The 57,671-nt window shown below is 58.4% G+C and carries 44 protein-coding genes (1 of these 44 only partly in view); 23 read left to right on the top strand and 21 right to left on the bottom strand.

The genetic code is table 11. The features are described 5' to 3' along the window. The 11 genes from QCD60_RS10245 to QCD60_RS10195 form a co-directional block, all read right to left on the bottom strand. On the bottom strand, positions 1-868 hold the 5' portion of the coding sequence (locus QCD60_RS10245; RefSeq protein ID WP_279784888.1) for a hypothetical protein. It extends 278 nt beyond the left edge of the window; only the first 868 of its 1,146 coding nucleotides appear in the window; its start codon is at positions 866-868; its stop codon lies off the left edge, out of view. Further along, positions 868-2,583, bottom strand: coding sequence for a type VI secretion system tip protein TssI/VgrG (gene tssI / locus QCD60_RS10240; protein ID WP_279784886.1), 1,716 nt, complete (start codon positions 2,581-2,583; stop codon positions 868-870). Before tssI (QCD60_RS10240) ends, QCD60_RS10245 begins: the two co-directional genes overlap by 1 nt. Further along, a complete protein-coding gene (locus QCD60_RS10235; protein ID WP_279784884.1) occupies positions 2,543-2,869 on the bottom strand; it encodes a hypothetical protein in 327 nt (108 codons plus the stop codon). Before QCD60_RS10235 ends, tssI (QCD60_RS10240) begins: the two co-directional genes overlap by 41 nt. Before the next feature lie 90 nt (positions 2,870-2,959). Then, entirely contained in the window at positions 2,960-4,111 is a 1,152-nt protein-coding gene (locus tag QCD60_RS10230) for a hypothetical protein (protein ID WP_279784882.1), read from the bottom strand. Further along, complete coding sequence (locus QCD60_RS10225) at positions 4,101-8,147, bottom strand: LysM peptidoglycan-binding domain-containing protein (RefSeq protein ID WP_279784880.1); 4,047 nt, start codon at positions 8,145-8,147, stop codon at positions 4,101-4,103. The genes QCD60_RS10230 and QCD60_RS10225 overlap by 11 nt, the downstream gene beginning before the upstream one ends. Before the next feature lie 2 nt (positions 8,148-8,149). After that, a complete protein-coding gene (locus QCD60_RS10220; RefSeq protein ID WP_279784878.1) occupies positions 8,150-8,764 on the bottom strand; it encodes a DUF4123 domain-containing protein in 615 nt (204 codons plus the stop codon). 14 nt (positions 8,765-8,778) lie between these two features. Beyond that, positions 8,779-9,222: a PAAR domain-containing protein gene (locus QCD60_RS10215; RefSeq protein ID WP_279784875.1), complete on the bottom strand. Its 444-nt coding sequence runs from the start codon at positions 9,220-9,222 to the stop codon at positions 8,779-8,781. Continuing rightward, complete coding sequence (locus tag QCD60_RS10210; protein ID WP_279784873.1) at positions 9,215-10,183, bottom strand: hypothetical protein; 969 nt, start codon at positions 10,181-10,183, stop codon at positions 9,215-9,217. The genes QCD60_RS10215 and QCD60_RS10210 overlap by 8 nt, the downstream gene beginning before the upstream one ends. Continuing rightward, positions 10,180-11,313, bottom strand: a complete 1,134-nt coding sequence (locus QCD60_RS10205; protein WP_279784871.1) for a hypothetical protein — start codon at positions 11,311-11,313, stop codon at positions 10,180-10,182. The genes QCD60_RS10210 and QCD60_RS10205 overlap by 4 nt, the downstream gene beginning before the upstream one ends. Next, positions 11,313-13,154 carry a type VI secretion system tip protein TssI/VgrG gene (tssI, locus tag QCD60_RS10200; protein WP_279784869.1) on the bottom strand — a complete coding sequence of 614 codons (1,842 nt, stop codon included), beginning with the start codon at positions 13,152-13,154 and terminating at the stop codon, positions 11,313-11,315. Before tssI (QCD60_RS10200) ends, QCD60_RS10205 begins: the two co-directional genes overlap by 1 nt. 128 nt (positions 13,155-13,282) lie before the next feature. After that, positions 13,283-15,487, bottom strand: coding sequence for a serine/threonine-protein kinase (locus tag QCD60_RS10195; protein ID WP_279784867.1), 2,205 nt, complete (start codon positions 15,485-15,487; stop codon positions 13,283-13,285). A 179-nt stretch (positions 15,488-15,666) separates the two neighbouring features. On the opposite strand from QCD60_RS10195, the gene tagH reads away from it, so the two are divergent. The 18 genes from tagH (at position 15,667) to rlmF (ending at position 39,493) form a co-directional block, all read left to right on the top strand. Next, complete coding sequence (gene tagH, locus QCD60_RS10190) at positions 15,667-17,355, top strand: type VI secretion system-associated FHA domain protein TagH (protein WP_279784865.1); 1,689 nt, start codon at positions 15,667-15,669, stop codon at positions 17,353-17,355. 33 nt (positions 17,356-17,388) lie between these two features. Next, the gene (gene tssJ, locus QCD60_RS10185) at positions 17,389-17,856 is read left to right on the top strand and encodes a type VI secretion system lipoprotein TssJ (RefSeq protein ID WP_279784863.1); all 468 of its coding nucleotides are present in this window, start codon (positions 17,389-17,391) and stop codon (positions 17,854-17,856) included. Between the two features lie 52 nt (positions 17,857-17,908). After that, positions 17,909-19,240 (top strand): type VI secretion system baseplate subunit TssK, encoded by a 1,332-nt coding sequence (tssK, locus tag QCD60_RS10180; protein WP_279784861.1) that lies wholly within the window; start codon positions 17,909-17,911, stop codon positions 19,238-19,240. A gap of 36 nt (positions 19,241-19,276) precedes the next feature. Continuing rightward, positions 19,277-20,590 (top strand): type IVB secretion system protein IcmH/DotU, encoded by a 1,314-nt coding sequence (gene icmH / locus QCD60_RS10175; RefSeq protein ID WP_279784859.1) that lies wholly within the window; start codon positions 19,277-19,279, stop codon positions 20,588-20,590. A gap of 32 nt (positions 20,591-20,622) precedes the next feature. Then, positions 20,623-24,210 (top strand): type VI secretion system membrane subunit TssM, encoded by a 3,588-nt coding sequence (gene tssM, locus QCD60_RS10170; RefSeq protein WP_279784858.1) that lies wholly within the window; start codon positions 20,623-20,625, stop codon positions 24,208-24,210. Next, positions 24,192-24,878 carry a type VI secretion system-associated protein TagF gene (gene tagF, locus QCD60_RS10165; protein ID WP_279784855.1) on the top strand — a complete coding sequence of 229 codons (687 nt, stop codon included), beginning with the start codon at positions 24,192-24,194 and terminating at the stop codon, positions 24,876-24,878. Before tssM ends, tagF begins: the two co-directional genes overlap by 19 nt. Next, entirely contained in the window at positions 24,872-25,699 is an 828-nt protein-coding gene (locus QCD60_RS10160; RefSeq protein WP_279784853.1) for a protein phosphatase 2C domain-containing protein, read from the top strand. Before tagF ends, QCD60_RS10160 begins: the two co-directional genes overlap by 7 nt. Before the next feature lie 17 nt (positions 25,700-25,716). After that, positions 25,717-26,826, top strand: coding sequence for a type VI secretion system protein TssA (gene tssA, locus QCD60_RS10155; protein WP_279784851.1), 1,110 nt, complete (start codon positions 25,717-25,719; stop codon positions 26,824-26,826). Positions 26,827-26,898: 72 nt separating this feature from the next. Next, a complete protein-coding gene (gene tssB / locus QCD60_RS10150; RefSeq protein ID WP_279784849.1) occupies positions 26,899-27,408 on the top strand; it encodes a type VI secretion system contractile sheath small subunit in 510 nt (169 codons plus the stop codon). Next, the gene (tssC, locus tag QCD60_RS10145) at positions 27,405-28,901 is read left to right on the top strand and encodes a type VI secretion system contractile sheath large subunit (protein WP_279784847.1); all 1,497 of its coding nucleotides are present in this window, start codon (positions 27,405-27,407) and stop codon (positions 28,899-28,901) included. The genes tssB and tssC (QCD60_RS10145) overlap by 4 nt, the downstream gene beginning before the upstream one ends. Positions 28,902-28,988: 87 nt before the next feature. Then, entirely contained in the window at positions 28,989-30,554 is a 1,566-nt protein-coding gene (gene tssC / locus QCD60_RS10140; RefSeq protein ID WP_279784844.1) for a type VI secretion system contractile sheath large subunit, read from the top strand. A gap of 70 nt (positions 30,555-30,624) precedes the next feature. After that, positions 30,625-31,431, top strand: coding sequence for a type VI secretion system accessory protein TagJ (locus tag QCD60_RS10135; protein ID WP_279784842.1), 807 nt, complete (start codon positions 30,625-30,627; stop codon positions 31,429-31,431). 20 nt (positions 31,432-31,451) lie between these two features. Further along, positions 31,452-31,937 carry a type VI secretion system baseplate subunit TssE gene (gene tssE / locus QCD60_RS10130; protein ID WP_279784840.1) on the top strand — a complete coding sequence of 162 codons (486 nt, stop codon included), beginning with the start codon at positions 31,452-31,454 and terminating at the stop codon, positions 31,935-31,937. Then, positions 31,938-33,767, top strand: a complete 1,830-nt coding sequence (gene tssF / locus QCD60_RS10125) for a type VI secretion system baseplate subunit TssF (RefSeq protein ID WP_279784838.1) — start codon at positions 31,938-31,940, stop codon at positions 33,765-33,767. After that, entirely contained in the window at positions 33,764-34,801 is a 1,038-nt protein-coding gene (gene tssG / locus QCD60_RS10120) for a type VI secretion system baseplate subunit TssG (RefSeq protein ID WP_279784836.1), read from the top strand. The genes tssF and tssG overlap by 4 nt, the downstream gene beginning before the upstream one ends. A 41-nt stretch (positions 34,802-34,842) precedes the next feature. After that, complete coding sequence (gene tssH, locus QCD60_RS10115) at positions 34,843-37,497, top strand: type VI secretion system ATPase TssH (protein ID WP_279784834.1); 2,655 nt, start codon at positions 34,843-34,845, stop codon at positions 37,495-37,497. A 346-nt stretch (positions 37,498-37,843) separates the two neighbouring features. Then, a complete protein-coding gene (locus QCD60_RS10110) occupies positions 37,844-38,323 on the top strand; it encodes a type VI secretion system tube protein Hcp (RefSeq protein ID WP_104155086.1) in 480 nt (159 codons plus the stop codon). A gap of 168 nt (positions 38,324-38,491) precedes the next feature. Continuing rightward, complete coding sequence (gene rlmF, locus QCD60_RS10105) at positions 38,492-39,493, top strand: 23S rRNA (adenine(1618)-N(6))-methyltransferase RlmF (RefSeq protein WP_279784832.1); 1,002 nt, start codon at positions 38,492-38,494, stop codon at positions 39,491-39,493. A gap of 83 nt (positions 39,494-39,576) precedes the next feature. Here the strand turns inward: rlmF and efp are convergent, their stop codons facing one another. Continuing rightward, the gene (efp, locus tag QCD60_RS10100; RefSeq protein WP_279784830.1) at positions 39,577-40,143 is read right to left on the bottom strand and encodes an elongation factor P; all 567 of its coding nucleotides are present in this window, start codon (positions 40,141-40,143) and stop codon (positions 39,577-39,579) included. 121 nt (positions 40,144-40,264) lie between these two features. Continuing rightward, on the bottom strand, positions 40,265-41,458 hold the full coding sequence (gene earP, locus QCD60_RS10095; protein ID WP_279784828.1) for an elongation factor P maturation arginine rhamnosyltransferase EarP: 1,194 nt from the start codon (positions 41,456-41,458) through the stop codon (positions 40,265-40,267). A gap of 205 nt (positions 41,459-41,663) precedes the next feature. Between earP and QCD60_RS10090 the strand changes: the two genes are divergently transcribed. Beyond that, on the top strand, positions 41,664-42,170 hold the full coding sequence (locus QCD60_RS10090) for a molybdopterin-dependent oxidoreductase (RefSeq protein WP_279784826.1): 507 nt from the start codon (positions 41,664-41,666) through the stop codon (positions 42,168-42,170). A 2-nt stretch (positions 42,171-42,172) separates the two neighbouring features. Continuing rightward, complete coding sequence (locus QCD60_RS10085; RefSeq protein WP_279784824.1) at positions 42,173-43,345, top strand: GGDEF domain-containing protein; 1,173 nt, start codon at positions 42,173-42,175, stop codon at positions 43,343-43,345. A gap of 107 nt (positions 43,346-43,452) precedes the next feature. On the opposite strand, the gene QCD60_RS10080 is transcribed toward QCD60_RS10085, so the two are convergent. From QCD60_RS10080 to QCD60_RS10060, 5 genes are all read right to left on the bottom strand, one after another. Then, positions 43,453-44,838, bottom strand: a complete 1,386-nt coding sequence (locus tag QCD60_RS10080; RefSeq protein WP_110186442.1) for a TRAP transporter large permease subunit — start codon at positions 44,836-44,838, stop codon at positions 43,453-43,455. After that, positions 44,835-45,386 (bottom strand): TRAP transporter small permease subunit, encoded by a 552-nt coding sequence (locus tag QCD60_RS10075; RefSeq protein WP_279784821.1) that lies wholly within the window; start codon positions 45,384-45,386, stop codon positions 44,835-44,837. Before QCD60_RS10075 ends, QCD60_RS10080 begins: the two co-directional genes overlap by 4 nt. Positions 45,387-45,722: 336 nt before the next feature. Continuing rightward, the gene (locus tag QCD60_RS10070; protein ID WP_279784819.1) at positions 45,723-47,045 is read right to left on the bottom strand and encodes an MFS transporter; all 1,323 of its coding nucleotides are present in this window, start codon (positions 47,043-47,045) and stop codon (positions 45,723-45,725) included. A gap of 242 nt (positions 47,046-47,287) precedes the next feature. After that, positions 47,288-48,616 (bottom strand): sigma-54 dependent transcriptional regulator, encoded by a 1,329-nt coding sequence (locus QCD60_RS10065; protein WP_279784817.1) that lies wholly within the window; start codon positions 48,614-48,616, stop codon positions 47,288-47,290. Next, positions 48,613-50,439: an ATP-binding protein gene (locus tag QCD60_RS10060; RefSeq protein WP_279784815.1), complete on the bottom strand. Its 1,827-nt coding sequence runs from the start codon at positions 50,437-50,439 to the stop codon at positions 48,613-48,615. Before QCD60_RS10060 ends, QCD60_RS10065 begins: the two co-directional genes overlap by 4 nt. A 427-nt stretch (positions 50,440-50,866) precedes the next feature. On the opposite strand from QCD60_RS10060, the gene QCD60_RS10055 reads away from it, so the two are divergent. From QCD60_RS10055 to uvrD, 3 genes are all read left to right on the top strand, one after another. Then, on the top strand, positions 50,867-52,030 hold the full coding sequence (locus QCD60_RS10055; protein ID WP_279784813.1) for an HNH endonuclease signature motif containing protein: 1,164 nt from the start codon (positions 50,867-50,869) through the stop codon (positions 52,028-52,030). A 144-nt stretch (positions 52,031-52,174) separates the two neighbouring features. Beyond that, positions 52,175-52,822, top strand: coding sequence for a LysE family translocator (locus QCD60_RS10050; protein WP_279784810.1), 648 nt, complete (start codon positions 52,175-52,177; stop codon positions 52,820-52,822). Positions 52,823-53,411: 589 nt separating this feature from the next. Beyond that, positions 53,412-55,604: a DNA helicase II gene (gene uvrD, locus QCD60_RS10045; RefSeq protein WP_279784808.1), complete on the top strand. Its 2,193-nt coding sequence runs from the start codon at positions 53,412-53,414 to the stop codon at positions 55,602-55,604. Positions 55,605-55,732: 128 nt separating this feature from the next. On the opposite strand, the gene QCD60_RS10040 is transcribed toward uvrD, so the two are convergent. The 3 genes from QCD60_RS10040 to QCD60_RS10030 form a co-directional block, all read right to left on the bottom strand. After that, positions 55,733-56,062 carry a TfoX/Sxy family protein gene (locus QCD60_RS10040; protein ID WP_279784806.1) on the bottom strand — a complete coding sequence of 110 codons (330 nt, stop codon included), beginning with the start codon at positions 56,060-56,062 and terminating at the stop codon, positions 55,733-55,735. Then, positions 56,026-56,820 carry a site-2 protease family protein gene (locus QCD60_RS10035; protein ID WP_279784804.1) on the bottom strand — a complete coding sequence of 265 codons (795 nt, stop codon included), beginning with the start codon at positions 56,818-56,820 and terminating at the stop codon, positions 56,026-56,028. The genes QCD60_RS10040 and QCD60_RS10035 overlap by 37 nt, the downstream gene beginning before the upstream one ends. A 189-nt stretch (positions 56,821-57,009) precedes the next feature. Next, the gene (locus tag QCD60_RS10030) at positions 57,010-57,654 is read right to left on the bottom strand and encodes a TetR family transcriptional regulator (protein ID WP_279784802.1); all 645 of its coding nucleotides are present in this window, start codon (positions 57,652-57,654) and stop codon (positions 57,010-57,012) included. Between the last annotated feature and the right edge of the window lie 17 nt (positions 57,655-57,671).

Below are 57,671 nucleotides of genomic sequence, written 5' to 3'. Positions count from 1 at the left end.
TAGGCAGTGTTTCGGCTGTCTGCATTAACCACAGTGCGGTGCGCCAATAGAGGGCTTGAACCGGTGTGCTTGCTTCTAACAAGGACGCTATCAAGATTGGCATCTGCCGAAGGCTATGCAGGTTTATGCCATAGCATGTATCGGTCACATTGTGGAGATCAGAGGACAATGTGAGGTGGCTGTCATGGAGGAACGCCAAGGGCTGTAACTGTATCAGCGTGGCGTCGTCCAATGCGCGGCATCCTTTTAGCCACTCCCGTTGTGAGGTATCAAGTGTTTGTAGATGGCTTGGGTCTGACAGTAACGTATTGAGCATGCTCAAGGCCTTGTCATAGCCATGTTGCTGTAGCGCTTTCTCGCGCCAGCTCATGTCTCTCAGCCACGGCAGCATCAACATATTCTGCAGCCAGCGGTAACAGAACATCAGCGAGTGGTGCTGCCAGGGTAACGGCGGGAGGGCAAACGCACACTGGAGATGAGCCAGCACCCGGTCAAGCCGGGGGACTTCCCGCTCTCTGACCTCCAGATCCTCAAACAGCGCCTCGGCGGGCTGATCATGCAGTGTCAGCCACAACTGGGTGAGGTACACCTGCTGATCGGCGCGCCATAACGGTTCCTGCTCGGCCAGTTCGGCGATAAAAAAGCGTGCCAGCGGCTGCCCCAGCAGGCGCAGTTCTGCGGGCCAGTCAGCGGGCAGCGCCAGAGTGCGCAGGGGCTTCAGGGTGTCCTCCAGCTGGCCGAGGATATCGCTGTCCAGCGTATGCAGCCGCGAAACCGGCGTCAGCGGCTGGCAGGCCAGGGCATCGCGCTGCTGTAAGGTACGCTGCAGCCGCTCAAGATCAAACGCCGAAGGGAGAAGCCGACTCATCAGTTCAGATTGATCTTGCCTGCCACTTTCTCAATCTTGCTGGCTTTTTCCGTGATGTTTTTACCCTTCAGCGTAATGGTGCCATTGCTCTCCATCACCAGCGTCGAGGCGCCCACCTCCAGCTCAATCCGGCTGCCTGCCTTGAGTTTGAACACCTTCCCCACGTCCAGCACATCGTTGTTCTTGATGGTGGTCTGGCGGTCCATGCCGATATCGGTCAGCTGGTTGTTTTTAATCAGCGCCTGCTGGTCCTTTTCGGCCTGGGTGTAGAACAGCTCCTGGCCTTTGAGGTCTTCAAACACCAGCGCGTTGTAGTTGTCTTTGCCACCGCCCTTGCTGCTGCGGCTGATGAAACCGCTCTGGGTTTTGCTCTCCGGCAGCGCCGTGGGGTAGGGGTTAGTGCCGTTGTACAGACTGCCGACAATGACCGGCTGATCAGGGTCGCCACTTAAATACTGGACGATGACCTCATCGCCAATACGGGGGAAGAAGAAGGCGCCACGGCCGTTACCGGCCCAGGCCTGCGCCACCCGAATCCAGCAGGAGCTGCGCTGCTCCAGATCCCAGTGGAAGCACACATGCACCCGGCCGTATTTATCAATATGCACTTCTTCACTGCCGTCGCTGTTGGCTTCGGCGACCACCCGTGCGGTCTGTGAACCAAAGATGCGCGGCAGGTAGGGCAGCAGGTAGTTGTTGCGGTCACCGCCCTCGCGCGCGGCGATGTCATCACGGGCCAGACGGGGGCGGAACACCGCATCGGCGGGCAGCACACTGATCTCATTCTTGTAGTTATCACCTTCCTGCGCCTGCTCACCCTGGTTATCCGCCGAGGACGCTTCCACCTTAATCCGGGTGACGACGTAGCTTTTCCCCTCTTCGCGCTTGTCTTCATGGCGCTTGAAGCTGAACAGGCCGCCGGGGCGGAAGGAGCGGCAGTTACTCTTGCCCTCACCGCACAGCTGATCATGCTGCAAGGCGTCCAGCTGGGTCTGGGCGGTGGCCTGTGTACGGCTGATATTTTCCGCTTCGGCGATGTACTCGAAGCTTTCTGTGGTGCCCTGCTGCTCGGCCTGGCCGGGGTTCTCCACCAGGGCTTTGGCCAGTGCCGTCGGGGTGAGGAAGTTATAGCCCTGCTGGCGCACCTTGCCCGTGGCAATCTGCTCGATGCCGCTCCAGACATACAGATGAGACTCGGCCAGATCCCCGGTGAAGTAGGCCACCTGCTGCTCAAGGCACGGGGTGTAGACCGTGCTGTCATCGGCCAGCACCAGCGTGTGATCACCGGCGCTGTGCTCGAAATAGAAAAATACCCCCTCGTGCTGCAGCAGACGGCAGACGAAGTTCCAGTCGGTCTCGTCAAACTGCACCTTGTACTCGAAGGTGGGGAAGCTGCCGCTGGTACGGTCGTCGAACTTGACGCTGTGCTCACTGAGAATCTGGGTAACGATGTCCAGCGGGGTACGCTGCTGGAAGATGCGGTTCTGCCGGCGCTGGGTGAGGAAATACGCCTGCGGCTGCAAGGTCAGCTCGTAGTCACGGTGGACTTCATCCAGCGCTTCAGCCGGGGTACGGCTGCCCTTGGAGGCAATACGGGTGACCACGGCGTTATACAGCTGCTGACCGACTTCGCCGTGGTCATCGTGAATGGGAATGGTCAGGGCAAGCCAGACGTTACTGATGCGGTGGCTGCGCTGGTTGTTCCACTTCTCCACTGGCCAGCGTCATCAGCAGCACAATGGCCCCCAGTAGGGTGCCAACGTACCAGAACAGGCAGCTGACGATGGCGAAGATAATGATGCCGCTACGGCGGTTAGCAATGGCTGCCCAGAGACCCAGCCCACCCAGCCCGACGAACATCAGCCCCATCACGCCTGAGGCACCGCTGAAGGCAAAAGGCATCATTGACGCCGCTACCCCTCCCAGCACAAAGAACATAATGCCCATTAGCCCAAACAGGCAGCCCATCAGAAAAGTAATACCTCGTGCGATTCCGTTCATTGTTTGTTCCTTGATAAACGTTAACGAAGGGTTAATAAGTGGTGTTTTATTCAGGATGAAACAAAACTCCGCCAGAATAGACGCGCTGAATCATTCAAAACTCCAGCCCGCCGGGAAATAATTCACGTCTTTTTCGGTTTTAAGTTTGTACCCGGCTTCATTGGCCCATTTGACAATCTGCTTGTACCGCTCAATGGCTTGAGCGCGAAGTTCTTTTATTACTTCTGGTGTGAAGATGTCGGGGTAATCTATTTCAAATCCTTCATAGATGGGGGCGGGTGAATACCTTGTCATTTCTTTGGAGAACTCATATAAGTACGCATTTTTGTAATCTCTAATATCTTTATAGTATCCATAAAAATGACTCCCTAAATTCCCTCCCCCTAGCTCTTCCGCCATTTTCCATAGTTTGACGGATTTTTCAATTTCAGAAGGATGAGTGTAGTAGTTATATACTCTCGCTAATTCCATCATGGCTTGGGTATTACCGTCCTTAACGAAGGGTGTTAACAAACTTATGGCTTTGGCTCTTAGATCTTTATCGCCGTCCTTTATTTTATTTCTATTCCGTGAAAACCATTCCCGCATGGCCTGATAGCTGCCCGCGCGAGCGGCCTTTTCAAAATTCTCCATTTGGGTACGGGCGGAGAGGAAGGGCACATAGCTTTTCCAGCTATTGCGCCCCGCCAAGGCGACAAAGAACATCGCTTGAGTATTACCTTGCTCCGCCAGCTGTTTCCATGCGGCTCTGGCTTTGTCATGCCACTCATCCAGATCGTCATCACAGGTGCCCCAGCTTTTGCACTGCACTTTGCTGCCCAGACTCCAGAGGGCATAGGGGTTGTTTTGCCGGGCGGCCATATCGATATATTTTTTGGCCAGCGCGGGGCTGCCTAAGTCTTGCGGGGTGACCAGATAGTAGGCGACGCCCAGCATATACTGCAGCTGAGCATCACCGGCATCGGCGGCGGCTTTGCCGAGGCGAATCACCCGGTCAAACTCTTCGCGGGCAAAGGCATCAATGGCCAGCTCTCGGTCTGGGTAGCCGGAGAGGTTAACGGTTTTGGGCTGCATTCCCGGGCCCGCCATAATAGCCTGTATTTCTTCTCGCGTGAGTCTGCCCGCTGCCGATACGGAGGTAACAAAAAAGAGGCATAAAAAAAAGGTGCTTAGCAGAGCCATGCCTAGCTGGTCAGTATTAAAGCCTCTTTTGTAAAGCGGTAATAAATGATTACATTCCATAAATTGAGTCCTTTTTGATTTCCAGCTCCCGTGGATCTGCTTCTGTGGCATCCTCAGGTAATCCAAGCAGGGCTAGGCGCTGGGCAATAGGTAAAGTGATTTTATTCATTGCGCTGTAGACCAGCCGGTAGGCATATACATAGGGTACTAATTGCCCGGTATTATAGTCGTAATCGTAGCCGGTATATTCATTAGAATTTTCCTCCCGATATTTAAAGTAGCGGTAGTCGTTTTTAAAATGATTGCTAAATCGAATTCGGTGCTGAAGAAGCTGATCTATTCTGTCTTTTCCGGTATCAGCATTAGGTATAATGATAGGCTTTTCATAATCTTCATCTCTGGGGCTTTTGCCTGCATTCAGCCGGGCAATAATCGCAGGTGCCATATCGTCATCGAGGTCTTTTAGCGATTTAAAATAGTCATAAACCCGCATCCAGTTATCGCCAAAGGCCTGATAGTGCCAGAACTGGTCATCGGTTAAGGCGCCTTCCTCGTTGCAGCGCGACAGGGTTTCCAGAAACTGCCGTTCCCCCGCCAGCGGTGATTCGTTGGTCACCCACCCCAGCATTTCCATAATGGCAGCACGCTGGTAGATATTGTCCAGATTGGCTTTATCGTCGTAACCGAAGTCTTCCAATACGGACCCCAGTACCTCCCCGGCAGACGGTGTGGCCTTGTGCAGCAGCACGTGGATAATACGGCCCTTGACCTCGGGCAGCAGGTTATCAAACCAGTCTTCCCGGTTACCGCCATCACCACGACGGCCCAGAATATAGCGGGCGATACGCGGTGCCTGATCGGCCACCAGCCGCTGTCTGACCACGGTGATCAGGGCATCAAACGGCAGCAGAAAGGCCTCGGTGACGCGCAGGCCGGTAATCAGCGAGACGATCAGCAGGTTGCTCATCACGCTGAAGGCGCTGTCACTGTCGGCATCGGTGCTGCCCTGACTGCTGGCGTTGCCGATGGCGGCGCTGCCCATCTGAATGGCGGTAATACGGCGAAAATCACTGCGCGCCAGCAGGCTCAGGAACAGCCGGACAAAGCGCAGAATGCTGCTGATGTCCACTTCAAAGCTGAATTTGCCGGTGCCTCCGGCCACCCACACAAAGCGTGCGGACAGCAAAATCACAAAGCGGCCTTTGTAGCAGGTGATGACGAACTCCCCGGCGATGCCCGCACCCAGAGCCAGTTTGGCCTCCGCACTGATGCCCGCTAGGGTCAGCCACTCCTCTTTCTGTGTTGTGCCGGGTGGGGCAGGCGGTGCCCACAGCAGTTTGGCACTGAGGCTGCCGCCGACATCGAGCCCGCCAAACAGATTGATCTTGACCTCTGCCAGCCCCTTTTTGGCGGCGTCCTGGCCCAGTGCGCCCTGAGGGGAGGCGCTTTTATCGCTGCTGAGGTCCGCGCTCTTACTGTTGTCATGGGTTCTCTGGGTGACGACATCGCCTGCCTGCTGCTGGCGTACGCGCATGGGGGTGTTTTGTGAGGCCAGTCGCCAGCCCGGCTGTATCTGGCTGGCGGTCACCGGATTATTGCCGCTCATACCGATATGGCCGACGTTATCCCGGTCAACATGCACCTGGCTGGAGAGCGCCAGGCTGGCCCCGGCATACCCGCCGAGGGTCGCCTCAAAGGCGATCTTGAGCTTGCCCATGGGGTAGACCCTGACGGCGGCCTCCTTCTGGCGTTTACCCTGTGCATCCCACTGGTAGACCTCGTAGCTGATGCTGACCTGCTGGTTGTCCTCGGTAGCGGGGAACATCGCCTTCCAGGTCACCTGCGCCTTGAGGGGCTCCCATTTGCATTCGGCGCTAAAGCGGTAGGTGCCGGGCGACTGGGCGCTCTCGGTATTCTGCACCTCGGGCAGCACGGCGGCCTCGTAGAGCTGCTTGCCGAGGCTTTCCCATTTCATTTCCGTCTGCGGGTAACGCATAAACTGGGCATCCAGCGTGCAACTGTAGTAGTTGCCATCAATCAGCGTGAGGTACTCGGCTGAGGCCACCTTGGCGCAGATGTACTGATCAAACAGGGCGTTGTAGGGGATATGAACGGTCGACTGCGCCCCGGCCTGCTCCTGAACGTGAGCGAGGGTGTGCTTCAGATCAATACGCCACGTTTTGGGCAGCCGGTGGATAGCGTCCTCATCGGTCGTCGCAGGGGCTTTGCGGCCCTGGTTGTCATAGGCGCAGAGGAGCAGCATCTGGCCCTGGCACACGGTTTGTGGTGCGGCGGGGGTGCTGTTGTTGCTCTGGTCAGCGGTGAGCAGGGTCGTCAGCCAGCTGTTGCGTACAAAGTGCATTTTGGCACCGGTACTGACGCGATAGCCCTCCACCACCACGGCATACTCGCTGTTGAAGCGAAAGGCGCCGGTACGGGGGTTGACGTTTTTCACCTCACGCGCCTGCCATTCGCTTTGCGCCCAGAGCAGTTGCACCCGGCCATTGGTATCGTGGGCGGCGGCGGCATCCTTGGTATTACGAAAGCAGCGGGCATCCAGCTGGCCGTTGAGCACCCGCTGTTGAGCAATCTGCTGTAAGTCATCCAGTCGTTGCCTGAGCAGATACTTGAGGATGAGTGCCGGGCGCAGATAGTCGCTGGGGGCGGCGATACCGATGGTCTGCTGGAAGCGACTGCTTTGTGTTTTCAGCAGTGCATCCACACTGCCGAGCAGGCGCTGGCAGTGGTAGTAGCCAAAGGTCAAAACCGGTTGCAGGGCGCCTTTTTCCATCCGCCCGGCGGCCTCTTCTATGCTGGTCGAGGTGGCATTCCGTGAGGCAGGGTCACTCACATCATGGATATTGGCTTTATCCAGCAGGTCATACAGCGGCATGATCTCAAGGGCCGCCGTGCCGCCATCGAGGGCAGTCCAGGCGCCAGACAGGCATTCAGGCATCCAGAACAGTTCGCTTTCGTTGAGTACCTGCTCCGGAATCACCACTCCCAGCATATTGAGCTGATAGGCCGCCTCGGCCAGCTGAACCCAGCCGTTGCACATCTGCTGGTCGACTTTGAGCTGGCGAAACCCGTGAAACAGCGCATCGCTGAATGCCCGGTAGGCGTCATTGCGATAGGTTTCCCCTTTCTGGCGCCATAGCGCCACGTATTCCCGGGCATTGCGGCTCAGGCTGCCGTCGGTCTCCTGATTATCGAGGACGCGGTAGATGCGCTGGCGCTGGCTGTCGATGGTGCCCAGCAGCTCGTAGCGCTTTGGGTCTTCCACCGGAACGATTTTGTTTTGGAACTTGACCAGCCCGTACTGTTTACCGTTCTGCAGGGCGATCTTTTCAAAGTGGTTGAGGGTGTTTTGCAGTTGCCTGGCGTAATGTTGCCAGTACTGTTCGCGGGTATAACGCAGGGCAGCATCGGGCAGATGCTGGGTATCCTGATACTTTTTCTCCAGCGCTTTGGGCAGTTCCCGCTGATATTGCTGGTTGTTGCAGGTGTCCTGGACCAGTAACAGCGCTATTTCGACGTCGATATAGGCTTGCCGGGTCTTTTCATCGGGCATCAGGAATGCCAGATGGAACGGCTTGAAGGCTTCCAGCAAGCCCAGTTTTTCCATCTCTTTCAGTGCCTGCTCGCGATTCGCTTCAGTCGGTGCTGCACGGTAGTCTTTAATGGCATCGTCGAGCAGTTTCTCTTCCTTGGCAAAGGCATCAACCGCGGCCTGAGTGAGGGCATACCACGCCGATTTTACCTTGCCTTTTGCGCCCGGCACCCCCGGGAAGTAGACAACGTCTACATAGTCACCGTTGATGTCGCACACGGTTTTTTTAGGATCAAGGGGAATGGGGGCGGGCAGCGGAGTACTGCCCGGTGCCGGGAGTGTCAGGCGTTTGGGCACTTTAAGCTTGCGGTCGGTGTAGATCAGGTTGATGTCACGCACCGTATCGGTGTTCAGCTCCGCCAGCTCCGCGGTAGAAATGCCCAGTGTTTTGGCCAGTTCTGACAGGGTATCCCGTGCCTGAATAACGTAAAAATCACTATCATCGTCACCGGCCTCAAAACGCATGTCACCCATATCACGTAGCATCCTCAGGCCCCCTCATCCAGTTGATCCAGCACCCGGATTTCATCAGCACTCAGCCGGTACCAGCCTTGCGAGTGCTGCACCTGGCCGGGCTGATGGGCGACCCAGCTCCACTGCCATTCACCCTCATCGTGATAATTGAAACTGCGCCACGCCCACATTTCGGCCGGGCCGAGCAGGGCATGAATGCGCTCATCCGCCAGCGCTGCAAACCAGGTGTCGAGTATCCACGGGGAATAAAAGCGCATCAGGTTGAGGCGGTTGCCGTCCTCCACAAAGACCAGACTGCGCAGATGGCTGAGCAGGGTGTCGAAGTCGCCGCGATGGCTGATGAGCAGGGCACTGGTGCCCCAGGCGGGATCGCTGCTGAGCAGATCAAGCACCGGGCTGCCGGCGTAGGTGCGCAGCAGGAAGGGGCCGACCGGCTCAAAGCGCTCAGCGGCAGTGTCTTCGTAGAGGCTGGCCCACTGCAGCTCCGTTTCTTTCATTGCGGCGATATGCCGCCACTGCGGCAGGCGGGCGCTATCTATCACCAGTGCCAGCGGTAGCGAATTGTCGGGGTGCAGGTGATGCTCAGGATGGCCAAAGGCAAAGCCTGAGCGTATCAGGGGCTGAGTCATGGGTGACGTCCTTGTCAGTGTCCGTTTTTGCGACAGGGGCAGACCGGATCATTGCAGATCTGGGTCTGGCCGTTGCGCTGGCAGTATTGTATGCGCGACAGGTCACGACGGGCCATTTCGACGATCTTGCTTTCCTCGGGAGGGGTACCGCCGCTGCTGCTATAGCTCTTGTCACCAATAAATACGGTGGCATTACCCTGCACGATGACACCGCCATGCTCGGTAGAGTCACCCATGCGTGCGGCTGGTTTACCATTGATAAATACGGTAGACGAACCTTCATTGATGGTATCGGGTGGGGCATTGCAAATCAGATTGTCTCCGACCCTCGCAGCAGGTAAGCCACCGATAAAAACATTGCCAGAGCCGCTGATAATAGGACCACCCACGTGAGGAGTCTTACCACGCTTGGCTGGGCAGGTATGGTTGTGAGAAATCGTTGCGGCGGGCTTACCCATGGTGAACTCCTGAATGATCGGTCGTGTTGGATCGCGGAACAGCGGCCGTGTGTGAGCGCCACAGCAGCGTGCTGGTCAGACGGCCGAGGGTATCGAGTTGTAATGCGACGCGGGCAGGCATTACCCCCGGCCGCCCGGGACGCTGCCATTGCTGCTGAATGATCAGTGCTCTGGCCAGCCCACCCAGGGTGCCCAGCTCCCCGTAATGAGCGAAGGGACAGGCGGTGTCGAGGCTGGGCGACAGGTACGGTCTCAGCGCGTGGTAGTAAGGTGCCCAGCCCGTCAGTGTGGGAGACGACACGATCTGGCTGATGCTCTGCGCAGCCCAGGGTTCGCTGGCCAGTCGTGCGGCCAGCGCTTGATCGCTGTTGCCGCTGGCCTGTGAGGCCAGGTGGCTGTCGTAACCCTGCCAGCAGCACACCATGCCGTGCTGCGCGGGCGTGACTTTCAGCAGCGCGACGCCTTCGCAGTAGTGCCGGGTGGGCGCACGGCAGATGTCATCCTCGGTCGGTCGGGGGCTGGCCAGTGCGACGATCCATGTGGTTTTGCCCTGTTGCAGTGCCTGCTGCAGACGCCGCTGGCACAGGGCCCAGGCGCAGGTTCCCCAGGGGTACAGGTGAACGGCATAGTCTTGTAACGCTTCCAGCCCCAGTCGTTGCAGTGCTTCGAGATCAGCGAGACGGTCGTTGTAAGGCGTGGCTGAGTCGGGCAGCAGCACCAGTACGAGATCATCCCGCTGGAAGTGCTGCCGTGTTTCCCCCATCAGTTGTATGCCTAACCGATGCAGGCGCAGGGGGTCACTGAGGGCAGCGGGTAACAGCGGGGCAAAGTAATAGGGCCGCTGTGGCTGCGGCGGCAGAATCAGGTCCATCTCATGGCCCTGTTGCATCGCCTGAAAGGAGGGCAGGCTACCGCAGCGAAAGATCAGGGGCTGCACCCTCATGGCTGGGATCGTCATCACGATAAACCGCCCCAGAGATGGCAGGGGTGATGATACTGGTGGCCATCGTGCTGCTGGTTCCAGTAGTGGGCCAGCGCCATACGATGGCCTTGCAGGCCGTGCTGCCAGAGGGGTTGCATGGCGGCCTCATCTGTCACGGGCGCACCGGCCAGTTGTAGCCAGTCATCGTCAGGTTGTTCACTGGCCCACTGGCGTAATTTGTCCGAGGCTTGTTCTCGGTCGCTGAATAGCTGCTCGTCATTTTCTTCCACACACAGACTGAGCACCGAAGCCGGTAGGGACTCTGGGGTGTGCATCAACCACAGTGCAGAGCATCCATGTCTGAGCTGCTGGGGAGTATCTGCATCCAGTAAGTGCTGCGCCAGTAGCGGAAGAACACGTCCAGCGTAGAGCTGAGTGCCATAGTGATCGGCGGTGATATTCCATGAGTGGGTCAGGAGCGTGGTTTTTGACACAGAGGGCGTTGTGAAATGGGCGAGTGTAGCAGAGTCCAATGCCCTGCTTCCCTGTAGCCATTCCCGCTGTGCAGAAGACAATGCCTGCAAGCGGCTTGGGTCGGTTAATAGTTCATCAAGAAGAACCAGCGCCTTGTCATAGCCATGTTGCTGTAGCGCTTTCTCGCGCCAGCTCATGTCTCTCAGCCACGGCAGCATCAACATATTCTGCAGCCAGCGGTAACAGAACATCAGCGAGTGGTGCTGCCAGGGTAACGGCGGGAGGGCAAACGCACACTGGAGATGAGCCAGCACCCGGTCAAGCCGGGGGACTTCCCGCTCTCTGACCTCCAGATCCTCAAACAGCGCCTCGGCGGGCTGATCATGCAGTGTCAGCCACAACTGGGTGAGGTACACCTGCTGATCGGCGCGCCATAACGGTTCCTGCTCGGCCAGTTCGGCGATAAAAAAGCGTGCCAGCGGCTGCCCCAGCAGGCGCAGTTCTGCGGGCCAGTCAGCGGGCAGCGCCAGAGTGCGCAGGGGCTTCAGGGTGTCCTCCAGCTGGCCGAGGATATCGCTGTCCAGCGTATGCAGCCGCGAAACCGGCGTCAGCGGCTGGCAGGCCAGGGCATCGCGCTGCTGTAAGGTACGCTGCAGCCGCTCAAGATCAAACGCCGAAGGGAGAAGCCGACTCATCAGTTCAGATTGATCTTGCCTGCCACTTTCTCAATCTTGCTGGCTTTTTCCGTGATGTTTTTACCCTTCAGCGTAATGGTGCCATTGCTCTCCATCACCAGCGTCGAGGCGCCCACCTCCAGCTCAATCCGGCTGCCTGCCTTGAGTTTGAACACCTTCCCCACGTCCAGCACATCGTTGTTCTTGATGGTGGTCTGGCGGTCCATGCCGATGTCGGTCAGCTGGTTGTTTTTGATCAGCGCCTGCTGGTCCTTTTCGGCCTGGGTGTAGAACAGCTCCTGGCCTTTGAGGTCTTCAAACACCAGCGCGTTGTAGTTGTCTTTGCCACCGCCCTTGCTGCTGCGGCTGATGAAACCGCTCTGGGTTTTGCTCTCCGGCAGCGCCGTGGGGTAGGGGTTAGTGCCGTTGTACAGACTGCCGACAATGACCGGCTGATCAGGGTCGCCACTTAAATACTGGACGATGACCTCATCGCCAATACGGGGGAAGAAGAAGGCGCCACGGCCGTTACCGGCCCAGGCCTGCGCCACCCGGATCCAGCAGGAGCTGCGCTGCTCCAGATCCCAGTGGAAGCACACATGCACCCGGCCGTATTTATCAATATGCACTTCCTCACTGCCGTCGCTGTTGGCTTCGGCGACCACCCGTGCGGTCTGTGAACCAAAGATGCGCGGCAGGTAGGGCAGCAGGTAGTTGTTGCGGTCACCGCCCTCGCGCGCGGCGATGTCATCACGGGCCAGACGGGGGCGGAACACCGCATCGGCGGGCAGCACACTGATCTCATTCTTGTAGTTATCACCTTCCTGCGCCTGCTCACCCTGGTTATCCGCCGAGGACGCTTCCACCTTAATCCGGGTGACAACGTAGCTTTTCCCCTCTTCGCGCTTGTCTTCATGGCGCTTGAAGCTGAACAGGCCGCCGGGGCGGAAGGAGCGGCAGTTACTCTTGCCCTCACCGCACAGCTGATCATGCTGCAAGGCGTCCAGCTGGGTCTGGGCGGTGGCCTGGGTGCGGTTGATATTTTCCGCTTCGGCGATGTACTCGAAGCTTTCTGTGGTGCCCTGCTGCTCGGCCTGGCCGGGGTTCTCCACCAGTGCTTTGGCCAGTGCTGTCGGGGTGAGGAAGTTATAGCCCTGCTGGCGCACCTTGCCCGTAGCAATCTGCTCGATGCCGCTCCAGACATACAGATGAGACTCGGCCAGATCCCCGGTGAAGTAGGCCACCTGCTGCTCAAGGCACGGGGTGTAGACCGTACTGTCATCGGCCAGCACCAGCGTGTGATCACCGGCGCTGTGCTCGAAATAGAAAAATACCCCCTCGTGCTGCAGCAGACGGCAGACGAAGTTCCAGTCGGTCTCGTCAAACTGCACCTTGTACTCGAAGGTGGGGAAGCTGCCGCTGGTACGGTCTTCGAACTTGACGCTGTGCTCACTGAGAATCTGGGTAACGATGTCCAGCGGGGTGCGCTGCTGGAAGATGCGGTTCTGCCGGCGCTGGGTGAGGAAATACGCCTGCGGCTGCAAGGTCAGCTCGTAGTCACGGTGGACTTCATCCAGCGCTTCAGCCGGGGTACGGCTGCCCTTGGAGGCAATACGGGTGACCACGGCGTTATACAGCTGTTGACCGACTTCGCCGTGGTCATCGTGAATGGGAATGGTCAGGGTCACCGCCTTGCCCAGCAGCTCATGGGGGTCAACCTGCTGGCTGTTGGTGTGCACGAAGGCCGTCATGTGCGACAGCTGCGACAAACCTTCGTGGATCGTCGCTTTGTCCAGAATCAGGGCATCCTGCCCCAGCGGGGTGGTAATGAAGATATTCTTGCTGGATTGAACCGCACGCATAACCACTTTCCTGAATAAAAAAGGCCGGTACACCAAAGGGCAACACAAGGGGGTGGGGTGCCCGGCCGTCGAACACGGGAGAGGCGCCCTGCGTCAGTCGCAGGGCGCCAGAATGAGCGTCAATAGTGCTATTTGGCTTGCAGACCTTTCTCGATCAGATCAGCCTCGGCCATGGCTTTTTGTGCTTCCCGCAGCTGGTCGCTGCTGATCAGCTGTTTGGCCAGATCGCGATAAGCCTGTGCCAGCTGGTGAGTGAGGGTGGCCAGTGGCTCAAAGTCGGAGGGCAGGCCCCTGCCGTATTCGGCCAGTGCATTTTCAGCGGCAGTCAGGGCCTCCGGGTCGGTGGCAGCACTGATCTGGCTGGCCAGCGCCGCGGTTTTTTCCTGATTGACGATGGCGGCAGCAGCATGGGGGAAGGGCAGCTTCTGGCCCTGCTTGCGGGCGGCCTTGTAGGCATCCAGTGTCTGTTGTGCCTGTTGCACCTCGTCCACCTGTTCCACACTCTGTTCGGCCACGGGCATGCCGGCAAAGAAGGTTTCACCGATTTTGCGCAGCCGGTTGAGCTGCTCTTCGTCGGCGCTTTTGCTCAGCGCATCCTGCAGGATCTGCTGAAAGGTGCTGCTGGCTTTTTCTGAAGGCAGCGGCTGGTAGTCATGGTTCAGGTGCCGCAGGCCGGCGAGCTGGCTGAGCAGGTTGTCGAAGTCGGCTTTGCTCTGGTATTTGCCCTGCTCCAGCATGGCGTTGAGCTGCTCATCCAGTGCCTGGGTGCTGCCGCGCCAGCTTTGTTGCAGGGTATCCAGCAGGGTGTGCAGGCGGGCCGAGTCCGGGAAGACTTTCAGCCCTTCCTCCACCGTGCGGGTGACGCTGTAATAATCGGGATAGCCGGACTGCTGCTGTTGCAGCTGGCTTTCCACCTCGCCTTCAAAGTAGTCCAGTACGCGGGCACGCTGTTGCTGCACAATGCCGGTCACCAGCGCCTGTTGATCAGCAGGGGCCTGTGCCAGGGCATCGAGCAGGGCAGTGGGTGTAGCGCCCTGCAGGTAGTCATAGCGGTGGCTGTCGGCCAGCCGGGTATCGAGCTGCTGCAGACGCTGCTGATAGCCCTGATAGTGCTGATAGCCTATGCCTGCTGCAGCCAGCAACACCAGCAGGGCGGCGCCCCAGCCTGCCAGCCGGGGCCAGGCAGCGGGCTGCTCCATCAGGTTGAGCAGGGCCTGCAGTTGTGCCGGGCGTTTACGTTCTTCGAAGGCCAGCCCCTGTTTCAGCTGAGCCCAGCGCTTGCTGCTCAGCGCAGCGGGAGCCTCTGCCCTGAGTTTTTGTTGTTGTGCTTTATCGGCAGGCTGACGCTGGAAGGGGTGCTTGCTGGTCAGCAGCTCGTAAGCGATGCAGCAGAAGGAATAAATGTCATCGCGGTGCGTCGGCTTGTTACCCGCCAGTAGTTGTGGGCTGGCATAGGCCGGGGTATAGCCCTGCACGGGTTCGGTGGTATCGGCATCTGGGGCGGCGTAGATGTCCTTGTGCAGCGGGTCAGAGCCCGCCACACCGAAATCCAGCACCTTGATGTGGCCATCCCGGGTCAGCATGACGTTGCTGGGTTTGAGGTCGGCATGCACCACGCCCTGTGAGGAGGCGTAATCGAGGGCCGCCGCCATCTGCCGCAGAATCTGCATGGCGCCGTCGTAGTTGAGGCCGCGGGGGCGGGAGCGTTTGATCACCAGGTCAAGGGTTTCACCGTCGAGCCATTCCATCACCAGAAAGGTGCAGGCCGTGTCGCGATTTTCCAGCGCTTCATGGCCGAAGCTGAAGACGCGGATGATGTTGGGGTGTGACAGTTGCTGAGACTTACGTGCCTCGGCAATCAGCAGATGTTTGGCCTGGGGATGATCCTGCAGGTGGGCCTGCAGTAATTTGACCGCGACGTGATTGTCTTTGATGCCGTTCTGTTCCAGCAGCAGGTCACGGGCGCGGTAAATGTCGCACATGCCACCGCGGCCAATCTGGTCTTCCAGCAGGTAGCGCTGCTGCAGGACCGTGCCCTTGAGCTGATTGCGGCCTTCAGTTTGTGGGGAAGGGACATCCAGCACCTGGGTTGCATCGCAGAATACCGCGGTCAGGTCGCTGTTATCACTGCTGGTCGGCGGGGTGCTGGCTGCCGTGCTGGTGGTGCTCTGCTGCGGCTGGGTATGGTAGTCGTTCTGGCTACCGGCAAGCAGCGTATCCGTATCCCTGGTATCCGTGTTCACCCTGTCCATGTCTTCCCCCGCATCCTGGCTGAAGTCAATTGCCTGAGAAATGTATCCATTCGGCGGGCGGTACGTTACATAAAACTCCATGTGTAAATCAAGGATAAGTTTTGTAACTTTATTTGTCCAAAGGTGTTGACTTGTCAGTATCGACTCCGTAGTTTTGTCGCCCAGATTGTTGGTGGCCCTGGCTGCGGTTCTTCAGGTGTGAAGAGGTGTGGACGGGTCACCCATATGTATTTGGTAACCCTATGGATAGGTCTGGACATATGGATATGGAGCTTGAACTGTCGGTCATCAGTTATCATCGCCTGTCTCCCGGTCAGGAGTCGGTCCGGGTGTTTGATCACCGTGGTGGCACTCTTGGGCGCTCAGAGCAGTGCGACTGGTGTCTGCCGGACCCTGAGCGGGTGCTGTCGGGTACCCATGCGCGGGTCGAGATGGATGCTGAAGGGTTTGTCGTCACTGACCTGTCCACCAACGGCCTGTTTATCAACCGCCGGGTAGAAGCACTGGGCAAGGGCAATCGTCACCGTCTGAACAGCAATGATGTGTTGTGTCTGGGTGACTATGAAATTCGCGCCCAGTTGCGCCCACGTTCAGCTCCCGCCACGCCACCGCTCCAGCAGCCCCAGCCTTTAATGCAGACCGCCGAGATGAGTGCTGCCAGTGTTGCTGCTCAGTCTGTGCCCAGCCCTGAGGCAAGCGTATCTCAGCCTGTGGCAGCTGCCGCACCGGTACCTGCTCATTCCATGCAGCGCAGCATGAGCCAGCTGGGCCTCAATGATCATTTTCCTCTCCCTCAGGGCACAATCCCTGCCGCGTCACAACGTATTGAGCCCGTCGTGACTATTCCGGAAGACTGGGATCAGGAGTGGCTGGGTGGCCCGCATGAGCCGCTGGAGCCCAATGCGGAAGTCTCTTCACGTTTTGATGCTTTCCTGACGGATGCCCCGGTGGCTGAGCCTGTTGCGGCCCAGTCTGAAGAGGCGCCCCAGCCAGTGGCGACAGGTGCACATTCTGTTGCCGCTGTTCAGGCTGCTGCGGCGCCATCTCAGGTCATCACGACGGCTGACAGTGCCATGCTGGCACAGACGCAGTTAACCGAAGTGCAGGTTGTTACTCAGACTGCCATGACCTCTGCCATCGCACCTTCGTCATCACCCGCTGTTGTCGTGCCGCCTGTGGCACCGGCTTATGCCGCACCGGTGCCGGTGGCTGTGCCATCCCCGCAGCAGAACGCATTGCGTATGCCAGAGCCGGCGCACGCTGCTCCCACAGTGCTGACCGAGCCCGCTGTGATGGAAGCCGAACCCCAGTCTTTACCTACACCCACCAGCCCGGCCGTGGCCGCGATGGAAGGCAATGAACAGCAGGCACTGCGTGCCTATCTGCGGGGGTTGGGTATTCATCCCGACATGGCGCCAGCGAATCATGATCCTGAGTGGTGGCTGCGTCTGGGCGAGGCCAGCCGCCAGCTGCTGGAAGGGCTGATTGTGGCCCTGCGCGAGCGCTCACGTTTCAAGAGCGAATTCCGTGTTAATCACACCCAGTTTCGTACCACTGAGAACAACCCGCTGAAATTCTCCGCCGGTGTCGAAGACGCCGTGCACAACCTGTTTAACCGGCGCAGTAATTCCTTTATGCCAGCCGACAAGGCTATTGCCGATGCTTTTGCCGACATCGCCAGTCATGAGCAGGCGCTGTTGCGCGGAGTGGAAGGAGCGGTCGCCGGTCTGCTGCGGCAGATGGACCCACAGCAGATCAGTCAGCGACAGTTCCGCGAGGGCATGCTCGACAAGCTCAATCCGGCTCGCCGTCAGGCCAGCTACTGGCAGCTGTACGCCGAGCTGCACCAGACCCTGAGCGATGATGTACGCAGCCAGCAGCAGTGTTATCTCGATGATTTTATTCAGGCGTATGAAGCGGCCGACCATTCTCTGCGTGGCACGCACTAAACCCGCCGCCCGCACCCGGACAGGAGCAGACAGATGAGCACAACGGTACGTTTATTCTGCATGGCATGGCTGGCCGCCGTGGCACTGCTGTCCGGCTGCAGCACGGTTAACAGCGTGGTGCCACCGTCCACCGATCTGGATTTCAAGGTGTCCAAACAGGTCAACCCCGATCCGAGCGGCCGGGCGTCACCGCTGGTCGTGCGTATCTATGAGCTGAGCTCGCGCAGTGTGTTCGACTCACAGGATTTTTTTGCACTGTATGACAATCCTGATCAGGTGCTGAGCCAGGACATGCTGAGCAAGGATGAGCTGGTGCTGGAACCCGGCAGCAAGAAAACCGTCACCCTGCGGCTGGATCGCAAAACCCGCTACATCGCGGTGATGGCGGCGTTTCGCGATATTGAGAATGCCCGCTGGCGGGATGTCGTGGTGGCGGACCCGGAAGGCTATGACGATTTCGACGTCAATATCGAAAAGCTGTCGATCACGCTACGTGACTAGCTGTGTAGCGTAACAACGGTCAGGGACAGACAGGGTAAGGCAGGGATAGCAGATGAGTCAGTACAGTCGGGTGGTTTGGAGCGAAGGCATGTTTCTTCGCCCCCAGCATTTCCAGCAGCAGGAACGCTTCTGGGCAGATCAGCAGGGTGCGCTGCACAGTCTGGTAGAGGCCTATGGCTGGGGTGTACTGACGCTGGATATCGATGATGGCATGCTCAATCTGGGCAAGCTGGCGGTGCGTGATGCCGTGCTGGTGCTGCCCGATTTCACCGTGGCCAAAATGCCTGCCAAAGAGCCGCTGCCTGCACCTTTGCAGGTACCTGCCGGCACCCGTGATGAGGTGGTGTATCTGGCCCTGGCGGTGGACAAGGCTAAGGGGCTGAACATCGGCAGTGGTCAGGCTGCGGAGGGGGTGACCCGCTATCGCTGGCACGATGAGGATGTGGTCGACAACAGTGTGGGTCAGGATGCCAACGATACCCTGCAGGTGGCCAAGCTGGCACTGAGTCTGAAGTTTGCCAGTGATGATCTGACCGGCTATGTCACCATGCCGCTGTGTCGCATCCGCGAAATGGGTGAAGAAGGGACGGTGCGTCTCGACAAACGTTATATCCCACCCAGCCTTTGTGTACATCGCAACGAAATTCTGGCCGGCATGCTGACCGAAGTAGTGGGGATGCTTAAGCAGCGTGCCGATGTGCTGGCCAGCCGGCTGAGTCAGGCACAGGCGGCGGTCAGTTCGCTGTCAGACTTCCTCTTTCTGCAGCTGCTCAATCGTTATGAAGCGGTGCTGCTGCATCTGAAAGGTATTGGTCAGCTCCATCCCGAGCGGCTGTATGCCGAGCTGGTGGCGCTGGTCGGTGAGCTGGCGACCTTCGTGCAGGATGATAAGCGCCCGCCACAGTTGCCCTCCTACCGCCATGATCAGCTGACCGAAGTGTTCGGTACCCTGCTGGTGGTACTCAATCAGTCACTGAGTACGGTGCTGGAGCAGACAGCCACCAAGCTGAACATGACCATGAGCAAGTTCGGTATCCGTGTGGCTGAGCTGCACGACAAGAAGATGCTGCGCGATGCCCAGTTCGTGCTGGCGGTGCGTGCCGATATGGCGGTGGAAGAGTTGCGCAAGCACATGCCGGCGCAGATCAAGATTGGCCCGGTGGAGCTGATTCGTACGCTGGTCAACAACCAGATTCCGGGGGTGGCCATTGCGCCGCTGCCCGTGGCACCGCGCGAGGTGCCTTACCATGCGGGCTATCACTACTTCCAGCTGGAGAAGAACAGCGAGTACTGGGAACGCCTGTCCAGCAGTGGCGGTATTGCCATTCACCTGTCGGGTGAGTATCCCGCACTGGATATGGAACTCTGGGCCATTGCTGGCTGAGACGCGTAACACACGGACGTGTAGTGGAGAACAAGGATGACTGACGCAACCATCATTAAGCCCCGTCCCGGTGGACGACTGGCCGCAGAGGAACGCTCTGCCGCCCGCCGTGCCGATCAGACGGCACCGCATATGCTGGAAGACCGCACTGTTATCCACAAGCCGGCAGCCAGCGCCCGGGTGCAGCGCCTGCCCACCCTGGATGCCAACCCTCTGGTGGATTACGCCGGGCCGATGCTGTCACTGGTCAGTTATCTGCGCCGGGTAACAAGCCATGCTGATGTTGAGTCGCTGCGGCTGCGCTGTATCGACATGGTGCGCGAATATGAATCGGCCCTGCGTCAGCAGGACACCACGGCCGAGCAACGGGAAGCGGCGCGTTACTGCATGTGCTCCTTTATTGACGAGGTGGTGCTCAACACCCTGTGGGGCGAGCAGTCCAGCTGGTCGCTCAACAGCCTGCTGTCGACCTTTCACAGCGAAACCTGGGGGGGCGAGCATTTCTATGCCCTGCTGGATGCCGCGCTCAAGCGCCCGGCTGACCATGAGCAGATGCTGGAGCTGCAGTATCTGTGTCTGAGCCTGGGCTTCATGGGCAAGCTGCGGGTCGAGCAGCAGGGCAGCGAGAAGCTCGAACGCTATCGCGAGCAGGCCTATCAGGCGCTGCGCAGTCAGCGTGGCGAACGTGACAAGGCACTGGCACCGGGCTGGAAAGGTGCCGTACAGATTCGCGAGATGAACCTGCGCGATGGTATGCCGCTGTGGGTGATCTACGCCCTGGTCGCCGTCTCCCTGCTCGGCACCTACATGACCTTCAACTACCTGCTCAATCAGGATTCGCGCCAGCTCTACAGTCAGTTGTCGTCACTGGTCTCTGCACCGGCGCCGGCCCCGGTCGAGGAGGCGCCTCCCGAACGCAATGAGGTGGACCGCCTGAGAGAGCTGCTGAAGACCGAGATCGACAAGGGGCTGGTGGAAATTACCGCGATGCCGGATCGTACCCGGATCACCATGGGCACCGAGGCGCTGTTCCCCTCGGGCAGTGCCGAGCTGAAGGAGGCATTGTGGCCGGTCTTAAGCAAGATCGGCACCGTACTGGAAGGGACGGAAGGGCGCATCATGATTACCGGTCATACCGACAATCAGCCGATTGCCACCAGTAAATACCCGTCCAACTGGCATCTGTCGCTGGCGCGTGCCACTGCCGTGTCTGACTACCTGACAGAGCATGCCAGACTGAAGGGGCGGCTATGGCCGGAAGGCCGTGGCGATGCTGAGCCGCGCTTTGGTACCACAACGCCCGAGGAATGGGCGAAAAACCGACGGGTCGAAATCGACCTGCTGTACTGACCCGTTGCATTGAAAGTAAAGGAATTACTGTCATGACGTTCCGACAAGCTGGCCACATGCTTTGGAATTTTCTCACTTCACGGGTGTTTCTCAGTGCCGTGGGTGTGTTCTGTCTGGCTCTGCTGATCTGGTTCGGCGGCCCGCTGCTGGCCATTGCTGGTGCGGAGCCGCTGGCCAGTGTGATGAACCGGGTGGTGCTGATTTCCGCCATCGTCTTTGTCTGGGCGGTGTGCAGCTGGGTCGGCTATCACTATCGCAGCAAGCGTGAGCAGGAAGCGGTGAACAAACTGGTGGGCGAGAAGAAAACCCAGCAGGGCGAAGGCGAGGATGAGGATGCCATTCAGGATGAGAACACCCGGCTGGAAATCGACACCCTGCACGAGCGTATCAGCCGTGCCATGGACATTCTCAAGCGTACCCAGCTGAGCAAAGGGCGCAGCATCTATCAGTTGCCCTGGTACATCATGGTCGGGCCGCCCGGCTCCGGAAAAACCACCGCTCTGCATCAGTCCGGGCTTGAGTTCCCGCTAAAGCGGGAAATGGGGATCGATGCCCTGCAGGGCGTCGGCGGCACCCGCTATTGCGACTGGTGGTTTACTAACAAGGCGGTACTGATTGATACCGCTGGCCGCTACACCACGCAGGACAGCCATTCCGAACACGATGCCCGCTCCTGGCTGGGTTTCCTCGGTCTGCTTAAAAAATTCCGCCCCCGCCGTCCTATCAACGGTGTGATCATTGCCATGAGTATGGCTGACCTGATCAGCAAAACCCGTACCGAGCGCAACCTGCATGCCCGTGCGATCAAGCACCGTATTCAGGAGCTGAAGAATCAGCTTGGTATGAATTTCCCGGTCTATGTGCTGCTGACTAAATCCGATCTGGTCGCCGGTTTCAGCGAGTTTTTCGCTGAGCTGACCCCGGAGGAGCGGGAGCAGGTCTGGGGCATCACTTTCGATCCGCAGGCGGCCGACAACGAGAAGGGCGTAGTCGGCGAGTTCAACAAGGAGTTCCATGCCTTGCTGGTACGTCTCAATGAGATGGTGCCTGAGCGCCTGCGGGTCGAACGCAGTATGGAAAAACGTGCCGCTATTTATGAGTTTCCACGGCAGATGCGTCTGCTGCAGGCGGCCGCCGATGACTTCCTCAAGGAAGTGTTTACCCCGAATGCCTTTGAGGAAGCACCGCTGCTGCGTGGGGTGTATATCGCCAGTGCCACGCAGGAAGGCAAACCCATTGAGCGTGTGCATTCGCAATTGGCCAGCGGACTGGGTCTGCAGGATGTGCCCAGCGAGAACCACGGCTATCACGAAGGCCGCAGTTTCTTCATTCGCCAGCTGCTGGAGAGTGTGGTGTTCCCCGAGCAGAATCTGGCCTCCACCAACCAGCACCATGACCGGCAGAGCTCCTGGCTGATGCGTGGCACCCTGGCCGCTTCCGTGCTGCTGCTGGCCGGCGGAGGCTATGTGTGGTGGAACAGCTATCAGTGGAATCTGGGCCTGATCCGCAGTGCCGAAGCGGCGGTGCAGGATTATCAGAGCCAGCATGAAGACCCGCAGCAGGACATCAGCCTGACACTGCCAGCACTCAGCCGTTCACTGGATGCGCTGGTACAACTGCCTGCCGGTGCCACCGGCGCCGAGCTGCAGCGCGAAGGTATCCGTGGTTTTGGTCTGTATCAGGGCGATCAGCTGCACGGGCCGGCTACCGCCGCCTATCAGCGTGCCCTTCAGTATCAGTTTGTTCCGCACTTAAGCAGGGTACTGGTCAGTGAAATGCAGGCCGTGCAGGGGCAGACAGAAAATCTGGAGTACCTCTACGAAACCCTCAAGACCTATCTGATGCTGTATCAGCCGGAGCACCGCGACAACGGCCAGATTCAGGACTGGTATCAGGCCTATCTGCAGCGTTACCTCAAAGGCGAGCAGAACGACGGCATCCGTGCCTCCCTGCAGGCCCATCTGGACCGCATGCTGGCGATGAATATCCCGATTGCCGGCATCGACAACGCTGCCGTGGAGCAGGCCCGCAAGGAACTGACTTCCATGACGCTGGCCGAACGCGCCTATCAGCGCCTGCGCAAGGAGCTGCTGCACAGCCGCATTCCGGACTTCCGCCTGACCGATGTGCTTGGCAGCCAGAGTCTCAGCATTTTCGAGCGTGCCGACGGCAAGCCACTGCAGGAGGGGATTCCCGGTCTCTACACCTACAACGGCTTCCACGGCCTGTTTCAGGTTGAGAGCAAGCGCGTGCTTAAGCGCCTGACCGATGACGCCTGGGTCTACGGCGATGATGCCAGTGAGCTGGGCACCCTGGATGGCGATGTGATCGCCGAGCAGGTGCGGCAGAAGTACTACCGTGATTACAGCTTCCAGTGGCAGAGCCTGCTGGCCGAAATTCGCCTGAAAAAGTTCGACACCATCACCGAAGGCGCGCGTATCGCCCGTGTGCTGAGCGGCAGTGAGCAGCCGTTGCAGTCGATCATCCGTGGCGTGCAGCGCAATGTGGCGCTGACCCGGGTAAATACCGACAACGTGGTCAATAAGCAGGTGGGTGAAGTAGCGGAAAAGGTCATGGAAACACGCACCAATCGTCTGACCCGTTATCTGCCTGATTCCCCGATTGATCAGATCAGCATGCTGCCCGGCAAGGAAGTAGAGCAGCAGTTCGGCAATATCGTCGGTTTCGATGAAACCCAGATGAGTTCGCTGGAGGCCGAGCTGCAACGGCTGTACAGCTACCTCGACAATCTGGCCAGTGCCGATGGCAGTGACAAGTCCGCCTTCATGTCACAGGTGGATGGCAAGGCTACGCAGGAACTGAACCGCACCTTCCGTGATATTCAGCGCGAACTGCCGCTGGAGCTGGGCACCCTGCTGGGGCCGCTCAATACCCAGTCGCAGGAGCTGGCGAAAGAAGGTGCCAAGAGCCATCTCAACGATGTGTGGAAGTCCAAGGTCTATGGCGAGTTCCGCCGTGCCCTGCAGGGACGCTATCCGCTGGCCGTGAAGGCGGATCAGGAAGTGACACTGAAGGATTTTGGCCGCTTCTTTGGCTATGGCGGCACCCTTGACCGCTACTTTGAGGAGTACATTGCGCCGGTGGTAGATACCTCGGCCAGCACCTGGCAGTTCGATAAAGACATCGGCGTGTCGGAAGCGAGTCTGAAGATGTTCCAGAACGCCCGGCAGATTCGCGATGCCTTCTTTGAACCGGGCAGTCAGATTCCTAAGGTCGATTTTGCCCTGAAGCCCAAGACCCTGGATGAGGATGTCATCAGCTTCCTGCTGGAAATCGATGGCCAGAGTCTGGTCTACCGTCATGGCCCGACCCGTCTGAGTAACTTCTCCTGGCCGGGCGATGGCAGCAAACCGGGGGTACGTCTGGTGTTCACCGAGCCGGATTCCGGCAAGACCATTACCAACGATTACCCCGGTGCCTGGGGCTGGTATCGCCTGCTGGACCGACTGGCCAGCCTGCGCAAGGCCACCATCAAGGACAAACAGCTGGATATCAACGTCAAGGGCTACAAGGCCAGTCTCGAACTGGTACCGAGCAGTGTGTACAACCCATTTTGGAGTGCGGAGTTGAGGGGGTTCGAATGTCCGGCGACGCTGTAAAGGGATATGGCTACTTCGGCAAGGTGCCGGTGCGCGGTGACTTCGTCTCCGATCGTCTGAGCCGCAATTTTATCGAGGGATTCAACGAGTGGCTGCAGGCGGTACTGGCTGTCAGTCAGGAACAGCTGCTGGATGACTGGCTGGAAGCCTATCTGACCGCGCCGGTCTGGCACTTTGCCCTGTCGCGCGGGGTGGTCGGTGAGCATGCCATGGCGGGCAGCCTGATGCCCAGCGTCGATCAGGTCGGGCGCCGTTTCCCGTTCCTGCTGGCCTGTGAAACCGCGTTGTCACCGGTGCGGTTGTGGGCCAACCGTGACTGGAGTGAGGCGACCGGCGGCCATCTGCTGCAGATTCTGGAAGACGGCCAGGAGCTGAGTGACTGGGTCAGCGCGCTGGCGCAGTTACCGCTGCCGAGCGGCGCGGAGCCGCGCCCGCTGCAGCCCCGTGGTGAGGCCGGCAAACGCCAGCTGGCGTGGCAAAGTGCCAGTGACAGCCGCTGCGAAGACCTGTTGCACCCGCTGCTGCGGCAGCAGTTTCCGCGTTACTGCCTGTGGTGGACCAGCGGTTCCGAGCGGGTACCCGGTTCGCTGCTGGTCAGCTCCGGTCTGCCGCAGGTCAGCCAGTTTGCCGCCATGCTCGATGGTCAGTTCGAGGTGTGGGGATGGTAGGCGTCAATATGGTCATGGGGGCGCATCCCAACGACATGCAGCTGGTCAGTTTTGCCCAGAGTCATAAGGGCAAGATCCGCGATCATAACGAAGATGCTTATCTGGAGCTGGCCGAGTGCGGCGTCTGGGTCGTGGCAGACGGTATGGGCGGTCATGCCGCCGGTGATGTGGCCAGTCAGATGGTGGTGGACACCCTGGAAATGGAGCTGGCTCATCTGCCCCGTCATCAGATCAGCGTCGAGCAGCTGGTGGCTGCTATCCGCCGGGCTAATCGCAATGTACAGCACTACGCCAGCACGCAGATGCAAGGCAAGACCGTTGGTTCCACCGTGGTGGCGCTGCTGGTACGTAACGAGGAATACCACCTGTGCTGGGTGGGTGACAGCCGCGCTTATTTACTGCGTGACGGTCAGCTGCAGCAGTGCACCCGAGATCACAGCCAGGTACAGGACATGGTCGAACAGGGGCTGATCAGCCGCGATGATGCCGAGTTTCATCCGCTGGCGAATGTGGTCACCCGCGCTATCGGTGGCCAGGAAGAGGTAGACGTGGATGTGGTCAGCGGGCAGCTGCAGGCCGGTGATCTGTTCCTGCTGTGCAGTGATGGCCTGAGCAAGGAGCTGAGTTTTCACCAGCTGAGCCAGATTCTGAATACCCCCAGTGTGGTGGATGCCTGTATGGCTCTGACGCATTCGGCGCTGGTGCATGGTGGCCGCGACAATATTACCAGTGTGCTGGTGCGGGCCTGTCAGGGGCACAGCCACGGCGAACCCGATGACCCGACCCTGCCGCTGGTGCAGGGGCACTGGGTGCGGACCTGAAGGGAACGGGAATAATCATGAGTATGTTGGACTTTGACGCCATTCTGGCACCCATCAGCAGCGAGATGCCGCAGGGGCAGGACCCGCGTCAGGATGTGTCGCCGACGTCGGCTTATTACCAGCTGAAAGACGTGCGTAATCAGGCTCGTGCGGCGGAGCGCAACGCCCTGATCGAGGATGAGCCGCTGCAGTCCTGCGTGGCGTTGTGGCGCCCCATCGTCGAGCGGGTGCCTGAGGTACTGACCAGCGAAGGTAAGGATCTTGAGCTGGTGGCCTGGCTGATTGAAGCGCTGGCGCGCTATCAGGGTTTTGCCGGTCTGGCCGAGGGCTTCACCCTGGCGCAGCGGCTGATCGAAACCCACTGGGATGGCCTCTACCCATTCCCCGATGAGGACGGTCAGGAAACCCGCGTGGCGCCGCTGATTGGCCTCAATGGTTACGATAACGAAGGTGCCCTGCTGATGCCGATCAGCACCATTATGCTCACCGCGGGCAGCAGCAGTGGTCCTTTTGCCCTGTGGGAATATCAGCAGGCTCAGGAGCTGGAGCGTCTCGACGATGCCAAGAAAGCACAGCGCCTGAAGGCCGGTGCGGTGGAAATGAGCGCCATTACCACCGCTGCACGGGAAACGACCACCGAACAGTTTCAGCAGGTGCATGATCAGCTGCTGGCGGCCATGACGGCTTACCAGCAACTGGTGGCCTGCATGGATCAGGCCGTCGGAGCGCCGGTGCCCAGCTCACGCATCAGCAAGCGGCTGGAGGAGTGCCTGGACTGCGTACGCCATCTGGCGGGAGATCGCATCAAGGTGCCCAAGCCCGCCGTGGAGGAACTCGCTGACATCGGCCTGAACAGCGACGGGGCTGAACCACTGCCCGGCGCGGCTGTTTCCGCACCCACTGGCGTGCTGCAACTGCAACAGCGGGAGCAGGCGATTCAGACACTGGTGCAGGTGTCGGAGTTTTTCCGCAAAACCGAACCGCACTCGCCCATGTCCTATGCCATCGATCAGGTGGTGCGCTGGAGTGAGCTGAGTCTGCCGGAACTGCTGCAGGAATTAATTGCCGATCAGGATGCACGCAAGGGCTTTTTCCGCCTGACCGGTATCCCCTCAGATAACCCCTGACGTCCATGACCGTGGCCGGCAGGGGTTGGCAGAGCGCGGTGAATGGATAATTAAGTGATAGGAGATCAAACAGTGAGTGTACACAGCAAGCTGGCCCGGGTAAGAAAGCCGCGCGTGCATATTACCTATGACCTGGAAACCGAAGGTCTGTCGGTGCGTAAGGAACTGGCCTTTGTGGTGGGTGTCATGGGTGATTTTGCCGGTGACAACACCGAGTCGATGAAGCCACTGAAAGACCGCCGCTTCATTCATATCGACCACGACAACTTCGATTCGGTGCTGCGTCGCATGAGCCCGCGCCTGCGTCTGCGGGTGGACAACAAGCTGGGTGGTGATGACGAGCAGTTCCACGTCAATCTGGAGTTCAAATCGATGGCGGACTTTGAGCCTGCTGCCGTAGTCCGTCAGGTTGAGCCACTGCGCAAGCTGATGGAAACCCGCAACAAGCTGCGTGACCTGATGACCAAGGTCGACCGTTCCGAAGATCTGGAAAACATTCTGGAAAACGTTCTCAACAACACGGATGAACTGGGCCGTCTGGCTGACCAGTTAAACATTAAGCAGGGAGAGCCACTGGCATGAGCGCCAAACAACAGCACGCCGCCGTTGACGCCGCGTTGAGCGAAAGCAGCATTGGCATTCTGGAACAGGCCATCAAGGCCACCAAGCAGACCGAAGCTTCCCGGGCCGAAGAGCTGATCCGCACGCTGACCGAAGAAGCCCTGAAAGGGACGCTGACCTGGAGCCGTAACCTGTCAGTGACCTTCAACGAAGCCATTGCCCGTATCGATCAGCTGATCTCCGAACAGCTGTCGGAAATCATGCACCACGATAAGTTCCAGAAGCTGGAAGGCAGCTGGCGTGGTCTGAGCTATCTGGTCAATAACAGCGATACCAGCCACACCCTGAAGATCCGCATGCTCAGCCTGAGCAAGAAAGAACTGCACCGTGATCTGACCAAGGCGGTGGATTTTGACCAGAGCAATATCTTTAAGAAAGTCTACGAAGCCGAGTTTGGGACACCCGGTGGTGAGCCCTACGGCGCGCTGATCGGTGACTATGAATTTACCAACCACCCGGAAGACATCGAGACGCTGGGGCTGATCTCCAATGTCGCGGCAGCGGGCTTCTCACCCTTTATTTCGGCCGCCTCGCCAGCGCTGTTTGGCTTTGATGACTGGCGTGAGCTGTCCAAGCCACGCGATCTGGAAAAAATCTTTGAGTCGTTCGAGTACACCAAATGGCGCGGTTTCCGCGAAAGTGATGACAGCCGCTTTGTCACACTGACCATGCCGCGTGTGCTGGCACGTCTGCCCTACGGTCAGCAGACCCGTGCGGTGGAAGAGTTCCGTTATGAGGAATTCCCGCTGGATGACCGCACCCAGTACGCTTTGACGGCAGATCATGAGCACTACTGCTGGATGAACGCCGCCTATGTGATGGGCACCCGTCTGACCGAGGCCTTCTCCAAGTACGGTTTCTGTACCGCCATTCGCGGTGCCGAGGGCGGTGGCCGGGTCGATAACCTGCCTTCCCACATCTTCATCAGTGATGACGGCGACCCCGATCTGAAATGCCCGACTGAAATCGGTATCACCGACCGTCGCGAGGCCGAACTGGGCAAGATGGGCTTCCTGCCTCTGTGCCATTACAAGAACACCGATTATGCCGTGTTCTTCGGTGGCCAGACCTGCCAGAAGCCAGCCAAATTCGACAACCCGGATGCGACTGCCAACGCGGCCATCTCTGCTCGTTTGCCGTACATGATGGCCACCTCGCGCTTTGCTCATTACCTGAAGGTCATGGCCCGCGACAAGATTGGAAGCTACATGGAAGCCTCCGACGTGGAAGCCTGGCTGAACCGCTGGATTCTCAGCTACGTCAACGCGTCCGAAGGCGGTGGCCAGGAAATCCGTGCCAAGTACCCACTGGCGGATGCCAAGGTCAAGGTCAAGGAAATCCCCGGCCAGCCTGGTGCCTACAATGCCATCGCCTGGCTGCGCCCGTGGTTGCAGATGGAAGAGCTGACCACCTCGCTGAGGCTGGTGGCGAAGATCCCTGAAATCGGCAACTGATCGGGGTAGAGCGCCCTCTGTCAGTGCCAGACACCGGCAGAGGGTAATGGATTATCAGCTAACAGCCAGCAGTGACGGAGTCAGGGATTGACGGGGTCGGATCTAAACCGGGAAGCCGGATTCAACTATGCCTTTGCCACCGATGATGCGGTGCAGTTCGGGGCCGGGTTGGTTCCGGCCGCTGCGCCGCTGCAGGACAGCGAGGAGCCGGACTGGCAGAGCGAGGAGTTTCTTGATCGCTTTCTGCGCGAACAGGACCCGCTGCGTGCGCTGAAAGTCTGGCTGGCCCGTGATGACGATGCCGGCAGTGTGGCCGATGACGAGCTGCGGCAGCTGCTGTGGCAGGGCATCAGTGCCATCGACCAGTTACTGGAAGCGCAGGTCAATCATATTCTCCATCACCCCGGCTTCCAGCGCATGGAAGCCAGCTGGCGCAGCCTGCACTATCTGGTGCAGCAGACCGCGCAGGCGGATCGCGAACAGCGGGTCAAGATCAAGCTGCTCAACCTCAGCTGGCCTGACCTGAGCAAGGATATGGCGCGGGTGATCGAGTTTGATCAGAGTGACTTCCACCGGCTGATTTACAGCAACGAATTTGATCACGCTGGTGGCGAGCCCTTTGGCCTGCTGATCGGTGACTATCAGATTTCACTCACTCCGCAGCCGGGCCTGCCGACCCAGGATCTGGATGTCCTGTCATCGGTGGCCCGTACGGCCGCCGCTGCCTTTGTGCCTTTTGTGACGTCGGTGCAGCCCTCTTTCCTTGGGGTTGAGCAGTTCTCCGAGCTGGGCTCGGTGCGCCAGTTCCAGCAGCAGTTCGAGCTGCCGGAGTACGTCAAGTGGCGCAGTTTTCGTGAACGGGAGGAAGCGCGCTTTGTCGGTATGGTGCTGCCGCAGGTACTGATGCGTAAACCCTACAAGGCCGATGGCACCCGCAAGGAGCAGTTCAGCTTCCGCGAGCAGCTGGCCAGTGAGCAGGATTACCTCTGGGGTAATGCCGCCTACTGTCTGGCGACAGTGATGGTGCGGGCCTTTGCCGAGTCAGGCTGGTTCAGTCATATCCGTGGTTTCAAACCCGGCAAGGTCAGTCAGGGTATGGTCTGCGACCTGCCTGTACTGTTCTGTGAAACCGAGCGCTATCAGCATACCCGGCTGTCCCCGCTTAATCTACAGGTGGGCGACCGGCTGGAGCGGGCGTTGTCGGATACCGGTTTTATCCCGGTGCTGCCGGTGCCGATGACCGGCCATCTGGTATTTCTCAGCAATGCCTCGGTGATGAAGCCCAGGCGGTACGAAAGCGATAACGCCAGCGTCAACGTGCAGCTGTCGTCGATGCTGCAATACACCCTCTGTGTGTCGCGTTTTGCTCACTACATCAAACATATGGGGCGAGACAAAGTGGGCAAGTACGAGTCAGCCTACACCATCGAAAACGACCTGCAGCGCTGGCTGCATCAGTACACCACCGCCTCCGATACCGCCTCCGACGAAGTCCGGGCGCGTTATCCGCTGGGCGAGGCCACCATCAAGGTCAAGGCCAAGGCAGGGCAGCCCGGCCACTACTATTCAGTCATTCGCCTGCGCCCTCATCTGCAGCTGGACCAGCTGGTGTCTTCGGTACGGCTGGTGACCGAGTTGTCATCCGGGCGCTAGCAGGCCTGACGGCCCCTCTTAATCAACAGGGAACACAACGGCCAGCACGGGCCGGGAGAGCAAGGATTCTATGAACAACATCAAAGATCTGCTGCAACAGGGTGAACTCAGTGCCGCCATTGAGCAGCTGCAGCTGGCATTGCGGGATGATCCGCGTAATCAGGCCCTGCGTGGCAGCTACATCGAACTGCTGTGTATCGATGGCCAGCTGGAAAAGGCCGATCAGCAGCTGGATATGCTGGTACGCCAGCAACCGGAATGTGCCTCCGGCGCCAGCAATCTGCGCCATCTGATTCGCGCGGCCCAGGCGCGTCTGGATTTCTATCAGGGCGGCGATACGTCGTCCCTGCTGGGTGACGCCGATGCTGAGGTGGCGGCGCTGCTGAAGCTGCGGCTGGCACTGGTGCAGGATGCCACCGAGGAAGAGCGGGAGCGTGCGGCACTGGCGCTGGAGGCGGTACGCAAGCCGCTGGCAGTCACTGTTAATGAAGAGCAGTTCGACGATCTGCGTGATATCGATGACAGTCTGTGTGGCTTTCTTGAGCTGCTGGGTACCGACGGTCGTTACTATCTGGTGCCCTGGCGTGACGTGGAACAGTTGCAGCTGCAGCCGGTCAGCTCGCTGATCGAGCATGTCTGGCGGCGTGCCGACATCCAGACGCGTCACGGGGCAGGTGGCGATGTATTTATTCCGCTGACCTATGCCGGCAGCCAGACTGACCGGCAAAAACTGGGCCGTGAAACGGACTGGCTGCAGCAGGGGGAAGCCGAGGTTTACTGCGGTGTCGGGCTCAAGCAGCTGCTGGCAGGCGAGGAGGCCATCAGCCTGGCCGATGTGCAGAGTTTCGCCCCTGCTGCGGCCGCGGTGCCGGTCTGAGCGTTCAGGAGTAGTGCAGCATGGCCGCTGACAGCAAAGTGCGGATTGTACCGAGCATCCTTGACCGCCTGCTCGACGATGACCCCGGCGATCACACGCTGGCGGCGCAGGATCCGGCCTTCAACCTGCGGCAGATGCGCATCAGTGTCCGGCGTGATCTGGAAGACCTGCTCAACAGCCGGGTCAGCTGGCAGACCTGGCCGGAAGCTTACGAAGAGCTGCAGCAGTCGCTGCTCAGTTACGGCCTGCCGGATTTTTCCATTATGCCGGTCAGCAGTCAGGATGCCCGCCAGCGCCTGTGCCGTATCGTTGAAGACACCATCCGCAAGTTTGAGCCGCGCTTTGCTGACGTGCGGGTGGAAGTGGCAGAGGAGGGCGGGCTGGCCACCACCCTGCGGCTGCGGATCAATGCGGTGATGTATGCCATTCCGGTGCCGGAGGAAGTGTCATTCGATACCGAACTGGAGCCGGTCACGCTGGGCCTGCGCCTGCTGGAGAAGCTGTAAATGAGCGATGATCTGCTGAAGTACTACAACCAGGAGCTGAGCTATCTGCGCCACCTGGGGACGGAGTTTGCGGAGCGTTACCCCAAGGTGGCGGGGCGCCTGAAACTGACCGATGAAGTGATCGAAGATCCGCATGTGTCACGGCTGCTGGAGGGCGTGTCGTTCATGACGGCACGTATCCGGCAGAAGCTGGATGACAGCTTCCCCGAGCTCACCGATGCCCTGCTCGGTCATATGTTTCCTGATTATCAGGCACCGATCCCGTCCATGGCGGTGGTACAGGTACAACCGAAAAACCTCAATGACTTCGGCGTGACCCTGCCGCGCGGCTGCCGTCTGATCACTGATATTGCCAACTTTGCCGAATGCCGCTTCCGTACCTGCTATGACACCCGGCTGTGGCCGGTGGAAGTGGAAGCCGTGCGGTTTCAGAATGCACCGTTTCGCGCGCCCAAGCCGATCTGGCGTGATACCGCTGCCGCGGTACTGAAGATCACGGTGAAGAGCAGTGCCCCGAAGGTGATGATGGAAGAAATCGGTGTTGATCATCTGCGCTTCTTCCTCAACGGCCAGTTGCGCCACAGTTTTGCTCTCTATCAGCATCTGTTTCGCGACACCATCGGTCTGGCCATTACGCCGCGTGACAACCTCAAGCAGGTGCGCTTTCTTGAGCGCCGCCATCTGCGCTCGGTGGGTTTTGAGGAGGAGCATGGCGTGCTGCCCTATCAGCAGCAGTCCTTCTCCGGTTATCGCCTGCTGGTGGAACATTTCCTGTTTCCGCACAAATTCCTGTTTGCCGAGCTGGATGATCTCAAATCGAGCTGGGCAGGCATGGGCACTGCGGTGGATATCTACATTTATTTTTCCGAGGGCTCAGCTGAGCTGGAGCAACAGGTCAGTGACAGCCAGCTGCTGCTGGGCTGCACGCCGATCATCAATCTGTTTGAGGAGCGGCTGGAGCCGATCCGGCTGGAAACCGCCGAGCACGATTACCGTCTCAATGCCTCCTATGCCCGAGCGGATACCAGCGAAGTGATCCGGCCGCTGGAGGTGGAGGTGTTTAACCACAGCCGTCAGCGGCGCAACGTACGACCCTACTATGCGGAAGGTCATCCGGCCTATCTGGATGACGATGAGCTGTTCTGGACCCTGCGTCGGGAAACCCGCAACTGGGCCGGTGGTGCGGCCGAGCCGGGTACTGAAGCGGTGATGACCGTGGTTGACCGGCTGGCCCGCGGAGCGGCTTTTGAGCACAACGAGGGCTGGATGCTGGGCATCAAGGCACTGTGTTCCAACCGCAACCTGCCGGCGCGCCTGCCCTATGGTGGCGGGCAGCCGGCGATGCGCAGCAGTACCCATGCGGATGTGGTGGATGGCATTCGCTGCCTGACGCCCCCCACGGCGACGGTGCGCCCGTCACTGGGTGAGGATACCCGCTGGCAGCTGGTCAGCCATCTGACACTCAATCACTTCAGCGGTGAAGATGCAGTTCAGCGGGTACGGGAAATTCTCAAGCTCTATGACTTCCGTGCCAGCCCGGAAACCAAGGTGTTGATTCAGGCTATCCATCAGGTGCAGATCAAGCCTGCCAGTGCCCGGCTGGTGCGGCAGGGGCGTGTTGCCTTTGCCCAGGGCAGTGATATCCAGCTGGTCTTTACCCAGCATGAAGCGGCCGGCGCCAGCCTGTTTTTCCTCGGCTCGGTGCTTGATCACTTTTTCTCCCAGTTCGCTGTGGTCAACAGTTTCACCCGTCTGTCGATTCGTATACTTGATGAAGAGCGGCCGGTACATCAGTGGCCAGCGCGGGCCGGTGGAGTGCCTCTGCTATGAACGGGCAGACCCTGACACCGCTGTCATCACCCTCCCTGAACCGGTTGCTGAACGAGCCGGAGCAGTATTCCTTCTATCAGGCAGTGCGCCTGCTGCAGTTGCAGCTGGAGTCCAGCGAACAGCAGCACAGAGTGGGCCATGACAGCCGCCCGGACCGTGAACTGGTGCGCTTCAGTAGTGCCCAGCATCTGGGCTTTGCCGGACGGGCGATCAGCCAGATTGAAGTACACCCGGCCAGGGGGCAGGCAATGAAGGCACAGCTGCAGGTGTCCTTTGCCGGACTGACCGGTGCCAACGGGGTGCTGCCGCAGCACTACACCGAGCTGATCATGGCGCGGGTTAAACAGCGTGACCATGCCATGCGTGACTTCTTCGACCTGTTCAACCATCGCCTGATCTCGCTGTATTACCGGGCCTGGGAGAAGTACCGCATTGCCGAGCAGATCCGGCCGGTACCTGAGCGGCTGGTCATGGTCGGGCGGGTCAAAGCGGATCCGTTCAGCCGCATTCTGACGGCACTGACCGGCAGCCGTCAGCCACTGAGTCTGATGTATGCCGGGCTGTTCAGTCGTGCACCGCGCTCAGCCCGCGGGCTGGAGCTGCTGCTGACGGGGATCACCGGTGCGGCGGTCAAGGTGGATCAGTTTGTTGGCCGCTGGCTGACACTGGAGGCCGGGGAGCAGACATTGCTGGCGTCACGAAGGGGGCTGGAAGGGCGTTTTTCCAGACTGGGTGTGGATGCGGCCATCGGCAGCCGCTGCTGGGATGTGTCGTCCACCCTGGCCATCAGTATTGAGTCACACTCGGCCAGCCTGAGCCGGGCACTGATGCCGGCCGGTGAGCTGAACCGTCGTCTCAACCGGCTGGTGCAGGAGTTTATGGGCAAGCCGCTGCGGGTGCACTGGCATCTGCGCATGCCCGCCCGCCATGCCCATCTGCTGCAGCTGGGCCGGCAGTCACTTGGTCTGGGCCGCGGTGACTATCTGTTTATCCCTGCCAACCGGCGTGATCGCTGGCTGGATATCCGTTTTTGATGCGCCCCCGGGTGCGCTGTTGAAGAAAGGACTCTGTTGTCATGTCGTCGATGACTCTCAAGCATCTGGTGGAAAAACTGAACCCCACCTGTCGTAGTGCCCTGGAAGCCGCCGCTGCCCTGTGCCAGTCGCGCAGCCATTTCAGTGTGGAGGTACAGCACTGGCTGACCCCGCTGGTGGGCAATGAACACAGTGATGTGCATTTGCTGCTGCGCTGCTTTGAAGTACAGCCTGAAGACTTTCACGCTGAGCTGCAGCGCGCGCTGGAGGCGCTGCGTACCGGTAATGACGCCGTCCCCGGTCTGTCAGCCCAGCTGGTGCACCTGCTGCAGGAAAGCTGGGTCGCCTGCAGTATTGCCTTTCAGGATGATCAGATCCGTTCAGCCCATCTGCTCTATGCACTGGTTAAGGATGAGGGGCTGGCGCTGTTGTGGCAGCGCTATATGCCGTCGCTGGCCAGACTGGATGCGGCACAGCTGCTGAACGCCTGGCCGCAGCTGCGTCATGAGTCCGGGGAGCGTCAGGGCGAGGGAACAGCGCCAGCGGTCAGTCAGGCGGATGGTGCCAGCAGCAAGGTCAGCCGCACGCCAGCACTGGATCAGTTCACTCAGGATCTCACCGCTCAGGCGCGTGAAGGCAAGCTTGACCCCATCCTCGGACGCGATGACGAAATTCGCCAGATGATCGACATCCTTACCCGGCGACGCCAGAACAACCCGATCCTCACCGGTGAAGCCGGGGTAGGCAAAACCGCAGTGGTGGAGGGGCTGGCCCAGCGTATTGCTGCGGGCGATGTGCCTGAGGTGCTGAAGGCGGTCAGTGTCAGGGTGCTGGATCTGGCGCTGTTGCAGGCCGGGGCAGGGATGAAAGGCGAGTTTGAAAATCGCCTGAAAGGGGTGATCAGCGAGGTCCGCGCCTCGGCCACGCCCATCATTCTGTTTATCGATGAGGCTCACACCCTGATCGGCAGTGGTGGGCAGGCCGGGCAGAACGATGCGGCCAATCTGCTCAAACCCGCTCTGGCCCGCGGTGAGTTGCGTACTATCGCTGCCACTACCTGGGCCGAGTACAAAAAATACTTCGAGAAGGATGCCGCCCTGACCCGCCGTTTTCAGGTGGTGAAGGTGGAGGAACCCAGTGCCGAGCAGGCCATCATTATGCTGCGGGGCCTGCTGCCGGTGATGCAGCGCCATCATGGGGTCAGTATTGCCGACGCGGCACTGAAAGCAGCGGTGCATCTGTCGCAACGCTATATCAACGGGCGCCAGTTACCGGACAAAGCGGTGGCTCTGCTGGATACCGCCTGCGCCCGGGTGGCCATGAGCCAGGCGGCTGTACCGGCACGCGTGGAGCAGTTGCAGCGTCAGGCCGAGGCGCTGGCTGCCGAGATCAGCCAGCTGCGTGCTGAACAGCTGGCCACCGGTGAACACGCTGAAGTGCTGGAGGTCCTGCAGGGTCAACAGCAGGACGTCGAGGCGCAGCTGCAGCGTGAGCAGGCGGTGTGGCAGGCGGAGAAACTGTCCGTACAGCAGGCCGGCAGTCACTACCGCAAACTGACGGATGACACGCTGAACGAGGCTGACAAGGAGCGGGAGCAGCAGGCTTTTCGTCAGTTCCTGCAGGATTATGCCGACAATGGCCAGCCGATGGTGCACTGGCAGGTGGATGAACAGCTGGTCGCTGCGGTGGTGTCTGACTGGACCGGTATTCCGCTGGGACGCATGCAGGCCGATGAGATCAGCGCCATTCTGGGCCTCGAACAGCGACTGGCCGAGCGGGTTATCGGTCAGCCCCATGCCCTGCGGCTGATCAGCCAGACGGTGCAAACCGCCCGTGCCCAGCTGGCCGATGAAAATCGTCCTAATGGCATCTTCCTGCTGACCGGCCCCAGTGGGGTTGGTAAGACCGAGACCGCGCTGGCGCTGGCTGAGCAGGTGTTTGGCAGTGAAGACAAGGTCACTGTGATCAATATGTCGGAGTTCAAGGAGGAGCATAAGGTCAGCCTGCTGCTGGGCTCACCTCCCGGCTATGTCGGCTATGGTGAGGGTGGCGTGCTGACCGAAGCGGTGCGGCGCAAGCCCTACAGCGTGATCCTGCTGGATGAGATGGAAAAGGCCCATCCGGGTGTGCAGGACATTTTCTATCAGGTGTTCGACAAGGGCACCATCAAGGACGGTGAAGGCCGCGATATCGATTTCCGCAATACCATCATCATCATGACCTGCAATGTCGGCAGTGATACCACCCTGCAGCTGTTCGAGGATCCGGAAACCGCACCGGGAGTCGAAGGGCTGCGCAAGGCGTTGCAGGAAGACCTGCTCAAGGTGTTCAAGCCAGCCTTCCTGGGGCGTCTCAATGTGGTGCCTTACGTGCCACTGAGCAGTGAGATGCTGACCGCCATCGCCCAGCTGCAGCTGGCGCGTATTGAGCGCCGGTTACGTCAGCATCACCAGACCGAACTGGTGTACGGCGAGGAGGTGCTGAGCTATATCGTGCAGGGCTGTCAGGATGCGGGCTCCGGCGCCAGAACCATTCACAACACACTGCATAACCAGCTGTTGCCCCTGTTGTCGGTGGCCATTCTCAATGCGGTGGCAGAGCGACGGGCACTGGCACAGATCAAAGTGAACTGCGGCAATGATGGCTTTGTACTCGATATTGCCAGCGATGTGGCAGACGCGGTGCAAAGGTTTTAAGTCACATTGTGAAATAAATAATTACGTTTTAATAAATTAATTTACAGGTGGTGGCGAAAAGATTATTTTAGGGCGCGCAACACAAGGGGTGTGCCCACCCCTTCCAGGGAAGGCCAAAAGCCTGTGGGTCGGTTAGTCCCGGCTGTTGCTGACGTATAGAGATAGCGGGCGTCAGCACACCGGAGTGACACAAAGGATGTTGTCGCTACTACCGCTGGAAGGGTGATAAGTGACGGGGAGACGCCGCATGAGCGGCGCCAGGCTGTGGCAAGGTCAGGTCCGGTCCGTCGATCAAGGAAGTCCGTCCGCAAGGACGGTTATCAACCCAAATGCTTAGGAGAAAAGCATGCAAAGTAATACCTACCTGAATTACGAAGGCATCAAGGGCGAAACCACTGCCGAACAGTTCAAGGATATGATCACCCTGTTGTCCATGGACTGGGCAATCGACCGTGTGGTCACCGCTCATACTGGTACTGCGATGGACCGTGAAGCCAGTGCTGCCCGCCTGGGTGACATCACCATCACCAAATTCCAGGACCGCTCCTCACCTGACCTGTTCAAGGAATCCACCATCGGTAAAGCCAAAACCGCGGTGTTCCACATGACCAAGCAGGGCGAGAAGATCGAAGAGATCATGAAAATCGAACTGACCGACGCCATGATTTCCCACTACAGCGTGTCTATCCAGAATGACCGCCCAGTGGAAACCATCCGCATTTCCTACACCGAAATGATGATGACCGTGACCCCCACCGACGACGACAACAACGTTATGGCGCCGTTGGTCTACGGTTACAGCGGTCTCAAAGGCCAGCAGATGTAATCTTCCGCGACCCTATCGCGCACGATTACGCTGTTACGGAAAGGCTCCTTCGGGAGCCTTTTCTCGTTGTGCCTGTGAGCGGGCAGGAAGAGCGCGCAATTGCCGCTGTTCGCTGGCAGATCTGCTCTTTATACTGAAGGGCCTTTCTGACCCACTGCTCTGACTGCCATGTCCCGCAAATCTGTACCGCCTGTTGCTGCCAGGATGGCCAGCAAGTCGTCACCGCTGCATCCGCGCAATCGCCATCAGCAACGCTATGACTTTGCTGCCCTGACCGCGGTCTGCCCCGATCTGGCAGGCTTTATCCGCCTGACGCCCAAGGGCAATCATTCCATCGATTTTACTGATCCGCAGGCGATTAAGACCCTCAACCGGGCACTGCTGCAGCACTGGTATCAGATTGAGAGCTGGGATATTCCTGCAGGCTATCTGTGTCCGCCGATTCCCGGGCGGGCTGACTATGTCCACTATCTCGCTGATCTGCTGGCGGCGGCCAACGGCGGCAAACAGCCTGCTGGCAAACGTATTCAGGTGCTGGACATCGGCTGTGGCGCCAACTGCATCTACCCACTGATCGGCAGCAGTGAATATGGCTGGCAGTTTGTGGCCGCAGATATTGAAGCGGCCTCACTGGCGTCGGCGGAGCGTATTCTGGCGGCCAACCCGGTGTTGCAGCAGAAGATCAGCCTGCGACAGCAGCCGGATGCACAGCACTGCTTTACCCACATCGTGCAGCCTGATGACTATCTCGACCTGACCCTGTGCAATCCGCCTTTTCATGAGTCAGTGGAGCAGATGGTGCGGGGCAATCAGCGCAAGTGGCAGAACCTCGGCAAATGGGATGAACAGAAGGAGGCCAGTGCGGAGCAGCTGAATTTCGGCGGACAGAGCAATGAGCTGTGGTGCGAAGGCGGCGAGCTGGCCTTTATCAGCCGCATGATGCGTGAGAGTGCGGGTTATGCCAGTCAGGTGTACTGGTTTACCTCTCTGGTATCGAAGCAGGCCAATCTGCCGCTGCTGGAGAAGGTGCTGAAAGAGGTCGGGGCGGTGCAACAGCAGGTAGTGGCGATGGCACAGGGCCAGAAAAGCAGCCGCTTTATCGCCTGGAGCTTTCTCAACCCGGAGCAGCAGAAAATCTGGCGACAGCTGCGCTGGCACAGCAGGGCCTGAGCCGGTGGGTGAACTGCAGAATGACAAAAAGCCCCGAAAGGGGCTTTTTGCTGTCACTCACTCAGGGATTCGCGCAGGGCGAATCAGGCCTTGATGCGTGATTTGTATTCGTTGGTGCGGGTATCGATAACGATGCCATCACCGATTTCGCAGAAGCCGGAAACCATGATTTCGGTGCCGTTGTTCAGGCGGGCAGGCTTCATTACTTTGCCAGAGGTGTCGCCACGGACTGAAGGTTCAGTGTAGGCAATTACACGCTCGATGCTGGTAGGCAGGGTAACGGAGATCACTTTACCGTTGTAGAACACGGCTTCGCACACGTCGGTCATGCCGTCTTCCAGATACATCAGGACGTCGCCCAGATCATCTTTCTCGATTTCGTACTGTTCGTAGTCAGAATCCATGAATACGTACAGGGGATCAGCGAAGTAAGAATAGGTTACTTCTTTGCGATCCAGAATGATGTCTTCGAACTTGTCGTCGGCTTTGTAAACGCTTTCAGTAGCGATGCCAGACAGCAGGTTTTTCAGTTTCATTTTCACGACCGCAGCGTTGCGGCCGGATTTGTTGAATTCGGCCTTCTGGATTACCCAGGGAGAGCCGTTGATGCTGATCACCTGACCAGCGCGAAGTTCTTGTGCAGTTTTCATGAGCTGAACTCAAAAAAGTGAAAGTGAGTGCGTGCGACTTAAACAGCCTGCGCCCGCTACTTTGATCTGGTGCGCGCCACTATAGCCGATTTTGCAAAATCGCAAAGGGGGCAAGAAGCCTTTAATCACTGTGATTTTGCAAAAACTGCAGCATGTTTGCGGCGAGATCACCCTGCTGTTGCAGGGTCTCGGCCCAACGCCGCGCATCCTGTTGCCAGTCTGCCAGCGCTGCCAGTAAGGCAGCCCAGTCGGGGTGAGCGCTGTCCGGCTGATTCCAGGCTCGCCAGCAGGTTAAAACCTGCGTGGCCAGCGCCGGTGGCAGGGTCTGACTATAGCGCTGCAGGAAGGCCTCGAGCTTGTCGAGGTGGGCGTCATCCGCTTGCGGATAGATCTGCCAGATCAGTGGCCGCCCGGCCCATTGCGCACGTACAAAGGAGTCTTCCCCCCGTACCAGGTTCAGGTCGCAGCTCCACAGCAGCCGATCATAATCACGCTGCTCCAGAAAAGGCAGCACCTGTACCGTCAGATTCCCCTGCTGCAGGCAGTCTCCCCGTCGCAACGGAGCGCAGCCGAGGGCAGTGGCAACCTGGGGCAGGATTTTACCTTCAGGCACCAGGCAAAGCACGGGATTTGTGCTCATGCTGAGTGCTTGTAACAATCCGGCTACGGCTGGATTCTGGTAGGCAAACAGCGAGATCAGCAGGGGATCGCACTGATTTCTGCTGGTGTCCCACTCGACACCAAGACGCTGCAGCAGCGTTGCCCGCTGCTGCGGATCGGCCTGCCAGGCATCGCGCTCGTTCAGCAGGTTTGCTTCACACAGCAGGCCGCCGGTGCGCGGGCTGAAGCCGGGAAAGTAGAACTGCTTACGCAGGCCATTGCCCGGGTGCATGGAGGTCAGGCCGTGGCAGTCATCGGCCCAGTCTTCCGTGGTCAGGTATTCGAGATTGAGCCAGTGCGGTTGCTTGCCATGAGTGGCGACGGTTGCCATGGCATCGATATAGCCGGCGGGCAGCTCGCAGGCGAAGGCCTCGATGACCAGATCGGCGATGGCTGCCGGGCTGAAATCAGCCTCGCACTGGTCGTCCCCACTATTACCCGGCTGCCAGCGGTAGACCTCTATATGTTCCAGTTGCTGATATGGCAGCAGTACCGCTTGCGGGCAGAGCATCTGCAGGGCCTGCAACTCATCGACAAACAGTCTGACCTGCATCTGGTATTGCTGCTGTAACTGCCGGGCCAGACGCCAGCACACGCCAATATCACCGAAGTTGTCAATGACAGTACAAAAGATGTCACAGCGTTGAATGGGCACAATAAAGACCTGTCAGCCGGGGGCAGGGCGGGCATGATACCAGTCAGACAAGGTGGCAGTAAGTCAAGATAATATCCCTGTCGTTGTTCAACATTTACGCAATCAAAACACTGCTGCTACACTCTGGCACTTTATTTTGTCGCTGGTTGCCCTGCACGGGGGACCCGGTAAGTGTGAAGCCTGTTTGAGTTTGTAGGAGAGACGTATGCACAGACGTTGTCACCCGCTGCAGATGTGGTCGGTGTTCAGCCAGCTCTGCCTGAGCCTGCTGCTTCTGGTGGCCTTGCCACTGCGTGCCGACGACAGCGTACTGTCGATTACCGGCACAGATGCCAGGGTACATGAACTGAGCCTCAGCCAGCTGGAGGCCATGCCGCAGGTCAGCTATACCACCCGCCTGCCGGAAGTGCCCGGCGGTGAGACAGCGTCTACCTGGCAGGGCGTGCGCCTGAGTGAGCTGGCCAGGCTCACGGGCAGCTCGGCGAAGACCCTCACACTGTGGGCGCTGGATGACTACAGCGTGGTCATTCCTGCCACCGATCTGGCCGCCTATGAACCGATCGTCGCGTTGCGCCGCGATGGCCAGCTGATCCCCATCGAATCGCTCGGACCGATGATCGTGGTGTACCCTCTGGACGATCATCAGGAGCTGCTGACCCAGGAGTACTACAACCGCACGATCTGGCAATTGCGCTCGATCAGTCTGGAGTGACAGTGGATAAGCTGCAGCGTATACCCTGGCAGGGCAGCTCACGCCTGAGCCTTGGGCTGCTGTTCGGGGTCATCGCTATCTCGGCAGCCATCATTATTACCAGCCTGATGCTGGTGATTGACCAGGGCCGTTCGCTGGCGCAGCCCAACGATCCTCATTCCCTGTGGAAGGGCTACAACCTGCAGCACAATATCCGCCGTCTGGACGCCATGCTGCAGCAGCCCACCCCGGAGGCGCAGGTACTGACCCAGCTGCGGGTGCTGCAGAGCCAGATCACCCTGCTCAACATGAATACCCCGTTTGAATACATGCCCGTGCTGGGGGCGCAGGCCCGGCAGGATCTGCTGGCCCTGCAGCAGCAGGTTAAAGGCTGGGTGACGGCGATGAGCACGGGCGATACCGCACCGGTGCTGGATGAGATTCGCCGGAAACTGCCCGACAGTCTGCAGAGCATCCATCGCATGATGAATGTCATCGAGAACGCCAACACCAATCGCAATGATGAGCACCGCCAGCATATGCTGGCCTATTTTGACCACCTGACCTGGCTGCTGCTGGGGCTGGCCGTGGGTGGCAGCCTGCTGGTGGGCTACCTGCTGATGTTTATCCTGCGTCTGCGTCGTCTGCGTAACCATCTCGAAGAGACCAATCACAGTCTTGAACGCCGGGTGGAGGAACGTACCCGCGAGCTGAGCATTCTGGCCAGCATGGACATGCTCACCGGGCTGTATAACCGCCGTACCTTTATCGAGCGTACCAACCACTGGCTGGCTCAGCATGATGACGGTGGTGCCGTGCTGATGCTGGACCTCGACCACTTCAAGCAGATCAATGACAACTATGGTCATCAGGCCGGTGACAAGGCACTGAAGTACGTGGCCCGGTTAATGAAGGAGCAGCTCCGGGATAAGGGGCTGTTTGGCCGCATGGGCGGCGAAGAGTTTGCCATCCTGCTGTTTGCGGTGGATGAGCAGCAGGCGCTGGCCACGGCAGAAGCCTTGCGTCTGGGCATCAGCCAGCTGCAATGCCGCTTTGATGACGTCTTGATCCCGCTCAGCGCCAGTGTCGGTATCGCCCTGCGCGAGAGTGACCGCCATATTGATCCGTTACTGGCACGTGCCGATAAGGCGTTGTACCGCGCCAAGCATGAAGGACGTAACCGCGTCGTCGCCTAGCAGGCAGACAGCATACGCCGCCGTTCTGTACCCAGAGTGACTGTTAAAACCAGAAACGCACAAGGCCAGCATGATGCTGGCCTTGTTTGTTTGCGGTAGTCGTTGGGTCAGTTATTGCCGTACACCAGATGCGGCAGCCAGGTGGCCAGAGAAGGCCAGGCTGACAGCAGGCCCAGCATCAGCAGCTGGATAAAGATAAACGGAATCACACCTTTGTAGATGGTACCGGTGGAAATGCTGTCCGGCGCCACGCCACGCAGATAGAACAGTGCAAAGCCGAACGGCGGCGTGAGGAAGGACGTCTGCAGGTTGATGGCAAACATGATGCCCAGCCAGATCGGATCAATGCCCATCATCAGCAGTACCGGTGCGACGATAGGGACCACGACGAAAGTGATTTCCATAAAGTCGAGGAAGAAGCCGAGGAAGAACATCACCAGCATGACGATGATCATCGCGCCGACTTCGCCACCGGGCAGGTTGTGCAGGAAGTCGCGGACCAGATCATCGCCACCGTAGCCACGGAACACCAGCGAGAATACCGCCGCGCCGACCAGGATCATGAATACCATGGAGCTGACCTGGGTGGTGCTGCGCATGACGTCCTTCAGAATCGGCCAGCTCAGGTTGCGGCGGAAGGCTGACAGCACCACTGCACCAATGGCACCGACCGAAGCGGCTTCGGTGGGGGTGGCCAGACCACCGAGAATGGAACCCAGCACCAGCACCACCAGCAACAGCGGCGGAATCAGTACCTTGAAGATGCGGGTGCCCAGATCGTTCACCTTGCCACGCTCTTCTGCCGGAATGGCCGGTACGCTGTCCGGGTCAACGACGGACTTGAATATCAGATAGCCGATATAGCCGACCACCAGCAGCAGGCCGGGGATCAGCGCGCCGAGGAACAGATCACCAACCGTGACTGACTTGGGTGAGTAGATACCCATGTCCAGCTGAGCCTGCTGATAAGCAGAAGAAATCACATCGCCCAGCAGTACCAGCACGATGGAAGGCGGAATGATCTGGCCGAGGGTGCCCGAGGCACAGATGACGCCGGTCGCCACCTTCGGATCATAACCACGGCGGACCATGGTTGGCAGTGACAGCAGACCCATGGTGACCACGGTCGCGCCGACGATACCGGTACTGGCGGCCAGCAGCATGCCGACGATGCACACGGAAATGCCGAGGCCACCGCGCATGGGGCCAAACAGCAGCGCCATGGTATCGAGCAGTTCCTCGGCTATCTTGGCCTTTTCCAGCATCACGCCCATGAACACGAACAGCGGCACGGCAATCAGGGTTTCATTGCCCATGACACCGAAAATACGGTTGGGCACCGCCTCAAGGAAGGCAGGGTCAAACAGATCAAAAACATAGCCGATACCGGCAAACAGCAGGCCGGTGCCGGCCAGAGAAATAGCGACCGGATAACCGATCAGCAAAATAACAACCGCTGCAGCGAACAGCAGCAATGACATGATTTCGCTCATACCATGGGCTCCTGTTCCACAACCAGATGGGCCTTGCCGGTAATCACCAGCAGGTCACGCAGCAACTCACCGATACCCTGAATGATGATCAGGATGGGCATGGCGATCTGTGCGGTCTTGAGGAGGTAGCGGAACGGAATGCCACCGGCTTCCTGCGAGGCTTCCTTGATGGCCCAGGAGGCGGCAACGTAATCCCAGGAGACCCAGAGGAAGAAGATGCACACCGGCATCAGCATGAACAGGTTGCCGAACACGTTGACCCAGGCCTTGCCGCGTTCAGACAGGGGGCGATAGATGATGTCGACGCGCACATGGCCGTCGTGCTTGAGGGTATAGGCCGCCCCCAGCAGAAACACAAAGGAGTGCATATAGATCACGGACTCCTGCACGGCCACGTTACCCATGTTGAACAGGTAACGCATCACCACGATGACAAAGGTGACCAGCACCATCGCCAGGGTGAGCCATGAGATGGCACGTCCTGTGACCTCACTGAAGCAGTCGATTCCTCTGACCACCCGTACCAGCGGATTGTTGTCTTTATTCATAAGGCTTCATTAGTTGTCGTTGTTATTGAAGGAGCAGCAAGTGTCGCAGAACAGCCAACTGACCGGCGGGCCAGGTTGTCATCTGCAGGCAAACAGCATGCCATAGCTGAACAGCTGCTGCCTATCCCCTGTCAGCATCCTGAGCTGGGGTCTCCCGGACGCCGCTGTATCGAACCGGCGTGTCAGAAGACATGCCGTTAAGCTTAATAGCTTGGCGTGATTTTGCCTGCACAACTTTTGGGGAAGACGAAGAGAAGGGAAGCGGGCAGAGGCGTGACGGGGCACGCCGGAGTGAAGCGCGCCGTGTGGCCGGCGCGCGCAGATCGTTTTCTGTTCTCAGTCGCTATCAATCAGCGAGTTACTGCGGGTGTCCTTCATGCTGATATAGACCAGCAGGGAAATGGCGATACAGCCGGTCACATACCAGTAGTAACCGCTTTCCATGCCGATGCTCTTGAAGTACAGAGCAATGTATTCAGCTGTGCCGCCAAAGATTGATACCGTCAGGGCATAGGGCAGACCCACGCCCAGAGCACGAATTTCGGTGGGGAACAGCTCGGCTTTCACTACGGCGTTGATCGAGGTGTAGAAGCTGACAATCAGCAGTGCCGCCATGATCAGGAAGAAGGCGCCCCACCAGGTACTGATATTGTGCAGGGTACTGAGGATGGGGTAGGTGAACAGCGTACCCATCACGCCGAAGGCGATCAGTATCGGGCGGCGGCCAATCTTGTCAGACAGTCCACCGATCACCGGTTGTATCACCATGAACAGGAACAGCGTGGCGGCAGAGATCAGGGTCGAGTCGCTTTTGCTCATGCCCACCGAGTTGACCAGATATTTCTGCATATAGGTGGTGTAGGTGTAGAACGCCAGGGTACCACCCATGGTCAGGCCCACGACGGTCAGTAACTCTTTCGGGTGCTTTATCAGCAGCGCCATGGTGCTGGTCTTGGGCTTGTCGCTCTGCTTCTTGGTGAAGGACTCGGTCTCCGCCATATCACGACGCAGCAGCATGGCCACCACCGCACACAGGGCGCCGATCACAAAAGGAATACGCCAGCCCCAGCTTTCCAGCTGCGCGCTGGTGAGGAACACCTGCTGCAGCAGAATCAGTACCCCCAGCGCCAGCAGCTGGCCGGAAATCAGCGTCACGTACTGGAAGCTTGAGTAGAACCCGCGACGCTCTTTGGTTGCCATCTCGGACAGATAGGTCGCCGAAGTGCCGTATTCACCGCCGACCGACAGGCCCTGCAGCAGCCGCGCCAGCACCAGCAGGATCGGTGCACCGATGCCGATAGTCTCATAGCTCGGGGTCAGGGCGATGATCAGTGAGCCAAGGCACATGATCCATACCGACAGCAGCAGTGCCGATTTGCGGCCCTTGCGGTCGGCGTAGAGGCCCATCAGCCAGCCACCCAGCGGGCGCATCAGGAAGCCGATGGCAAAGATGGCGGCGGTATTGAGCAGCTGGGCGGTGAGATCGCCCTTGGGAAAGAACGCCTTGGCAAAATACAGGGAAAACGCCGAGTACACATACCAGTCGTACCATTCGACCATGTTGCCGATGGAGCCACTGAAAATGGATTTGATGCGTTGTGAGGTGGTGCGGGGTGCTGCAGATGCAGCCGTACCCTGAGTGGAAAGGGTGCTGTCCATCAGAAGTCCTCTGGATTCTTGTCGTTGTTGTGGGTCTGCCAGCGAGGGCGTGAAGACCCCAGAGCACAGCCCGTGCCAGAGTTAAATTTCTTTTATATTCAAATGGTTATGGGTTAATGGTGGGTGCGGATAAGCAATAATCCGCTTACGCTCAGGACGCTGTCGGCGGATTTTTGCTTATAGATCGTAGGGTCAGGCAAGCGTTGAACAGGTCGCCGATGAAAAGAGAGGAGGAAGAGTGACTATTCCGGCAGGAAATCACCGCGGTTAAGGCCGTGACGCTGCATCTTCTCGTTGAGCGTACGGCGTGGCAGGTCCAGCTCGGCCATCACTGCCTGGATATTGCCGTGATGCTGGCGCAGGGCATCGCGCAGGCAGGTGGCCTCAAACTGTTCCATCCGGCTGCTCAGACTGGTACCGCTGTGGCTGGCAGGCCGCGGGCTGGCCAGCCCCAGTACCTGCCGTTCGGCCGCATTGGCCAGCTCGCGTACATTACCCGGCCAGTCGTGGGCCAGCAGTGCCGCGAAATCCTCGCCCTCCAGCGTGGGGCAGGGGCGTTGCAGATGCGCTGCCGCCAGCTGACAGAAATGACGGAACAGCAGCGGAATATCGTCTTTGCGCTCACGCAGCGGCGGTAACTGCAGTTCGGCGATATTCAGCCGGTACACCAGATCTTCGCGAAAGCGCCCGGCCCGCGCTTCTTCCAGCAGGTCCGGTTTAGTGGCGGCGATGATGCGCAGATCAACAGCAATACTCTGATTACTACCCAGACGTTCCAGCTGACGCTCCTGAATAACCCGTAACAGCTTGACCTGCTGAGCCAGCGGCAGGCTTTCAATTTCATCCAGAAACAGGGTGCCGCCGCTGGCGTGCTCCAGCTTGCCGATGCGTTTGCCCTGAGCGCCGGTAAAGGCGCCGGCTTCGTGACCGAACAGCTCCGATTCGAACAGGTTTTCCGGTATGGCGGCGCAGTTGAGGGCGACAAAAGGCTTGTCACGGCGGGGGCTGAAGTCATGCAGGCAGCGGGCGACCAGCTCCTTGCCACTGCCGGTTTCACCGCGAATCAGCACATTCACCGGCGTCGGCGCAAGTGTCAGCAGCTGGCGGCGCAACTCGACCACCGCTGGCGAGCTGCCGAGCAGACGGTGAGCTATATCCGTCTGTGCGGCGCTGGACTGCTGCAACTGGCGCAGGCTAAGCACCAGCCGGCGTTTTTCCAGCGCCCGGCGCAGGGCATCGAGCAGACGCTCGGGGGTAAAGGGTTTCTCGATAAAGTCATAGGCGCCCTGCTGCAGGGCAGCGACTGCCATCGGTACGTCACCGTGGCCGGTGACCAGAATCACCGGCAGATCGCTGTCGATGGCCCGCACCGCCTGCTGCAGCGCCAGCCCATCCATTCCGGCCATGCGCACATCGCTGACCACCACGCCGTCAAAGTCCGGCTGCAGTTCAGCCAGTGCCTCTTCGGCCCGCTGATACAGGGTGACCGCAAAGCCGGACAGCTGCAGCCACTGCGCTACCGCATCACGGATGGCGGCCTCATCGTCGATAAAGATCACATGTTGACTCATGGCAGCAGGCTCCGTTCGGCAGCAGGGGGATCACAGGCGGGCAGCCGCAGACTGAAGCAGGCGCCGTCTCCGCTGTTGCTGGCCAGCAGCTCTCCCCCCAGCTGATGCACGATGGCGTGGGAAATGGCCAGCCCCAGACCGAGGCCCGCGCCACTGGGCTTGGTGGTGAAAAACGGGTCAAACACCCGCGCCAGATCGCCTTCTGCCATCCCGCCGCCATTGTCCATCACGCTCAGACACCAGCTGGCGGGCTGGTCATCGGGCTGATGGATACGCAGTGATAGCTGCGGCATCGGGTGTTGCTGGGTGGCATCCAGTGCATTGCTGAGCAGATTGACCAGTACCTGTTCGAGGCGAATGGCATCGCCCTCGACCCAGGCCGTCAGCGGCAGATCGGTGGCGACCTGAATCTGGCGCTGGCGCAGCTGGGCGGACATCAGCAGCAGCGTCTGTTCCACCACCTGGGTCAGGTTCAGACGTTCACGCAGGCCATCCGGGCTGTGTCGGGCATAGCTTTTGAGGTGGCTGGTCAGGGCGGCCATGCGTTGCAGCAACAGGTCCAGCCGGCTGAGGGTCTGATGTGCCTCGTCCAGACGCTGATGATCCAGCAGCAGGCGCAGGCTGGCCAGCTCCATACGCTGGGCGGTCAGCGGCTGATTCAGTTCGTGCGCCAGCGCAGCTGACATCTGCCCCAGTGCGGCCAGCTTGGCGGCCTGCACCAGCCCATTCTGCGCGGTGCGCAGCGCGGCAGTGCGCTGCTCGACCAGCTGTTCCAGATCGGCCTGACTGCGTTGACGCAGCAAATACAGACGCCGTCGCTGCTGCAACCACAGCAGCAGAAACACCAGACTCAGCCAGGCCCCGGCTGCCGCCAGCCGTGCTGCGGTGACACCGGTAAGGCCGGGGTTCGGGTCACGCAGCAGATGCAGGGTCCAGCCGTCGTGAAGCAGCGGCTGTGACTGCCAAAGGTAGTCGCCCTGCTGGCCGTCGGGCAGACGCAGCTGCACACGCTGGCTGGACGGCCCCAGTGCCTGCTGAGTCAGCAGCTGCAAGGGTTGCAGCCTGACCTTGTCATACTGGCGGGTGGCCTGCAGCTCCTGTTCATCCCAGCTGCTCAGCGGTTTCAGGGTGCGGTAGCGCCAGTGCGGATGGTTAGCGATAAAGACGATGCCACGGGCATCGCTGACCAGCAGGATGTCCTGACTCTGCGCCCAGCTTTCTTCCAGTTCGGGAAACTCCAGTTTGACCACGATGGCGCCGAGAAAGCGGCCCTGCTCATCCATCACAGCGCTGGACAGAAAGTAACCGGGGATACCGCTGATCACGCCGACGCCATAGAAGCGGCCACTGCCGGTTTCCCGGGTTTGCAGGAAGTAGGGACGAAAGCCGTAGTTGTGATTGACGTAGCTGGTCGGCAGGCGCCAGTTACTGGCGGCGATGGCCAGACCGTCGGCGCGCATCAGTTCCAGCGTGGAAGAGTGCGCTGCGCTGTTGATGCGCTCCAGTTTGAGGTTGAGCCGCTGCTGTAACGCCGGGGTCAGGGGCTCACTGAGGGCCTGACGAATATCCGGATCAAGGGCCAGTACCGCGGGCAGACTGCGGAAGCGTTCGATCAGCGTAGTGAGCTGGCCTGCATAAAGCTGCAACTGCTCATCCAGCTGTACCGATTCCTTCTGCAGACTGGTGCGGGTCATATAGCGCCCGGCCAGATACATCACCCCCAGCATGGTCGCCAGCACCAGTGCGGTGATCAGCAGCAGAGACAGGGGGCGGCAGGGTGGAGACAGCGTCATGGGCAGTCGACTACAAAACAGGGGAGCCATAGCTTACCTGCAGCGGCAGGTGGCAGCCAGACGGAACGTATGCCATCAATTTGTCTGGGGAAAGGAGCTTTGTAAGCTGGGCTCTATTTATGCAACAAAGCTCAGATAGGCATCTAGAGTTCGCTTACTGCATCGATGTACCACCATATCGCTCTGGACAGATATGAGAAAGGAAGGCATCACCATGCTGCATACGTCATCCTTGAAAAATCTGGAAGAAGGTATACCTTTTGGATGATGTGTAGTTGCTTTAAATACCTTTTAATTACTTGCTTTTGTGTTGGTTAATTTATTTTCTCTTAAAAACAAAGTCTTACATGAATGTTTTTAAAATAAGGTTTTCTAAAAGGTATACCTTTTAATAATTGTTATGAGGTAGAAGACCTCATTAACACTCTGTTAGAGCAAAAGTGGAATTCGAGAATATATGATGGATCAGACATTGAATAAAAGAAGAATTCCGTCGGCTGCTATGCGGGCGAATCTGATTGCAAAATACAATAATAAATGTGCAATGTGCTCAATTTCTGGAGAGCAGATCCCTCTAGAAATGGCTTCGATTACGCCTCTTCATAAAGGCGGCAGCCTGACGGAGGAAAATTTCCTTCTGCTTTGCCCTAACTGCCATAGGTATATGGACATGGGGCCAAAAGAGATTGAGTTTGTAAGTTTCCTTTATCAAGTTCTTAAGGAAACTAGCCCTAATCAAAATATTCAACTCGAAGCGATAATTGGAGATACTCAAAGGGCAAGAGCAGACATTCTCATAGAGGATAGTCGGAAAGAGAAGACTCTTATTGAGTGCAAATCCAATAAAGCAATTACAAGGGGCCACAGCTCTAAAATAGTTGAACAGATTTTGGAATACGGCAAGCTTATAGGCGAATGCAAGAAAGTCCTTGCCATACCAGGTAGATTGCCAAACGAGATAAAGCAAAACTTTGAATCTAATGACATAGAGGTATGGGACGCAGACTATCTCATTAGGAATTTCAAAGCGGGTATACAAAAGGCTGATAGCAGCTACTTCAAAATGCTTTTAACTGCCATCGCTGGAGAGCAAGAAGGTAGTAGAGATCAAGATTTGCTCGGAAAGTTAAAGGCATGTAATCCGGGTCGTAAAGATTGCTACATATATCAGAGCCTCATTGGCGAAATCATAGAAGAACTATTTTGCCCTCCTCTTGATAAACCGATTCAAGAAGTTAACGATTTCACCAAGTCAAACCGAAGAGATTTCATTGTTCCCAATTATGCTACTGAAGGGTTTTGGTCATTTTTGCGCGAAAAATACTCCGCTGACTATGTTGTAGTAGATGCTAAAAACTACTCTAGAAAAGTTAGAAAGAGTGATGTCCTTCAAATCGCGAATTACCTAAAGCCTCATGGAGCGGGACTATTTGGAATAATCTTTTCTAGAAATGGCGGTGACTCTGCTGGTTGTTTGCACACCATTCGAGAACAGTGGATGGTACATCAAAAACTGATTCTTGTACTTGATGATACTGATGTAGAAAATATGCTTTTATCATCTGGCGGGGCCGCAGACTTAATCGGAGCAAAAATTGAAGAATTCAGGCTTTCTATGTAAATACTCTAAAAAAGCGCTGTTGTCGGACTGGTTTTTCGCTGCGCTACAAACCAGTCGCAAAGCACGGCGTTATAAGCGCTAATTAGGACGCTCGTAAGCTCACGCCTATTACGTGAGCGTTATATTTTACCAGAGAGGTATTGTATGGAATTAGGTACTTGGTTGCTTTATGTAAGTGTTATAGGGATATTGATATTCAGCCCAGGCCCATCAGCCTTATTATGTATATCTGAAGGCGTGAAATATGGAAATAGGAAAACGATTCCAACTATTCTTGGAGGTGCTGTTGCAGCTCTTGTCTTGATGTCTATTTCTGCTATTGGGCTTGGGGCTATTTTAGTTGCATCTAAGACTTTGTTTTTTGTTATTAAACTCGTGGGAGCATTTTATCTTATCTATTTAGGTTGGACATCTTGGAAAGAAGGATCAATTAAAGTTGAAACACATCTGGTTAATGAAAAACATCTAATCGATTATTCATTCTATTCTCTGTTTAGAAAGGGCTTTTTTGTAGGTATCAGTAACCCTAAAGATTTAATTTTCTTTATTGCGCTATTTCCTGGCTTTATGAATGCAGACTTACCTCCGCTAGAGCAATACTCTGTACTTGCATGTACTTGGTTTGTGATCGATTGTACATCCATGTTTATGTATGCTGGACTTGGTTCAAAAATTGGTCCTTGGCTATCCAGAACTAACACATTGAATTTAGTCAACCGCACTGTAGGAAGTTTATTTATAGTGCTAGGTGGCGCACTAGCGATTTCAACGGGACTGAGTAAAAAAATATAACAAGGCAATCAAAACGGACGCATTAAGGTTGGTCACGGTTTTTGCCAAAAGCAAAAGGTGGCAAAAACAGCACCAACCCACGTGCCATTTATTGCGGCGTTAGGAGTAAAGATGTCAGACGACAATTCGACTTCATGAGTTAATCTTGGATACTTATCCAAGCCTGTGGGCATTTCGACTCAAAAAGTTTTATCCGTTATTGGTGGATTTTTTGAACCATGACAAATAAAACGTGTCGCCAAGGCTGAAGCTGAAGCCAGTCTCATAAAAGAAAAGTCTGAAATTACTGAAATTCATCATCGTGCGATGCACTGGTTTGTTAAGAAAAAAGCAAATCGACAAGAAAATATGGAGGAAATGACAGACTCAGTTGTTAAAAAAATCCCCACAAAGACGGTGTAATTCCTTGGCTAAGGGTGACTTACAGGAAATACATTGGCATAGCCTGAGTATGCCCCTGACAACGTTCTTTGCCTCCCCATTCATTCGACACTGGCTGTAAATACAGTATGCTAACGGGCACTCTGAACTGTTCGCCCTGACGAACCGTACACTGACCCCAGCGAGAATACAGCGAGAGAGTAGTGCGATGGATGTTTCCCACCTGATTGACCGTCTTAACCCTCCCCAGCGTGAGGCCGTGTCGGCGCCGCTGCAAAGCCGGCTGGTGCTGGCCGGGGCCGGTAGCGGCAAGACCCGGGTGCTGGTACATCGCATTGCCTGGCTGATTCAGGTCGAGCAGATTTCTCCTTATGCCATCATGGCGGTGACCTTCACCAACAAGGCCGCCAAGGAAATGCGCAGCCGTATTGAAGCGCTGCTGGGCCTGACCCCGCGTGGTATGTGGGTCGGCACCTTCCACGGTCTGGCGCACCGCCTGTTGCGTGCCCATCACCGCGAAGCCAACCTGCCGGAAAACTTCCAGATTCTCGACAGTGATGACCAGTTGCGACTGGTCAAACGGATCTGCCGTGAGCTGAATCTGGATGAAAAGCGCTGGGACCCGAAAGAGCTGACCTGGTTTATCAACGCGCAGAAGGATGAAGGCCTGCGGCCACAGCATCTGGACAGCTACGGCGACAGCAGCTGGCAGACCCGCATCGACGTCTACAAAGCTTATGAAGAAGCCTGCCAGCGCGGCGGCATGGTGGACTTCGGCGAATTGCTGCTGCGCTCCCATGAGCTGTGGCTGAACCAGCCGGTGTTACTGCGCCATTATCAGCAGCGTTTTCAGGCCCTGCTGGTGGACGAGTTTCAGGACACCAACAAGATCCAGTACGCCTGGCTGCGGATGCTGGCCGGTGACCGCATGCCGGTGATGGCGGTGGGTGATGATGACCAGTCCATCTACGGCTGGCGTGGTGCTCGTATCGAGAATATCCAGAACTTCACCAGCGACTTCCCCGGCACCGAGATTATCCGGCTGGAGCAGAACTACCGCTCCACCGATACCATTCTGCAGGCGGCCAACGCGCTGATTGCCAACAATCAGGGGCGGATGGGCAAGCAGCTGTGGACCGACAGCGGCGAAGGCGAAAAGATTGCCGTCTACAGTGCGTTTAACGAACAGGAAGAAGCACGCTTTATCGTCGAACAGGCGGAAAAGTGGGCTGATCAGGGCGGTATGCGACAGGAAGTGGCGATACTGTACCGCTCCAACGCCCAGTCCCGGGTACTGGAGGAAGCGCTGGTGCGTGCTGGCGTGCCCTATCGTATCTACGGTGGCCAGCGCTTCTATGACCGTCTGGAAATCCGCAATGCGCTGGCCTATCTGCGACTGATGCAGAACCGTCATGACGATGCGGCGATGGAGCGGGTCATCAATGTGCCGACCCGTGGTATTGGCAGCAAGACGCTGGAAACCGTGCGTGATTATGCGCGCCAGCAGCAGGTGTCGTTATGGCAGGCGTCAGTGGAGGCCATCGAGCGCCGTCTGCTCAGTGGCCGCGCCGCCGGTGCGCTGTTGCCCTTTATCGAGCTGATCAATCAGCTGCAGCGTGACAGTGAAAATCTGGCCATGGCTGACACCATCGCCCTGATGCTGCAGCACAGCGGGCTGGTTGAGCATCACGAGAAAGACAAGGACAAGGGCGAGGCGCGCGCGGAGAACTTGCAGGAGCTGGTCAACGCGGCGCGGCAGTTCGAGCAGAGCTGGTCGCCGGATGAGGAAGATGAGGAGGCCGGGCTGACCGATGTGCTGGCCGCCTTTATCGATCAGGCAGCGCTGGATGCCGGCGATGCCCAGGCGGCGGAGTTCAGCGATTGCGTGCAGCTGATGACCCTGCACTCGGCCAAGGGGCTGGAGTTCCCGCTGGTATTCATGGCCGGGCTGGAAGAGAGCCTGTTCCCTCATTCCATGTCGATGGAAGACCCGCAGGGCCTCGAGGAAGAGCGCCGTCTCTGCTATGTCGGTATCACCCGGGCGCGGCAGAAGCTGTTTATGACCTGGGCCGAGTCACGCCGTTTCTATGGTCAGGAAGAGCGCCGCACTCATTCCCGCTTCCTGCGTGAAATCCCCGAACAGCTGCTGGAAGAAGTACGGCTGGGGGCCAGCATCCGCCGCCCGCTGTCGTTCCAGCGCCCGACGTCACCAAGCTTTGCTGAGGCTGAAGTACCGGCGACCGAGTTCTATCTTGGCCAGCGCGTTATCCACAGCACCTTTGGCGAAGGCATTCTGACCAATTTCGAGGGACAGGGCCCGAAGGCGCGAGTGGAAGTGAATTTCGATGATGTCGGCAGCAAGTGGCTGATCCTGTCGATGGCCAAACTGCAGGCGCTATAACCCGGCAGTGCTCTATCCCTGCATGAGCTATAGCAAAGCATTCACCCACTGAGCCGGTTTCGCCGTCGCTCAGTGCCTTTACGACCGGTCCCGCCATGGGGCGAGATCGGTCATTTATCAGAGCAGACTCAGGCGTCGCCGCTTTCCGCTGCGGTATGACTCATGCGCTGCCATTCCCGCCACTCCTCCAGCTCCATGAGCAGTCGTGCCTTTTCGCTGGCTGTCAGTGCCGTCCAGTGGCGCTGTTGCAGCCCGGCCGCCATAGCCCACAGCAGGTTAAGGCTGACCTTCATGCCAGCCTGCTCAAGCCGGTAATAAACGCCCACCGCACCCAGCCCGGCAATTTGTTCTGCCTGCGTGATGCCGATGGCGGCCAGCAGAGCCGCGGATTTGGGGCCGAGATTGGGCAGCAGGGTCATGCTCAGTGACGACCGATAAAGAGCCAGTAGGCCAGACATAGCAACAGGCCGATGACCCCCAGATAACCACTCCACAGGCTGCGCTTTGCCGACGCGCTGGCCACCTGCGGAAAGCCGCAGCGGGCACAATAGTCGGGCGGAGTCAGTGGTGCATGAGCGGTTGCACTGGCCTCCTCGCTGACGACGGGCTGATACGGGGTATGGCAGCGTTCACAGGCGTTGGGTTCTCCGCGCTGGTAGTACTGCCAGGCCTGCCAGAGCAGCAGGCCGATAATCACCAGCGTCCAGGTGCTGTGGAAAAAGTACAGGGCAGCCAGTGCCAGCAAGGCGCCCAGTGCCCATAGTTTGCGATTGAGCAGTTCGGTGATCTGGCCGCCATCCAGTGGTGGCAGCGGGATCAGATTGAGGGCATTGAGGAACAGGCCGATGACCGCCAGATACCAGGCTTCACGCCAGCCTGTCAGCTGAAACAGCAGAGCGCAGGCAATGGCAAACAGGGTGCCCAGCCCCGGGCCGCCAATGGCGAACCAGCCGCGCTGGAAAGGGGTCAGGGCGCCGCCACGATGCACGGTGACGCCACCAAAAAAGGGGATAAAGCGAATCTTGGCCACCAGCCCGGTCATTTTCCACAGCATCAGCATGTGTCCCAGTTCGTGGACAAAAATCACCAGTAACAACAGCAGGCCCGACTTGGGCGAGGTCAGCCAGGCAAAAGCCGCCCAGGTCAGAATGGCCGTGGTCAGGCTTTGCTGGTCCAGTGCCTGGCGCCAGGAGGGGGCAGTGGGGGTGGTGGCCATAGTCATTCCTTGCGATGCAAGCCAACGGCACAGGCCATCGGCAGAGGTGGCTTCGATTCTGCGTTGCACGGCAAGGCGAGTAAAGCCGTCTCAGGGTTAGCAATTGTGACAGAGGCGGGTGTCAGAAAGCGGCAGCAGGGAAGGATTACAGCGCGCCGTAGCGGGACGTGCGCGCTGATTTCAGCAGGCTCAGCTGATTTGCCACAGGCGCTGCAGGGCTGCATGAGCAGTGGGTACGAACGCGGGCTGCAGACGCTCAAGCTCTGGCGAACTCATGCCGCGCGCGCAGTGAGTCGGGTGCGACAGTTGCCACAGGCCGATCAGCAGGGCATAGGTTTGTAGCAGCATCTGCACGACCGCGTTCTCACGACGACCATCGTTGAACATCGGAATCAGCTGCTGTGCGGTACGGTGCAGGTTGTCGGAGATGGAGTGTTTGAAGGCAAACAGGATTTCGGTGGTGACGTTGGGTTCCAGCACACCGGTACTGAGGCAGGCCAGCTGCATCAGACGTGGGTGGGTGGCCAGATGATCACAGAGGGCGTCGACCACGGCCTGTGGCGAACCGGTTTCATTGGCTACCTCACACAGACGTTGTGTCCACTTGCCCAGTGCCTCTTCCAGCAGCGCCAGAAAGATCGCTTCTTTGGACGGGAAGTAGATGTAGATAGTGCCTTTGGCCAGCCCGCAGTCATTACTGATTTCGGCGATGGTGGGCAGTACGGTGGGATCCTGGGCGAACAGGCCTTCAGCTGCCTGCAGGATGCTCTGGCGACGCAGGGCCTTACCGGCTTTGCTGCGGGCACGGACATGAATAACGGGTTTATCAGACATGCTCATTCTTCTGGTGC

Origin of the sequence: Pokkaliibacter sp. MBI-7 (assembly GCF_029846635.1) — a bacterium.
GTDB lineage: Bacteria > Pseudomonadota > Gammaproteobacteria > Pseudomonadales > Balneatricaceae > Pokkaliibacter.
This window is presented reverse-complemented; position numbering and strand designations above follow the sequence as displayed.

What these genes read in the sequence shown, in the direction of transcription:
- QCD60_RS10055 (WP_279784813.1), top strand. Translation starts at nt 50,867, where the DNA reads ATGATGGATCAGACATTGAATAAAAGAAGAATTCCGTCGGCTGCTATG.
- QCD60_RS10030 (WP_279784802.1), bottom strand. Translation starts at nt 57,654, where the DNA reads ATGTCTGATAAACCCGTTATTCATGTCCGTGCCCGCAGCAAAGCCGGT.
- efp (WP_279784830.1), bottom strand. Translation starts at nt 40,143, where the DNA reads ATGAAAACTGCACAAGAACTTCGCGCTGGTCAGGTGATCAGCATCAAC.
- QCD60_RS10160 (WP_279784853.1), top strand. Translation starts at nt 24,872, where the DNA reads ATGGTAGGCGTCAATATGGTCATGGGGGCGCATCCCAACGACATGCAG.
- tssF (WP_279784838.1), top strand. Translation starts at nt 31,938, where the DNA reads ATGAGCGATGATCTGCTGAAGTACTACAACCAGGAGCTGAGCTATCTG.
- QCD60_RS10050 (WP_279784810.1), top strand. Translation starts at nt 52,175, where the DNA reads ATGGAATTAGGTACTTGGTTGCTTTATGTAAGTGTTATAGGGATATTG.
- tssA (WP_279784851.1), top strand. Translation starts at nt 25,717, where the DNA reads ATGAGTATGTTGGACTTTGACGCCATTCTGGCACCCATCAGCAGCGAG.
- tssC (WP_279784847.1), top strand. Translation starts at nt 27,405, where the DNA reads ATGAGCGCCAAACAACAGCACGCCGCCGTTGACGCCGCGTTGAGCGAA.
- tssM (WP_279784858.1), top strand. Translation starts at nt 20,623, where the DNA reads ATGACGTTCCGACAAGCTGGCCACATGCTTTGGAATTTTCTCACTTCA.
- QCD60_RS10035 (WP_279784804.1), bottom strand. Translation starts at nt 56,820, where the DNA reads ATGGCCACCACCCCCACTGCCCCCTCCTGGCGCCAGGCACTGGACCAG.
- tagF (WP_279784855.1), top strand. Translation starts at nt 24,192, where the DNA reads ATGTCCGGCGACGCTGTAAAGGGATATGGCTACTTCGGCAAGGTGCCG.
- QCD60_RS10220 (WP_279784878.1), bottom strand. Translation starts at nt 8,764, where the DNA reads ATGACTCAGCCCCTGATACGCTCAGGCTTTGCCTTTGGCCATCCTGAG.
- tssI (WP_279784869.1), bottom strand. Translation starts at nt 13,154, where the DNA reads ATGCGTGCGGTTCAATCCAGCAAGAATATCTTCATTACCACCCCGCTG.
- QCD60_RS10215 (WP_279784875.1), bottom strand. Translation starts at nt 9,222, where the DNA reads ATGGGTAAGCCCGCCGCAACGATTTCTCACAACCATACCTGCCCAGCC.
- QCD60_RS10110 (WP_104155086.1), top strand. Translation starts at nt 37,844, where the DNA reads ATGCAAAGTAATACCTACCTGAATTACGAAGGCATCAAGGGCGAAACC.
- QCD60_RS10230 (WP_279784882.1), bottom strand. Translation starts at nt 4,111, where the DNA reads ATGGAATGTAATCATTTATTACCGCTTTACAAAAGAGGCTTTAATACT.
- tssG (WP_279784836.1), top strand. Translation starts at nt 33,764, where the DNA reads ATGAACGGGCAGACCCTGACACCGCTGTCATCACCCTCCCTGAACCGG.
- QCD60_RS10195 (WP_279784867.1), bottom strand. Translation starts at nt 15,487, where the DNA reads ATGGAGTTTTATGTAACGTACCGCCCGCCGAATGGATACATTTCTCAG.
- tssK (WP_279784861.1), top strand. Translation starts at nt 17,909, where the DNA reads ATGAGTCAGTACAGTCGGGTGGTTTGGAGCGAAGGCATGTTTCTTCGC.
- QCD60_RS10060 (WP_279784815.1), bottom strand. Translation starts at nt 50,439, where the DNA reads ATGGCTCCCCTGTTTTGTAGTCGACTGCCCATGACGCTGTCTCCACCC.
- tssJ (WP_279784863.1), top strand. Translation starts at nt 17,389, where the DNA reads ATGAGCACAACGGTACGTTTATTCTGCATGGCATGGCTGGCCGCCGTG.
- QCD60_RS10205 (WP_279784871.1), bottom strand. Translation starts at nt 11,313, where the DNA reads ATGAGTCGGCTTCTCCCTTCGGCGTTTGATCTTGAGCGGCTGCAGCGT.
- QCD60_RS10070 (WP_279784819.1), bottom strand. Translation starts at nt 47,045, where the DNA reads ATGGACAGCACCCTTTCCACTCAGGGTACGGCTGCATCTGCAGCACCC.
- QCD60_RS10225 (WP_279784880.1), bottom strand. Translation starts at nt 8,147, where the DNA reads ATGCTACGTGATATGGGTGACATGCGTTTTGAGGCCGGTGACGATGAT.
- tagH (WP_279784865.1), top strand. Translation starts at nt 15,667, where the DNA reads ATGGATATGGAGCTTGAACTGTCGGTCATCAGTTATCATCGCCTGTCT.
- QCD60_RS10040 (WP_279784806.1), bottom strand. Translation starts at nt 56,062, where the DNA reads ATGTCTGGCCTACTGGCTCTTTATCGGTCGTCACTGAGCATGACCCTG.
- QCD60_RS10065 (WP_279784817.1), bottom strand. Translation starts at nt 48,616, where the DNA reads ATGAGTCAACATGTGATCTTTATCGACGATGAGGCCGCCATCCGTGAT.
- QCD60_RS10135 (WP_279784842.1), top strand. Translation starts at nt 30,625, where the DNA reads ATGAACAACATCAAAGATCTGCTGCAACAGGGTGAACTCAGTGCCGCC.
- icmH (WP_279784859.1), top strand. Translation starts at nt 19,277, where the DNA reads ATGACTGACGCAACCATCATTAAGCCCCGTCCCGGTGGACGACTGGCC.
- tssE (WP_279784840.1), top strand. Translation starts at nt 31,452, where the DNA reads ATGGCCGCTGACAGCAAAGTGCGGATTGTACCGAGCATCCTTGACCGC.
- rlmF (WP_279784832.1), top strand. Translation starts at nt 38,492, where the DNA reads ATGTCCCGCAAATCTGTACCGCCTGTTGCTGCCAGGATGGCCAGCAAG.
- QCD60_RS10075 (WP_279784821.1), bottom strand. Translation starts at nt 45,386, where the DNA reads ATGAATAAAGACAACAATCCGCTGGTACGGGTGGTCAGAGGAATCGAC.
- tssH (WP_279784834.1), top strand. Translation starts at nt 34,843, where the DNA reads ATGTCGTCGATGACTCTCAAGCATCTGGTGGAAAAACTGAACCCCACC.
- QCD60_RS10090 (WP_279784826.1), top strand. Translation starts at nt 41,664, where the DNA reads ATGCACAGACGTTGTCACCCGCTGCAGATGTGGTCGGTGTTCAGCCAG.
- uvrD (WP_279784808.1), top strand. Translation starts at nt 53,412, where the DNA reads ATGGATGTTTCCCACCTGATTGACCGTCTTAACCCTCCCCAGCGTGAG.
- QCD60_RS10235 (WP_279784884.1), bottom strand. Translation starts at nt 2,869, where the DNA reads ATGAACGGAATCGCACGAGGTATTACTTTTCTGATGGGCTGCCTGTTT.
- QCD60_RS10080 (WP_110186442.1), bottom strand. Translation starts at nt 44,838, where the DNA reads ATGAGCGAAATCATGTCATTGCTGCTGTTCGCTGCAGCGGTTGTTATT.